The sequence below is a fragment of the Paenibacillus polymyxa genome (assembly GCF_001719045.1).
Taxonomy (GTDB): domain Bacteria; phylum Bacillota; class Bacilli; order Paenibacillales; family Paenibacillaceae; genus Paenibacillus; species Paenibacillus polymyxa_B.
The window spans coordinates 4830299-4887969 of sequence record NZ_CP015423.1; the positions used below are offsets into that span (position 1 = coordinate 4830299).

General features: G+C 45.5%; 52 protein-coding genes, 1 tRNA gene, 3 pseudogenes and 1 other annotated feature (2 of these 57 running past the window's edge). Of the genes and pseudogenes, 38 read left to right on the forward strand and 18 right to left on the reverse strand.

Annotated features, from left to right (window positions below):
• Window positions 1-38, reverse strand: partial view of a YhjD family protein gene (locus AOU00_RS21875; RefSeq protein WP_061828587.1) — the beginning only. It extends 484 nt beyond the left edge of the window; only the first 38 of its 522 coding nucleotides appear in the window; the start codon lies at window positions 36-38; the stop codon falls past the left edge of the window.
• 222 nt (window positions 39-260) lie between these two features.
• Here AOU00_RS21875 and AOU00_RS21880 point away from each other — a divergent pair.
• From AOU00_RS21880 to AOU00_RS21890, 3 genes are all read left to right on the forward strand, one after another.
• Window positions 261-345 (forward strand) — tRNA-Leu (locus AOU00_RS21880).
• Between the two features lie 279 nt (window positions 346-624).
• Window positions 625-1137, forward strand: a complete 513-nt coding sequence (msrA, locus tag AOU00_RS21885; protein ID WP_069291639.1) for a peptide-methionine (S)-S-oxide reductase MsrA — start codon at window positions 625-627, stop codon at window positions 1135-1137.
• Between the two features lie 125 nt (window positions 1138-1262).
• Entirely contained in the window at window positions 1263-2198 is a 936-nt protein-coding gene (locus tag AOU00_RS21890) for a divergent polysaccharide deacetylase family protein (RefSeq protein ID WP_061828585.1), read from the forward strand.
• Here AOU00_RS21890 and AOU00_RS21895 read toward each other — a convergent pair.
• Window positions 2173-2934 (reverse strand): N-acetylmuramoyl-L-alanine amidase, encoded by a 762-nt coding sequence (locus AOU00_RS21895; RefSeq protein ID WP_069291640.1) that lies wholly within the window; start codon window positions 2932-2934, stop codon window positions 2173-2175. The two genes, AOU00_RS21890 and AOU00_RS21895, sit on opposite strands and share 26 nt — an antisense overlap.
• Window positions 2935-3224: 290 nt before the next feature.
• Between AOU00_RS21895 and AOU00_RS21900 the strand changes: the two genes are divergently transcribed.
• Window positions 3225-3416, forward strand: coding sequence for a YqzE family protein (locus AOU00_RS21900; protein ID WP_069291641.1), 192 nt, complete (start codon window positions 3225-3227; stop codon window positions 3414-3416).
• Window positions 3417-3513: 97 nt separating this feature from the next.
• On the opposite strand, the gene AOU00_RS21905 is transcribed toward AOU00_RS21900, so the two are convergent.
• The 5 genes from AOU00_RS21905 to AOU00_RS21925 form a co-directional block, all read right to left on the reverse strand.
• Window positions 3514-4569, reverse strand: coding sequence for a hypothetical protein (locus tag AOU00_RS21905; RefSeq protein WP_069291642.1), 1056 nt, complete (start codon window positions 4567-4569; stop codon window positions 3514-3516).
• Window positions 4566-4769 carry a hypothetical protein gene (locus AOU00_RS21910; RefSeq protein WP_069291643.1) on the reverse strand — a complete coding sequence of 68 codons (204 nt, stop codon included), beginning with the start codon at window positions 4767-4769 and terminating at the stop codon, window positions 4566-4568. Before AOU00_RS21910 ends, AOU00_RS21905 begins: the two co-directional genes overlap by 4 nt.
• Window positions 4770-4827: 58 nt before the next feature.
• Window positions 4828-5778, reverse strand: coding sequence for a YqhG family protein (locus AOU00_RS21915; RefSeq protein ID WP_061828581.1), 951 nt, complete (start codon window positions 5776-5778; stop codon window positions 4828-4830).
• Between the two features lies 1 nt (window position 5779).
• Window positions 5780-7594, reverse strand: coding sequence for a DEAD/DEAH box helicase (locus AOU00_RS21920; RefSeq protein ID WP_069291644.1), 1815 nt, complete (start codon window positions 7592-7594; stop codon window positions 5780-5782).
• Between the two features lie 137 nt (window positions 7595-7731).
• Entirely contained in the window at window positions 7732-8571 is an 840-nt protein-coding gene (locus AOU00_RS21925) for a helix-turn-helix transcriptional regulator (RefSeq protein WP_069291645.1), read from the reverse strand.
• Window positions 8572-8734: 163 nt separating this feature from the next.
• On the opposite strand from AOU00_RS21925, the gene fabF reads away from it, so the two are divergent.
• The 4 genes from fabF to AOU00_RS21945 all read left to right on the forward strand — a co-directional run bounded on the left by fabF (window position 8735) and on the right by AOU00_RS21945 (window position 12442).
• Window positions 8735-9973 carry a beta-ketoacyl-ACP synthase II gene (gene fabF, locus AOU00_RS21930; RefSeq protein WP_061828578.1) on the forward strand — a complete coding sequence of 413 codons (1239 nt, stop codon included), beginning with the start codon at window positions 8735-8737 and terminating at the stop codon, window positions 9971-9973.
• Window positions 9974-10114: 141 nt separating this feature from the next.
• The gene (locus tag AOU00_RS21935) at window positions 10115-10621 is read left to right on the forward strand and encodes a GNAT family N-acetyltransferase (protein ID WP_061828577.1); all 507 of its coding nucleotides are present in this window, start codon (window positions 10115-10117) and stop codon (window positions 10619-10621) included.
• A gap of 20 nt (window positions 10622-10641) precedes the next feature.
• On the forward strand, window positions 10642-11595 hold the full coding sequence (locus AOU00_RS21940) for a helix-turn-helix transcriptional regulator (protein ID WP_069292100.1): 954 nt from the start codon (window positions 10642-10644) through the stop codon (window positions 11593-11595).
• Between the two features lie 106 nt (window positions 11596-11701).
• Entirely contained in the window at window positions 11702-12442 is a 741-nt protein-coding gene (locus AOU00_RS21945; RefSeq protein WP_061828576.1) for a zinc ribbon domain-containing protein, read from the forward strand.
• A gap of 84 nt (window positions 12443-12526) precedes the next feature.
• Here AOU00_RS21945 and AOU00_RS21950 read toward each other — a convergent pair whose 3' ends face one another.
• On the reverse strand, window positions 12527-13762 hold the full coding sequence (locus tag AOU00_RS21950) for an MFS transporter (RefSeq protein ID WP_069292101.1): 1236 nt from the start codon (window positions 13760-13762) through the stop codon (window positions 12527-12529).
• A 194-nt stretch (window positions 13763-13956) separates the two neighbouring features.
• On the opposite strand from AOU00_RS21950, the gene AOU00_RS21955 reads away from it, so the two are divergent.
• The 4 genes and pseudogenes from AOU00_RS21955 (at window position 13957) to AOU00_RS21970 (ending at window position 16286) form a co-directional block, all read left to right on the forward strand.
• Window positions 13957-14538, forward strand: coding sequence for a TetR/AcrR family transcriptional regulator (locus AOU00_RS21955; protein ID WP_069291646.1), 582 nt, complete (start codon window positions 13957-13959; stop codon window positions 14536-14538).
• 92 nt (window positions 14539-14630) lie between these two features.
• The gene (locus AOU00_RS21960; protein WP_420488432.1) at window positions 14631-15350 is read left to right on the forward strand and encodes an SDR family NAD(P)-dependent oxidoreductase; all 720 of its coding nucleotides are present in this window, start codon (window positions 14631-14633) and stop codon (window positions 15348-15350) included.
• 53 nt (window positions 15351-15403) lie between these two features.
• Window positions 15404-15712: a macro domain-containing protein gene (locus tag AOU00_RS21965; RefSeq protein WP_237166223.1), complete on the forward strand. Its 309-nt coding sequence runs from the start codon at window positions 15404-15406 to the stop codon at window positions 15710-15712.
• Between the two features lie 12 nt (window positions 15713-15724).
• Window positions 15725-16286, forward strand: a pseudogene (locus AOU00_RS21970) (GrpB family protein).
• A 176-nt stretch (window positions 16287-16462) separates the two neighbouring features.
• Here AOU00_RS21970 and AOU00_RS21975 read toward each other — a convergent pair.
• Complete coding sequence (locus AOU00_RS21975; protein WP_069291648.1) at window positions 16463-17647, reverse strand: aminotransferase class I/II-fold pyridoxal phosphate-dependent enzyme; 1185 nt, start codon at window positions 17645-17647, stop codon at window positions 16463-16465.
• A gap of 42 nt (window positions 17648-17689) precedes the next feature.
• Window positions 17690-17928 (reverse strand) — a binding site (T-box leader).
• Between the two features lie 189 nt (window positions 17929-18117).
• Here AOU00_RS21975 and AOU00_RS21980 point away from each other — a divergent pair.
• Together AOU00_RS21980 and AOU00_RS21985 are read left to right on the forward strand one after the other, a co-directional pair.
• Window positions 18118-18726, forward strand: a complete 609-nt coding sequence (locus AOU00_RS21980) for a DUF1349 domain-containing protein (protein ID WP_069291649.1) — start codon at window positions 18118-18120, stop codon at window positions 18724-18726.
• 93 nt (window positions 18727-18819) lie between these two features.
• Window positions 18820-19530 (forward strand): DUF1361 domain-containing protein, encoded by a 711-nt coding sequence (locus AOU00_RS21985; RefSeq protein WP_069291650.1) that lies wholly within the window; start codon window positions 18820-18822, stop codon window positions 19528-19530.
• A gap of 56 nt (window positions 19531-19586) precedes the next feature.
• Here AOU00_RS21985 and AOU00_RS21990 read toward each other — a convergent pair whose 3' ends face one another.
• Window positions 19587-20516: an ArsR/SmtB family transcription factor gene (locus AOU00_RS21990; RefSeq protein WP_069291651.1), complete on the reverse strand. Its 930-nt coding sequence runs from the start codon at window positions 20514-20516 to the stop codon at window positions 19587-19589.
• 508 nt (window positions 20517-21024) lie between these two features.
• Between AOU00_RS21990 and AOU00_RS21995 the strand changes: the two genes are divergently transcribed.
• From AOU00_RS21995 to AOU00_RS22035, 9 genes are all read left to right on the forward strand, one after another.
• A complete protein-coding gene (locus AOU00_RS21995) occupies window positions 21025-22368 on the forward strand; it encodes an ABC transporter substrate-binding protein (protein ID WP_069291652.1) in 1344 nt (447 codons plus the stop codon).
• A 93-nt stretch (window positions 22369-22461) separates the two neighbouring features.
• Window positions 22462-23352, forward strand: a complete 891-nt coding sequence (locus AOU00_RS22000) for a carbohydrate ABC transporter permease (RefSeq protein ID WP_013309768.1) — start codon at window positions 22462-22464, stop codon at window positions 23350-23352.
• 27 nt (window positions 23353-23379) lie between these two features.
• Window positions 23380-24222, forward strand: a complete 843-nt coding sequence (locus AOU00_RS22005) for a carbohydrate ABC transporter permease (RefSeq protein WP_025723511.1) — start codon at window positions 23380-23382, stop codon at window positions 24220-24222.
• An 80-nt stretch (window positions 24223-24302) separates the two neighbouring features.
• Complete coding sequence (locus AOU00_RS22010) at window positions 24303-25688, forward strand: arabinan endo-1,5-alpha-L-arabinosidase (RefSeq protein WP_069291653.1); 1386 nt, start codon at window positions 24303-24305, stop codon at window positions 25686-25688.
• A 40-nt stretch (window positions 25689-25728) separates the two neighbouring features.
• Complete coding sequence (locus tag AOU00_RS22015; protein WP_069291654.1) at window positions 25729-26700, forward strand: glycoside hydrolase family 43 protein; 972 nt, start codon at window positions 25729-25731, stop codon at window positions 26698-26700.
• A gap of 357 nt (window positions 26701-27057) precedes the next feature.
• Entirely contained in the window at window positions 27058-29166 is a 2109-nt protein-coding gene (locus tag AOU00_RS22020) for a class I SAM-dependent methyltransferase (protein WP_069292103.1), read from the forward strand.
• A gap of 87 nt (window positions 29167-29253) precedes the next feature.
• Window positions 29254-29793: a GrpB family protein gene (locus tag AOU00_RS22025; protein WP_069291655.1), complete on the forward strand. Its 540-nt coding sequence runs from the start codon at window positions 29254-29256 to the stop codon at window positions 29791-29793.
• A gap of 27 nt (window positions 29794-29820) precedes the next feature.
• Window positions 29821-30471, forward strand: a complete 651-nt coding sequence (locus AOU00_RS22030; RefSeq protein WP_069291656.1) for a hypothetical protein — start codon at window positions 29821-29823, stop codon at window positions 30469-30471.
• Between the two features lie 91 nt (window positions 30472-30562).
• Window positions 30563-30988, forward strand: coding sequence for a VOC family protein (locus AOU00_RS22035; RefSeq protein WP_061828563.1), 426 nt, complete (start codon window positions 30563-30565; stop codon window positions 30986-30988).
• A gap of 92 nt (window positions 30989-31080) precedes the next feature.
• Here the strand turns inward: AOU00_RS22035 and AOU00_RS22040 are convergent, their stop codons facing one another.
• The 4 genes from AOU00_RS22040 to nrdI all read right to left on the reverse strand — a co-directional run bounded on the left by AOU00_RS22040 (window position 31081) and on the right by nrdI (window position 35304).
• Window positions 31081-31494, reverse strand: a complete 414-nt coding sequence (locus AOU00_RS22040) for a GNAT family N-acetyltransferase (protein ID WP_061828562.1) — start codon at window positions 31492-31494, stop codon at window positions 31081-31083.
• 204 nt (window positions 31495-31698) lie between these two features.
• Window positions 31699-32664, reverse strand: coding sequence for a class 1b ribonucleoside-diphosphate reductase subunit beta (nrdF, locus tag AOU00_RS22045; protein ID WP_069291657.1), 966 nt, complete (start codon window positions 32662-32664; stop codon window positions 31699-31701).
• A gap of 209 nt (window positions 32665-32873) precedes the next feature.
• Complete coding sequence (nrdE, locus tag AOU00_RS22050) at window positions 32874-34958, reverse strand: class 1b ribonucleoside-diphosphate reductase subunit alpha (RefSeq protein ID WP_061828561.1); 2085 nt, start codon at window positions 34956-34958, stop codon at window positions 32874-32876.
• On the reverse strand, window positions 34945-35304 hold the full coding sequence (gene nrdI, locus AOU00_RS22055) for a class Ib ribonucleoside-diphosphate reductase assembly flavoprotein NrdI (protein ID WP_016819181.1): 360 nt from the start codon (window positions 35302-35304) through the stop codon (window positions 34945-34947). The genes nrdE and nrdI overlap by 14 nt, the downstream gene beginning before the upstream one ends.
• A 405-nt stretch (window positions 35305-35709) precedes the next feature.
• Here nrdI and AOU00_RS22060 point away from each other — a divergent pair, with 405 nt between their 5' ends.
• From AOU00_RS22060 to AOU00_RS22070, 3 genes are read left to right on the forward strand one after another with little or no spacing between them, the layout of a single operon-like run.
• Window positions 35710-36072: a DUF2500 domain-containing protein gene (locus AOU00_RS22060; protein ID WP_069292104.1), complete on the forward strand. Its 363-nt coding sequence runs from the start codon at window positions 35710-35712 to the stop codon at window positions 36070-36072.
• A gap of 59 nt (window positions 36073-36131) precedes the next feature.
• Window positions 36132-36692 carry a GNAT family N-acetyltransferase gene (locus AOU00_RS22065; protein ID WP_069291658.1) on the forward strand — a complete coding sequence of 187 codons (561 nt, stop codon included), beginning with the start codon at window positions 36132-36134 and terminating at the stop codon, window positions 36690-36692.
• 2 nt (window positions 36693-36694) lie between these two features.
• The gene (locus AOU00_RS22070) at window positions 36695-37918 is read left to right on the forward strand and encodes an MFS transporter (protein WP_069291659.1); all 1224 of its coding nucleotides are present in this window, start codon (window positions 36695-36697) and stop codon (window positions 37916-37918) included.
• Window positions 37919-37990: 72 nt separating this feature from the next.
• On the opposite strand, the gene AOU00_RS22075 is transcribed toward AOU00_RS22070, so the two are convergent.
• Complete coding sequence (locus AOU00_RS22075; protein WP_069291660.1) at window positions 37991-39682, reverse strand: ABC transporter substrate-binding protein; 1692 nt, start codon at window positions 39680-39682, stop codon at window positions 37991-37993.
• Between the two features lie 280 nt (window positions 39683-39962).
• Here AOU00_RS22075 and AOU00_RS22080 point away from each other — a divergent pair, with 280 nt between their 5' ends.
• From AOU00_RS22080 to AOU00_RS22100, 6 genes and pseudogenes are all read left to right on the forward strand, one after another.
• Window positions 39963-41030: a LacI family DNA-binding transcriptional regulator gene (locus tag AOU00_RS22080; protein ID WP_069291661.1), complete on the forward strand. Its 1068-nt coding sequence runs from the start codon at window positions 39963-39965 to the stop codon at window positions 41028-41030.
• A 205-nt stretch (window positions 41031-41235) separates the two neighbouring features.
• Window positions 41236-43788, forward strand: coding sequence for a beta-mannosidase (locus AOU00_RS22085; RefSeq protein WP_069291662.1), 2553 nt, complete (start codon window positions 41236-41238; stop codon window positions 43786-43788).
• A 141-nt stretch (window positions 43789-43929) separates the two neighbouring features.
• Window positions 43930-44285, forward strand: a pseudogene (locus AOU00_RS25975) (sugar phosphate isomerase/epimerase); the annotation flags it as partial.
• 313 nt (window positions 44286-44598) lie between these two features.
• On the forward strand, window positions 44599-45339 hold the full coding sequence (locus AOU00_RS22090; protein ID WP_039270086.1) for a DUF1361 domain-containing protein: 741 nt from the start codon (window positions 44599-44601) through the stop codon (window positions 45337-45339).
• Window positions 45340-45403: 64 nt separating this feature from the next.
• Window positions 45404-45607, forward strand: a complete 204-nt coding sequence (locus AOU00_RS22095) for a YwbE family protein (RefSeq protein WP_039270088.1) — start codon at window positions 45404-45406, stop codon at window positions 45605-45607.
• A 24-nt stretch (window positions 45608-45631) separates the two neighbouring features.
• Complete coding sequence (locus AOU00_RS22100; RefSeq protein WP_039270090.1) at window positions 45632-46264, forward strand: DUF2238 domain-containing protein; 633 nt, start codon at window positions 45632-45634, stop codon at window positions 46262-46264.
• Window positions 46265-46321: 57 nt separating this feature from the next.
• Here the strand turns inward: AOU00_RS22100 and AOU00_RS22105 are convergent, their stop codons facing one another.
• Together AOU00_RS22105 and AOU00_RS22110 are read right to left on the reverse strand one after the other, a co-directional pair.
• Window positions 46322-47491, reverse strand: a complete 1170-nt coding sequence (locus AOU00_RS22105) for a glycosyltransferase family 4 protein (RefSeq protein WP_039270091.1) — start codon at window positions 47489-47491, stop codon at window positions 46322-46324.
• Between the two features lie 93 nt (window positions 47492-47584).
• Window positions 47585-48913, reverse strand: coding sequence for an MFS transporter (locus AOU00_RS22110; RefSeq protein WP_039270093.1), 1329 nt, complete (start codon window positions 48911-48913; stop codon window positions 47585-47587).
• Window positions 48914-49100: 187 nt separating this feature from the next.
• Between AOU00_RS22110 and AOU00_RS22115 the strand changes: the two genes are divergently transcribed.
• From AOU00_RS22115 to AOU00_RS22135, 5 genes are all read left to right on the forward strand, one after another.
• A complete protein-coding gene (locus AOU00_RS22115; protein ID WP_172828310.1) occupies window positions 49101-50132 on the forward strand; it encodes an FUSC family protein in 1032 nt (343 codons plus the stop codon).
• Window positions 50133-50487: 355 nt separating this feature from the next.
• Window positions 50488-52866 (forward strand): RNA polymerase recycling motor HelD, encoded by a 2379-nt coding sequence (helD, locus tag AOU00_RS22120; protein ID WP_237166224.1) that lies wholly within the window; start codon window positions 50488-50490, stop codon window positions 52864-52866.
• 153 nt (window positions 52867-53019) lie between these two features.
• A complete protein-coding gene (locus AOU00_RS22125) occupies window positions 53020-54861 on the forward strand; it encodes an adenine deaminase (protein WP_069291663.1) in 1842 nt (613 codons plus the stop codon).
• A gap of 125 nt (window positions 54862-54986) precedes the next feature.
• Window positions 54987-55568 (forward strand): Crp/Fnr family transcriptional regulator, encoded by a 582-nt coding sequence (locus tag AOU00_RS22130; protein ID WP_069291664.1) that lies wholly within the window; start codon window positions 54987-54989, stop codon window positions 55566-55568.
• A gap of 83 nt (window positions 55569-55651) precedes the next feature.
• Window positions 55652-55993, forward strand: a complete 342-nt coding sequence (locus AOU00_RS22135) for a darcynin family protein (RefSeq protein ID WP_069291665.1) — start codon at window positions 55652-55654, stop codon at window positions 55991-55993.
• A gap of 140 nt (window positions 55994-56133) precedes the next feature.
• Here the strand turns inward: AOU00_RS22135 and AOU00_RS22140 are convergent.
• Window positions 56134-56983 (reverse strand): annotated as a pseudogene (locus AOU00_RS22140) (copper amine oxidase N-terminal domain-containing protein).
• Window positions 56984-57227: 244 nt separating this feature from the next.
• On the opposite strand from AOU00_RS22140, the gene AOU00_RS22145 reads away from it, so the two are divergent.
• Window positions 57228-57671, forward strand: the 5' end (the start) of a protein-coding gene (locus AOU00_RS22145) for an ABC transporter substrate-binding protein (protein WP_069291666.1). Its footprint extends 831 nt past the window's final position; only the first 444 of its 1275 coding nucleotides appear in the window; its start codon is at window positions 57228-57230; the stop codon falls past the right edge of the window.

The following is a 57671-nucleotide window of genomic DNA, read 5'->3' on the forward strand; positions in this document are numbered from 1 at the left end:
AGAGACCATTCATGCTGAGTAGTATCTAAAGAGATCATTACCATTCACCGCCTTAGGAAAATGTGATGATAATTCATAACCGAATGAAGAAAAGGAACCTTCGTTCCCGAGAACTTATGTTCTTATTTTAGTTTATTATTCCTTTTTTATCAAGAGGAAATTAACAAATATAAAAGGTTTGACATCTTGATATGAGCATGGTATGATCTATCTTGTCGCTAAGAAAGATTGATCTTTCGAGGATAAACGACAACTTATATGCGGTCGTGGCGGAATTGGCAGACGCGCACGGTTCAGGTCCGTGTGGGCTAACCCCCCGTGGAGGTTCGAGTCCTCTCGACCGCATCTATTAGAAAAGGTCTATAAAATTGCTCTCGTAGCAGTTTTAGAGGCCTTTTTCTTATATTTCCGGGGATTTGCTCATAGTTTAAGCTGAACACGTTTCTTGTCTTCCCGCAAACTATGGATTTCCATAAAGGATTCTGACAAATTACTTGATTTCTTTTAGGTGGAATTTTTGCGAATTCCTCAAGTTCATAAACAATTCTTTTATAAGGTTATCTTTTAAGATATGATAGAAAATAACGCACTTTATGATGAAGTTATTGAAAGGTTGGATGTAAGATGGAGAAAGCGACTTTTGCAGGTGGATGCTTCTGGTGTATGGTGACTCCGTTTGAAGAACAGCCGGGCATTCATGGCATTATGTCAGGATACACTGGAGGAACGATTGCCGATCCGACCTACGAGCAGGTTAAAACAGGAACTACAGGTCACTACGAGGTGGTGCAGATTACTTTTGAACCTGAGCTGTTTCCTTATGAAAAGCTGCTCGAATTATATTGGCCGCAAACAGATCCTACCGACGGGGAAGGTCAATTTCAGGACCGGGGTACACAGTATAAACCCGCAATTTTTTATCATACAGAGCAGCAACGTGAGCTTGCACAACTGTCCAAGGAGCAGTTGGCACAAAGTGGACGCTTTGATAAGCCAATTGTAACGGAGATTCTTCCTGCTTCGATTTTTTATCCTGCAGAGGATTATCATCAGGATTACCACAAGAAAAACGTGAAGCACTATAAGGAAGATCGGGCCCAATCTGGTCGTGATGAATTTATTGATAAGAACTGGTAAGCGGCTTTAACATACGTTTCTACGCACGATAAGGCAGATCAGGGATTATTCCATGGATCTGCCTTATACATATTTAGACGACGTTACTCACACAATGAAGGGACAGAGAAGGAGGCTGACCTGCAATGAGTACACGACGGAAGCTGCACATGAGAAATATAATAAAAAAGGCTTTAAAGGAATCTCGCGCTCGGAAAGAGCCAGCTTATGTACCTGTATTCCATTCAAGCTCCAAAATGCGAAGAACCGTAGTACTCTGTATTTCGGTATGCATGTTATTCATGGTCTGTAGTACTGGTGTTGCAGAAGCAATAGACAAACAGGACGATCCGCAAAAGATGGTTGCTGTCATTATTGACGATCTGGGAAACCATATGAAAGGAACTGAGCAAATTTTAAATTTACCCGTTAAGATTACCGTTGCTGTGATGCCCTTCCTGCCTACAACCAAGCAGGACGCTATGGAAGCGCATAAGCGCGGTCATGATGTCATCGTCCATCTTCCAATGGAGCCAAAGCAGGGGAAGCCCGAATGGCTTGGGCCTGGAGCAATTAAGGCTAATATGACGGATGAAGAAGTACGTGCGAAGGTGACAGCAGCCATTAAGGATGTTCCTTATGCGATAGGGATGAACAACCACATGGGTTCCAAGATCACTTCTAATAAGCGCATTATGTCCATTGTTCTTGATGTTTGTAAGGAGCATGGACTATTTTTTGTCGATAGCCGTACTAATTATCGGTCAGTGGTCCCTGAGCTTGCCGCTAAAAAGGGAATGCCACCAGTACGAAATGATGTTTTTCTGGATGATGTCCATAACCTCGCCCATGTGAATCGGCAACTTACAAAAGTGGTTGAATGGCTGGATGAGCACAACACCTGCGTAACGATTGGGCACGTCGGCGTGTCTGGTATGTACACATCCTCCGCTCTTCATTCGTCGGTTCCCAAGCTAAAGGAGCACGCCAAATTTGTGGGTATTAGCGATTTGGTACGAGCTGTATGGGGATGGACGGGAGACCCAGCCATCAACACTACCATGCCGTCAAATGCGCAATAATGCCTGCGGCAATAGCTTCGGCAATGCTTTTTTGACCACGATCCTCGGAAAGCATAGCTCTGTCCTGTTCGTTACTGATAAATCCGGTTTCAACAATTACAGCAGGATGCTGGATTTTATTCAAAAGATAAAAGGGTTTTCCGTACACTGTTTTTCTATTCATGCAAAATAAGCGGTTTAATGAATGCTGAATCCGTTCAGCTAACAGATAGCTGCTGCCTTCATCCTGATACAGTACAATGGGTCCTCGTTTTTCGGCACTTTTGCTCCAATTGACATGCAGGCTTACAACCAAAGCGGTGGGCAGTTGTTCTGTTAGGCTTTTACGTTGGGCGAGGTCTTTAAGGTGCCGGGATTTGGACTGCAGCCAACGGTTGTCGTCACTCAGTGCGTAGTCCTTGTCCCGATTCAGGACAGCAGGATATCCCTGGGAGCGTAAAATCAAGTACAGCTTTTGAGCAATGGCGAGATTGATATCTTTTTCCAAAATTCCTTTGTGACTTGTTCCACCATCCACACCGCCATGGCCTACATCAATCAGGACAACGGGCTTAGCAAAAGCGTGATAGGACGAATGTACGTTGGATGGACTATCTATATACTTGTTTGGTTCGTTACTTTTCTCGTCGGGCTGAGCAGCTATATAGGTAAATGGGGCGAATACAGCACTGCAAAGGATGCATAGACTGAACCCCAAGCATGTCAGCCATATTTTGTTTAACCTTTTTTTCCTCACATTCTATTCCCCCAGTGGACGAATTGATTATTTACTGAAAAACCATGCATAACAGGCATCAAACCTAAAGCAGCGTAGCTGCCTTCAAATATGGCAATTAGCCTTGGGGTAACTGTTATGTTGAAGATAGTATGTTCCATTTAAGGGAAACCATGCATAGTTATTCCCACAGGGGTTAGACCTTTTGGAAAATGAGCAAGCTAGTTTTATCTGCACCTAACGTGTGAATCCGATATTTCCAAGCAACGTAATTGGAAACAATAGGTGCAGATTGGAGGAGGTCATGGAGGATGGCGAAGAGTGACGAACTGGTGACGTATATTACGCAGCGGATTGTTCGCTATATGGAAACGCCGCGTGATGTTCGGCGCAGTCAAAAACAAGCCAGAGAGCCGTGGGGGAGCAAATGGTTTGGCATGTTGCCTCTCGCTCTGAAAATGTGGATGAAATCCACACGCAGAGGGCGAAGGGAGCGAAATTAAACTCGCCAAAGAGACCACAAGAGGCATAGGTTATGCCATTTGAGGTCTCTTTTTATGTTGTAGAGATCATTCCGATCTTTTTCGTGTTTCTTAATAACTAGGAGTCCAAACGATAAAATTCGCCAGCTGACAATAACTGTTTTAGCGGTACAAATCGGGAAAGTCCATGATGGTAGGTTAACGCATATAAATTGGGTTGGGACGGATGATCTGGGGATATCCAAGACTGATACCCACTAATGGATAAGGGACCTCCAAAGGCAAAATTGATACCTGTGGCAGAAAATATAATACGCGGTGAAATACTCAGTGTATCCATAAATTGTGCTGTGTTACGGACAAAAAGTTTTTGCTTGGGTTGAAGCCAACCCAGATCGTCATAGGGATCGAAAGGAGCAGACGAGACCGTAACTGCTTGCGCCTGTGTTTTCAAAAAGGGTACAGATGAAGAGAATACGTTGTTTTGGAGCTTATGTTTCCAACTCCCATCTACCACTTCTACAGGTAACGGATCGCCAGTTACAGCATCAATACATATTTCGCTGCCTGTAGAGGAACGCACCAGCCAGTAGGCTAGTAGCGGTTCCTCATACATGGGTGTGATTTGCAGCTTGTCGATAGATGAAAGATCAGTATCTGTGAGCGACACTAAGGATTGATGAAGTACATCCATACTATAAGGCCCGCCTGGACCATTCCCATATTCGTTGAGTTGATATACGCCGTTTGAGTCTGATCCGATAATCAGGTAGCCGATGTATTCTCCCGCACGGTTTACTTGAACAAGCCAACTATGGGTTCCAGGTCCGAGCGGATGATAGCTAAGCTCAGCATCTTTCCACGAGACAAAAGGGGGCTGCGACGATAGGGATTGTACCATGTTGTCTGCAGTCTGTTTTACGTCTGCGGGCACGCCTTGCTCCTCAGTAGGAAAACTTGCTGAAACGTCACCCGGGGAAGGAGTAGCAGGACTCGTGGAGTTCAATGGAGCAACCCGCGAGCTTTCATTGTAGAGAGACACCAAGTTTAAATTGTTGCCTTGTGCGACTGAGGGAGCCGCATGAATGGAAGCGAACGGACAGACTGCGGACAGGCCGATCAGAACAGCTGCGATCATACCTATGGTATAGTGCCCGGAATGATTCTTCTTCAATGAAATCCACCTTTCTGTCGGCTTGATTGCCCGACGGAGGCATTCTTTTTATACAGCATACAGCCTGTCCGATAAAAAGACTGCTGCACCTTGTCGGCGCAAATGTCGTATCCAGGTTCGCTTTTTGCTGTCGATACATAGGAGACATGTTTAACCAAACTTGTGGTTACAGCAGCGGAAACTGGTGTAGGCTGAAGCAAGATGTTACAAGCTGACGATACCTCTGCAACTCTCCTGCGAAGGAGCAAGAGATATCGGTTACCGCAGATGAAATATCCCGCAGTTAATGGCGGATACGAGTACCTTGGGCTCATACTGCCATACCATTTCTTTACGGCGGGCTTGATGCTGCTCTGATATGGCTTCTTTTTTATCCTCTTCCTCTTTCTGTTCCTTGATTAGATCATCGTAGTAGTGGTCAATAACCTCCAATTCCTCGCGCAATCGTTCCTTCGCCTGCTCAGCCCAATCATAATCTTGCTGACGGAGCTGTTCGGTGAGGTAGCTTTCAAGCGAGCTAGAAGCTTCAGGGACAGATAGCTCGGCAGGCTGCACATGCATATTACCCGCCAGCAGCGGGCTGAGCTGCCGAGTTTCGAGCATGGCGCCAAAATCGGTTACAATGGTGCCGCTTTTAAGCGAAATACCTAGCCACTGAAGTTCCTCACGCTTCAAATCGCAGGCGAATTCAATCTTATAGCAGATGCTGAGCCAAGCTTCATAGACTACGGGAGAGCGGGCAGACAGCTGACGGGCATCAGGTTGCTCAAACAAATAAACATATTTCCCTCCATCTCGTGCGGCTTCAAAAATTTGATGTAGCCGACGGCTTCCATATCGAAGCTCCTCCTGCAAAATACGTCCAGGTCCCAATTGTGGTAATGTCGGTACATGACCGAAATAACGCCCCATGACCTGATCTTGTGCTGCGTTGCCTGATGCTGGAGTTGGTGGCGTATGATCCGCTAAACGTTCCTGTTCTGTACGATAGGCTTCCCCATCAAAGATGAAAGTGAAGGACATCGTCTGCGCTGGAACGCCAGTACGCTCTACGTATCCCCAATAGTAGGGGCGGTTTGTTAAGGCTTTATCCGCTTCTGGAGAAAGCTTGACGGTTACATGATGAGGCGACCTCTCAATGACACTGCATCCGGTAGCTTCCAGATAGGTGTGTACAAAACGCTGGACTTGCTGTGCATTCATGGTCAAACTAGCGACCTCCCTTCACACTGCGTCGAGCTTTGCCCGGAGGAACCGTATTGCCTGCTAGGCCTAATAAATCCTCTGTGTTTGGCTGGTCTGTGCGCAGTTGTTCCATTTCCTGCTTGATGGAATCCAGCGAGTGGCCCAGCTTTTGCATTTTTTTGCGAATTTCATCATCGCTACTGGATTCAAGCATGATTTTATACAGACTTTTTTCAATGGATTCTTTTTTCTCAAATTTCTCAAGAATAACGTCCAATCCGCCAATGACCATCTCAAACATATTTATCTTTTCATGCAGCAGATGCAGGATATGCTCCTCAATCGTTCCGGTTGTGGACAAGTTGAAAATATTAACATCATGCGTCTGTCCAAGCCGATGTACCCGTCCGATCCGCTGCTCCACACGCATGGGATTCCACGGTAAATCGAAGTTAATCATATGGTGACAAAATTGCAGGTTAATGCCTTCACCACCCGCTTCGGTGGCAATCATGACCTGAATGCGCCCACGGAACAGATCCATCATCCAATCCTTGCGTCCACGGTTCATACCGCCTCGGTAAGGAACAGCAGATAGGCCACGGTCACGGAAATAGTTCAGCAAATACTCCTGTGTGGCTCGGTATTCTGTAAAAATGATCACTTTTTCGTTCATCTGACGGATAAGCTCGAGCGCTTTTTCTGCTTTGGAATTAGCCTTGATCGCTTTAATATGTGCAACCAAATCCCAGACACGATCGCGTAGGGGAGAGTCTGGGGCCATTTTTTTAGACAAATTGACCAGCGTCACGAACACAGCGTCCCGGCTGCTGCACACTTCCCGTTGAAGGGTGACGAGAGACAGCATGCTACTTAAATTTCCGCCATTCGCCTGGTATTGCTCTTTGACAAAAGAGGTCACCCCATCGTACAGCGCTTGCTCTTCCGGCGAAAGTTCCAAGTGAATGTTGGAAACATTTCGTTTGGTGAATTGAACCGGGCCTTCTCCGCGACGATTGCGGATCATGACTTTAGATAGCTCATCCTTGAGCTGATCTTCATTTTTGGGCAGACGTTTATCTACAACAAAGTTGGCTGAAAAATCGCCATGTCTTCCCAATTGACCAGGCTTGAGCAGTGTAATCAGGTTAAACAGCTCAGACAGATCGTTTTGTACAGGTGTTGCTGTCAGGAGCAAACAATATTTTTTGCGCAGCTTCATAATGAACTGGTAGTTGGATGTCTTTTTATTTTTCAGCTTATGAGCCTCGTCTATAATGAGCAGGTCATAATCGGTATCTAGTAGGATGTTACTATGGGGCTCCCGCTTGGCGGTATCCATAGAGGCCACGACGACCTCGGAAGACCAAGAATACGCTTTTTTCTGCGCGACAGCGGGAATACCGAATTTGCTGTTCAGCTCACGCACCCATTGTAGGACCAGAGATGCGGGTACAAGAATAAGCACTTTGGAAGCCAGCCCGCGAACCAGATATTCCTTTAGGATCATTCCAGCTTCGATTGTTTTGCCTAGGCCGACTTCATCGGCAAGAATGGCACGTCCGGACATTTGAAACAGTACCTTTCGAGCGGTATCCAGCTGATGGGGTAGTGGAGTGAGGTCTTGCAAATGCTGTAGACATTGAAGCTCATCAAAGCTCGGCACCAGTTTGACTTTTTCAGCCTCAATGGCCAGCTGATACAGATTCCAATCTCCCCAAGGGCCACCTTTGCGCAGCCGCTGGTCCAGCTCATCCTGCCAGCTTCGATCAAATTGCACCGGAACAGGCAGTGGCGCTTGATTAGGTATGTGCGGGGAACTTGTCGATTTGGCTTTCATGATGATTCCCTCCCTCCTGGTAGTAGCACAGTTGAAGCTCTTGGTTCTGTCACATATATGTGGCATCTATTTAGCACAGATCGTAGATGTAGTATGGACGGAAAAAGATATCTTCATAACAGGAGGGATGAAATCCTTTAGCTGCCTTCCATTAACTTTTGGAGTTTACTTTCCGTAGAGGTCTGCGCATTAGGGGTGTAGATGCTGCAACGGAGATCAACACTGCCCTGTACCTGAAGAGAAGTCAGGTCAAATAGCATTTTGCCAGCCTTGGCATGACGAAATTCAATGAGCACCTCCGGCGCGGAGCTTACTTCACTCTGATTCCAAAGCTCGTTAAACTCTGGGTAGGTCTGACTCATATTTTGTATAAATTGTGCATACCAGGGGTCTGTTACGTATTGTCCGTAATAAGCGCGGAAAATTGCAAGGAACCCCTTTACAAAGTGTTCCCAATTCACGGCTAGACTTTTAAACTCCTTTTTGGTGAATAGCAGTTCAATCATATTGCGTTGCTCATGTGGTAGCTCGGCAAAATCCATAAAAACATGAGCAGCAGCGGCGTTCCAGCCGACAATATGACAACGCCGATCTGAAATAATAGCAGGGCAGTAGTGTAGCTCTTGTACGATCTTTTGCAGAGAGGGGGAAATGACGGCCTGCTCTGCTGGAGCTGGAAGGCTGTGAGACCCGGCCTCGATCGCCAAATCATACAAATATTTGCGCTCGTCTGTGTTCAACTGCAATGCGGCAGCAATAGCATCCAACACAGAGGCGGACACCTTAATATCTCGTCCTTGCTCCAGCCAGGTATACCAGGTCGTACTGACACCTGCCAGCTGAGCGACTTCTTCTCTGCGCAAGCCTGGTGTTCTGCGACGTGATCCTTGGGGGAGACCGACCATATGTGGGTGTAGGCGGGCCCTTTTTGTTTTTAGAAAAACAGATAGTGCTTCCAGACGTGCTTCCGTTTTCATAGGTATTTTCTCTCCATTCAATGGGTATATCCGAAGTGAGCAAATAAGGCGTTTACTATAGTAGTGTTCATTATACCAGGATAAACAAACACTTGTAATAGGATAAGACAAGGGTAAAATGAGGATTATAAGTAAGTCACCGAGCAGGAGGAATGAATAGCTTATGCAAAGAGTAGTGATAACAGGTATGGGTGTCGTTTCCCCAATAGGTAATGAAGTGGACACGTTGTGGAAGAATTTGCTGGAAGGCAATTCAGGTATACGTAAAATTGATACATTCGATGTGTCCGATTTGAAAGCACAAATTGCTGGACTGGTACAGGATTTTGATGCAGAAAAGCAATGGGGACGTAAAGATGCTAGACGAATGGATCGGTTTACTCAGTTTGCATTATATGCGGCAGAACAAGCGCTTAAGGATTCCGGTCTGGAACTGGATCACACCGATTTGGAGCGTGTAGGTGTCTATGTGGGATCGGGAGTCGGCGGTTTGGATACGTTGGTGAACAATGTAGATGTTCTGCTACATCGTGGACCGGGTAGAGTTAGCCCGACGCTGGTACCCATGATGATCTCGAATATGGCAGCTGCTCAAATTAGTATCGCGTTTGGAGCGATGGGACCTACGCTTTCACCCGTGACGGCTTGCTCTATTGGAAATACAGCAATTGGAGAGGCGTTTCGGACGATTCGCACAGGAGATGCGGATGTCATTTTTGCTGGTGGAACTGAAGCGGCGGTGACTAGATTGGCCTTGGCAAGCTTCGCTAATGCGACTGCCTTGTCCACACGTAACGAGGAGCCTTCTATAGCAAGTCGACCTTTTGATCAGGATCGAGACGGCTTTGTCATGAGCGAAGGTGCAGGTATTCTGGTACTGGAGTCACTGGAGCACGCTATCCGCCGTGGTGCGGAAATCTATGGTGAGGTCATCGGTTATGGAGCCAGTTCGGATGCTTATCACATGGTTGCACCGCATCCCGAAGGAACCGGAGCTTACTTGGCTATGAAAGCAGCCCTTCATTCGGCCCGCATCTCCCCTGAAGAAGTGGACGTGATTAGCGCCCACGCAACGAGTACGTCTGTCGGGGATGCCGCTGAGACCCTTGCAATCCATAAGCTGTTTGGTGATTATGCCTATCAGATTCCGGTTACTGCGAATAAGTCCATGCTGGGTCATATGCTGGGAGCTGCGGGCGGGGTCGAAGCGATTGCGCTTGTGCAAAGCCTACGGGAAGGCATCATTCCACCAACGATGCATCTGGACAATCCAGACCCGGTTTGCGATTTGGATTATGTGCCTCACGAAGCGCGCAAGGCTCCACTAAATATTGGGCTATCTAACTCTTTCGGTTTCGGTGGTCATAATGCGGTCATTGTGCTGAAGCGCTACGAGTCATAATTTGTAAGGAGTTATTGAAACCTCAGGCATTCTATCCGGCTGGATAGAGCACCTGAGGTTATTTTAATCGAAGAATAACAGATTCATTTTAGATAAGAGATAGAGTAAGATGAAGGAAAACATTTGGAGGGACGGGAAGCCATGGTTTTAATCAGAAACATACAACCAGCAGACGCTGAGGCTTATTGGAATTTGAGACTGGAAGCCCTACAAATGAACCCCGAAGCTTTTGGAACCTCCTATGAGGAAGCCGCACTAGTTCCGCTATCTGATGTGGTGAAGCAGATACAAAATAAACGAGATCATTACATACTTGGTGCATTTACAAAGGATCACCAGCTGGTTGGCATGACCGGGTTTAGAAGAGAACAGAAAATAAAGACGCAGCATAAGGGAGCAATTTGGGGAGTTTATGTACCATCGACCTATCGAGGCCAGGGGATCGCTAAAAAACTTTTATTGGAAGTTATCAGCCAAGGTAGAAAAGTGGAAGGTTTGAAGCAAATCAACCTGAGTGTGGTGACTACCAATCAAGCTGCTGTTGAGCTGTATAGGAAATTGGGATTTGAAACCTATGGTATAGAAAAGAATGCTTTGGAATATCACGGTCAGGGATACGATGAGGAGTTCATGGCTTATTTTTATTAATGACGAAAGGTTTTGAAAAAATGAAAATTGACCGATTGCTTTCTATCGTCATTTTGCTGCTAAAGAAAAATAGAATACAAGCGAAGGAACTGGCTGATTTATATGAGGTTTCGATCCGGACGATCTATAGAGATATTGAAGCGATTAGTATGGCAGGTATTCCGGTGGTCACTTATCAGGGAGCCAACGGGGGAATCGGTCTTATGGAAGGATACCGCCTGGATCGCAGTATGCTGACGGATCATGATATAAAGGATATCGTGATGGGTTTGCAGAGTTTGTCCTCGTCGTTGGGCGGCCCGAATGTGTCGCGGTTACTTCATAAATTTGAAAGTATTATACCGGAATCTGGGAAAGAGCAATTTAGTGTCCATACCACACAGTTTATCGTCGATCATTCGGGATGGGGAAATCGGGCTGCGCAGGAAGGCAAATTGATAAAGGTAAAAGAAGCAATGAGCCAAGCGCGCACTGTCGCCTTTACCTATCGAAATGCGGGGGGAGCCATAACGGAACGGAATGTTGAACCGCATACGCTCGTTCTGAAAGGACAACAATGGTTTGTATATGCATATTGTCCCGATAGGGAGCAGTTTCGTCTATTCAAACTCTCGCGCATGAGTGACCCTGTGGTTACAGAGACAGTTTTTGCTCGCAGGGATCTTTCTTATGAAGTGTTGCCGTGGAATGAGGGGCGGATGGAGGTATCCAGAGCCGTACAACCATTTACGCTACAATTTAACCGTGACTCAAGGCATCTGGCGGAGGACTGGTTTGGCGTAGAAGCATTGACCGAGCAGGAGGAAGGGATCTATACGGTTTCGGTCCCGTTTCCTGAGGATGCATGGGCGTACGGATTTATTTTAAGCTTGGGACCGGATGTGGTTGTCAAAGAACCAGCCCATTTGCGGGACAAGATTCATAAGATGGCGCTGCGTATTGCATCTAATTATGAAGAAGTTCGGGAATCATAAAGGAAATCTTAGTTAAAGTAAAACAAACCTGACCCATAGTTGTCAGGTTTGTTTCGTTATACTGGTGGCATACCTGATATCAGTTAGCGAAAGGGGATTTACGAGGATGGATAAAGCTTGTCAAAGTTGCGGGATGCCGCTAGAGCATGAGGACCAATATGGAACGGATGCACAACATCATAAAACGGATGAGTATTGCAAGTATTGTTACAAGGAAGGCGAATTTGTACAGCCTGAATTGACTATGGAGGGAATGATTCAGCAGTCTGTGCCTTTCCTGGTAGAGGAGGGGATGCAGGAAGAAGAAGCGACTTCGATGCTGCGCAATTACCTGCCATTTTTGAAACGATGGCGGTCCTCAGAGGATACGGGGCTTACACTGGATGGACCCATTCGGGAAGAATATCGAGGTGAGATCCGTTTGATTGGGTTGAAAGCACGTACAAGTAATCAGAATGAACAAACATCTCACGGGATCATTCCAAACATGTGGGAACGTTTTTGGAGTGAGGACGTGACTGGTCGGATAAAGGAAAAAGCAGGACATGCTTCTGTCTATGGTTGCTATACTGACTATGAAAATGGAGCTTTAGGCGAGTATACGTTTTTTATCGGGAAGGAAGCGGCTGTAGATTTCCAAACTCCTGATGACCTTGAAGAACTTGTCATCCCGGCTGCACGCTACGCCATTTTTCAGGCAACTCAGGAGCCATCTTCTGTCTTCCGTGTATGGCAGACGATTTGGGAGTGGGCTGCCACGGGACAAGGGGAGCGGACATACACAGGTGATTTTGAAATGTATGGCAGTCCTGATGAACCTGTTTTGATTTATATTGCAATCAAGTGATGATTTTGTTGTGACAGAAGAGAACCGCCGGTCATTGTCGTGGACCCGGCGGTTTTTCTGATTCAATCAATAGTAGATTCCCCTTCAAGTTGAACGTCGAGTTAAAGCCCAAAAGATGAGAGCCAGAGCACTGACACCAGCTCCTAATAGACACACCCCATTCCATCCGGCATAGATGTACATATGAGTGGAAGCAATGGCCCCGGTGGCGCTACCAATGGAATAAAATATCATGTAGCCTGCAGTAAGTCGGCTCCGTGCCTCAGGGCGCACATTGAAAATCAAGCTTTGGTTGGTGACATGTACAGCCTGTACCGCCAAGTCCAAAAGAATGACGCCAAGAACTAAAGCGAACAGAGAATGCTCGGTGTAGCGGATAGGTAACCAGGACAGCAGCAACACAACTAGTGCGATACCCGTCGTCCGTTGTCCCAAGCCCTGATCGGCAAGACGCCCTGCTCGTGCTGCTGCTAATGCCCCGGCGACTCCAGCCAGTCCAAAGGCCCCGATAGCAGTATGTGAAAGAGACAATGGGGGTGCACTGAGAGGTAACACAAGCGAAGTCCACAATATGCTGAACGCCGTAAAAATGAGCAATGCAAGGACAGCACGAATACGCAGGATTCGTTCTTGCAAGAATAGTACGATAACCGATCGGAGCAGTTGCGGATAGGAAAGTGTCGCACTTGTGGGTTCGTTCTTTGGCAACACCCGCAACAGAGCTCCAGCCATAAACAGCGTAAGTATGGCAGAAACAAGGTAAACTGAACGCCAGCCTGCCAGATCAGTTAATACACCGGCCACGGTTCGTGCCAGCAGAATGCCGATAACGACTCCACTGGTCACCAGACCTACGATACGCCCACGTTCAGTCGGATTAGCCAAGGTAGAGGCGAAAGCCACGAGTGTTTGAGTGACTACAGCCAGCAGTCCAACCATTGCCATACCTATAAGCAGTATTGTGCGGGTAGGAGCAAAGCTAACCACGATTAGTGCCAGCACGGATAGCAGCATTTGCCCTGTAATCAGTCGCCGTCGATTCAAAAGATCGCCAAGCGGGACGAGCAGCAATAATCCCAACGCATAACAAATTTGCGTGATAGTAATGACCATGCCTACCGATGAGTGCGTAATGCCAAATTCGTTTGCCAGCGCATCCAGCAATGGCTGTGCATAGTAAATGTTAGCGACAGCCAGCCCGCAGGCTATGGCAAACAAGAGTGCCACAGATCGGGACAGGGAGGGAATGGGGGCTGTTTCGGCAGCATTTGCTACCGTTTGATGAGGGAGGAGTACCGCTTTTTCTTCTGACGTCTTCATTTTCACATACCACGTCGCTTTCTGTATTTACATACCGTTGAGTATAATATACTGATTGGTATGTAATGAATTTAGGTCAATATAACTCGTGTACATATGAAATGTCAAGAGTTCATCATGCACATATTTGACAGTTTCTTATCGTGATCATACAATCTTAATATACTGAACGATATGAAAAGAAGGAGCTGCTTATGGTTCGACCACGGGAATTTGATGAAGATCAAGCGTTGGATGCAGCGATGCGAATTTTTTGGGAAAAGGGATTCGAGGCTACATCTTTAAGTGATTTAACCTCCAAAATGGGAATTCAGCGCCCTAGCATTTACGCTGCCTTTGGAGACAAGAAGCAATTATTCGAAGCCGCGCTGCGCAAATATACGCAATCCCACGCTGCTTATGTACGCTCTAGACTACAAAGCAATTCTTCTGTAAAAGAAGCGTTTTACAATTTTTTTGGAGGAGTCGTGGCAGAAGAGTACGAGGATGGGCCTAATAGAGGATGCTTTTGTATTAATACGATGGTAGAATTAGCCCCTCATGATGAGAAATTTGAGATTTTAACCAGAGAACATCAGATGTATCTTTCTGCCGTCTTTCAGGAAACCCTCGAGCGTGGTATAAGATCAGGAGAGCTGGAGGCTAGCATGGACGCACGAGCTCTGGCCCATACGATGGTCTCTTTGTTAATTGGGATTACCGTGATGATGAAGTCGCGCCCAGAGCGTTCTTTTGTGGATCATTCGGTTGCGACTGCACTTATGTTACTGAAGTAAGTTTCTTTCATATAGCTGATAGTACTTGAGAGAGGTATTTTGAGTAAAACTATATACCGAACGAGAGAGGGGTTTCTTCATTGCTTAATAAAATGAAAGTTATTATAACAGGAGCTGCTTCCGGCATTGGAAAGGAAATTACTCAGCAATGTCTAAGGGAAGGCGCAAGTGTTATTGCGTGTGATATGAATAAACGTTCTTTAAACGAACTTGAGGCTGAACTGAATTCACCAAGTTTGTACACCTATCTGATAGATATAAGTAACTATACGGAAGTAACTGATTTTTTTACATACATTAAGGGAGAACACCCGGACATAACAGCTTTAGTCAATAATGCAGGTGTTTATAGAGGAAAGAATATACTCGACTATGGTATGGAAGAAATAGAGAAGGTGCTGGACATAAATATTAAGGGATGTGTATATTTCTCGCAATTTTTTGGAAAGTTCATGATTGAGAAGAAGCATCAGGGAATTATCGTAAATATGTCTTCTGTTTCTGGAATGGAAGGAAGCTCAGATGCGATCTATGGATTATCAAAAGCGGCAATATTGGGCTTTACTAAAAGCTGTGCCATGAATTTTTCACCTTATATAAGAGTTAATGCTGTGGCACCAACGATGGTAAGTACTCCAATGATGGATCATATTCCTGATTGGAGAAAGGAGGAATATACAAATCATCAGCTAATTCCTGAGCCTTTAAAAGCAGAAGATGTTGCTTATACTGTCCTGTTTCTGCTATCGAAAAGATCCAGGCATTATACGGGAGCGACCTTTGATATTAATAATGGGTGTTATCTAAGATGATTTTTTACGAGAGGAGGAGGATTAATGAATACCCAAATTGAACTTAGATAAACGTGAATGTTGTTCATACCGTTGGCCCTGTGTGGAATGGTGGCGACCATCGGGAAGAGGAGCTATTGGCGAAATGCTACCATAATGCACTCCAATTAGCTTTAAAACTGAATGCACGAAGCATTGCCTTTCCGAATATCAGCACAGGCATCTACCGTTTCCCGAAAGAAAAGGCGGCGGATATTGCTATACAGGAAGTGACACGTTTTGTACGTGAACATGCGGCTTTGAATGAGATTATTTTTGTTTGTTTTGATGCGGAAAACGCTCAGTTATACAGTCGTAAGCTGCAATACATGAGTAGAAATTAGGGGGGATCATGAATGCATGAGGAGCAAAACCAGGAACATTGGCCGGTGTGGGCTACGGAGCCTGTAAAAATAGTGAATCCTGATCCTGCCTGGTCAGAGCAGGGCTTAAAGATCATTTACCAGTTGCGGGAGTTATTACTGCCGTTTAAGGTGACGGAAATCGAACATATAGGAAGCACGGCAATTCCCCAATCTTTCTGCTAAGCCCATTATTGACATAATGGCAAAATTAGAATCTTGGGATCAACTGGAACAGATCGTGTCTGCTTTACAACCAGCAGGCTGGAACTATGTTCCGCCTGAATTGGACGGTCGGGAATGGAGAAGATTTTTGGTTAAAGTGGAACAGGATCAAAGAGAGGGACATCTGCATCTCATACTGAAATCTGATGAGCATTGGGATCGGCAGCTATTGTTTCGGAACCGACTTCGTGAACAGCCTGAGCTGATTCAGCAATATGATGTATTAAAAAGGCGGCTGGCGATGGAAAATCAGCATGATCGTGAAGCGTACACGGAGGCCAAGACTGATTTTGTGCAAAACGTTCTGAATACCGGACATCCTAAAGATTAGAATGTCCGGACTCCCGGGTGCTTTCCGACCAAGCGCCGAAATCTCCAACATTTGTTATTGCCGTGTAGGGGAATGGCCAGAAGGCTTGCCAGCACACCAGAAAAAGCTTATTCAGAAGCTACTACGGTAGTGTTCATCCAGTGTTCATATTCATTTTATGATAGGAAAAATCGCATTTATAGACGTTTCAAGAATGCGCTAATGCGTTCCAAAGCCATTTCCAACTGTTCTCGCGATGACGCATATGAGCAGCGGATAAAGCCCTCGCCGCCTGGGCCAAATGCGGAACCGGGTACAGTAATGACTCCTTCTTCTTCCAGCAACCGCTTGGCAAACTGCTCTGAGCTTAACTCTGTGTGCATAATGGAGGGAAAAGCATAGAAGGCACCATTTGGTTCGTGACATGGCAGTCCTGTCTGACATAGGCTTTCAACGAACCATTTTCTACGCAGATTGTAAGATTCCATCATACGATCTTTTTCCTCCAGCCCGTTACGCAGGGATTCAATAGCGGCAATTTGCCCGATAATAGGAGCGCACATGGCGGTATATTGATGAATCTTCAGCATAGCTGAAATCAACTCTCTTGGGCCACACACATAGCCGACCCTCCAGCCTGTCATCGCAAATGCTTTGGAAAAGCCGCTGATGAGCAGGGTACGCTCTTTCATTCCCGGCAGAGAAGCGAAGCTTACATGCTTCTGTCCATAGGTCAGTTCAGCATAAATTTCGTCTGATATAACGACAAGATTATGCTCCTCAACCAGGCGGGCAATCGGCAACCAATCCTCATAGGTCATCACCCCACCCGTCGGATTATTCGGATAACAGAGAATAAGCACTTTGGATCGTGGAGTCAGCTTGGCTTGGAGTGCCTCAGCTGTTAGCTTGAACTGCTGATCCGCAGAGGTTTCAACGGTTACGGTATGCCCTCCGTTTAGAAACGTGATGGGCGAATACGAAATATAACATGGAGCCGGAATGAGTATTTCATCGTGTGCGGTGATCAGAGCGCGTAGTGCCAAATCCAGTGCTTCACTGCTCCCAATGGTAACCATGATTTCATCTGTCGGGTTGTAGGATGTGCTAAAGCTGCTCTCCAGATACCCGGCAATCTCCTCACGAAGCTCAGGAAGTCCAGCATTCGGTGTGTATGATGTTTTACCATTTTCCAGTGCTGTGATACAGGCCTTTCTGACATGTTGAGGGGTTACAAAGTCAGGTTCACCGACACCAAGCGATACAATATCTTTTCTGCCTGTACTATATTCAAAAAACTTACGGATGCCTGAAGGTGGCATTTCCCGTACAGCTGGAGTCAAAAAATCGGTTATAGATACTGCTGTCGATACATTTGTCATGATGATTTCCTCCTTTTTGAAAAACAAAAAAACCCGCCCCTGTAAAGGGACGAGTTTATACCCGTGTTACCACCCTAGTTTCATTCCATACGAAATGACACTCTGTTCACGTATCCATCAATACGTGTTCCGGTTAACGCTGGAAAGGCGGCAGAGCTTACTTCAGGTTCAGCCCGCTTCTCAGAGATGGCGTTCGGCTACCCTCGGAATGTTGGCTTTCACCTGCCCCAACTCTCTGCAAATCCGCTGTATAGCTTACTCGTTCTCGTCATTGAAATTTGTTACCGTATCAAGTTAGGTGTAATTATAAGCACAACATTTCAGGATGGCAAGTCTTTTTTTTATAAACATTAAAGACAGATCATCATTATTGACGACTGGAAAATAACGTATATAGTGGTATCAAGGGGATTGTGCCCCAGATTTCAATGTGTTATATGACTATATTGCCAGAGAGGAATGGTATCCATATGAACGTATTTGAACGCTTTAGCGGTAAAGTATTGCCGGCGGATTGGAGCTGGATCAATGAGCCGGCTGAATGGAGATTCGATGATTCCAAGTCTTTGCAAATTTCTGCACCTTCGCAGGCTGATTTCTTTAGGGATCCGTCTGGCGCAGCGGTAAAATCGTCCGCACCCTTTTTGCATACAACGCTTCAAGGTGATTTTACAATATGGACGAGGGTTCGTGTTGATATGAAGCAGCCTTATGATTCAGGATGCTTGATGATGATGGCGGATGATACCCACTGGGCTAAGCTGTGTTTTGAATATTTTGAAAGCACTCCATCTATTCTTAGTGTGGTCACTCGGGATACATCCGATGATTGTGTCTCTGGGGCGATGGACGTGTCCAATCCGTATTTACGAGTGGCACGAGCTGGAAATTGCTTTGCATTTCATTATTCATCAGACGGTCAGCATTGGAAGTTGGCGAGATATTTTGGTATGAATGTTCCTAACCAGCTCAAAGTCGGAGTTGTTGCTCAATCTCCGATGGGGGAGGGCTGTGCTGTTACCTTTGATGCCTTGACGATAACAACCCATGTATCCGAGGACATACGAAACGTGGAGTAAATAGACAAAGGCCCTCTCTAAATATGAAAGCGCTATGAAATAGGGTTTAAAAAGACGTATATACGCATGATCAGGCAGGAGGTAGATGGAAACTTGCTGTTAAGAAGGAAGGGTTACAAGCTGCCCAGTTTGTTGGGAGTGCTGCTTGTAGCTACGTTGGGCTGTTTCGGACTCATTATGTATTTACAGTCCACAAGTGGAACGAGGATGTATCAATTTCTGTATTGGGATATATTCCTGGCCTGGGTTCCGGTCTTTATCACTCTGGGAATGATGGCTTTATCCCGACTGCGAAGTACAAAAGTGAGAAGTATTCTTTTATTTTTCTCCTCAATTGTATGGTTGTTTTTTCTGCCGAATGCTCTTTATTTGGTGACTGAGTTACTTCATGCATTTCGTTTTTACGATGTGAATCCTGATACACGTTTTTGGTTGAACACACAATTTTGGTTAATCTTATTTACGTCTTTTTCAGCAGCAGGGCTTGGCCTTTTTCTTACATCCCTTTGTGTATTGGTGATCCACCATATGCTGAGGAGGATTTGTTCAGGTGGGCTCGCATGGGCTGTAGTTTTTGTGTTGTTGTGGCTGGCCAGCATAGGCGTATATATTGGTAGATTTGCTCGCTGGAATAGCTGGGATATATTATTGCAGCCACTGGTGCTCCTTACGGATATTTGGAGATGGGGAGTACATGCAGTACCAAGGCTTCATTTGCTGTCCTTTTGCTGGTTGGTGTTTGGGATAGCAGTCATTTTTTATTTATTGATCTATATCTCTTTAAGTGAGGATCAGGATATTTAGGCCGAGGACATGTATTCAATGAATACAGGCTTCGGCCTATTTTTACATGTGGCGTGTCAGGAGTTGGCGTTGTCCTCCCCGTGCACATCATAAAGCACCCGCACAAGTAGATCCTGACTGAAATTTCCGAATCTTTTGCCAAAAATAGTAAGCCCACCTTTGTTTTTCGATTGATCGGTTACGGATAAGCGGAGTGTAATGTCGCTTTTATAGTTAAGGTTAATATCGTCTATTGTGACCTCGGAAATGCGGCACCCGTCAATGAAGCTGCCTTGCTGATTGATGCGAATTAATTTGAGCATACCATATTGATTTAAATGCGGTGGCCACCAATCTGGATTGAGAACCCCCGGCACTTCTCCAAAATCTCCGGCGCTGGTCCAGTGCCCAATAGGGATACCGTTAATGTGAAAACAAATGTCGGAGGGATATTCCTCACAATAGCAGGGTGCTTCTGAGCCTAGTTCTGCGGAGAATTGAATTTCTTTAAAGGATTGATTCGCTTTCAGATAGTTGGGGATGCGGTATTCCAAAAAGCCTTCGGCCATCCAGATCATTTCCGACTCCAGACGCCCGGGATCTGCAAAATAGCGTGGATCATCAAAATCGCCGATAATGCTGTCTCGGGTCACCAATCCACAAGTGGGGGACGCTTGATAGTTACTGTAATGACCTACGCGAATCTCAACCTCATACACATTTTTTTGTTCTCTGCTGCGCAAATCTACCATCAGCTTATCCTTGTTCAAATAACACATTTTTCGGGTACCGTGCTTGCCGCTCACGGTATTGATCTCCACAAGACCGCATTCTTCCAATTTTCGAATATGCATTGTAATTGTACCGTTACTCAAATTAAGTTTGTTGGCAATGTCATTCATACTTTGTCCCTGGTAAGCAAGTAACTCGAGAATTTGAATGCGGATTTCTGAACCCAGTGCTTTAAAAATATCTAACCCTGACATTAAGTCCTTAATATAAATCATAGCTATAGACCATCCTTATCTATAAAAATTGTAATGTAAGCGCTTATATATTTACTTTGATTTATGTTAAAATAAAATCAAAAAGAAGTAAACTGCTTTTTTGTAAATTTTTTTTACTAAACCAAGAGGGGAGCGAATTGAACTCCAAATTAGGGATTACTTTATAAATAAATCGTATTTAAGATTTATTTATGGTTTTTTTGATATAAATAAACTTAAATACGATTTAATTTTGCTTTCCATGTTACTCTAACCTATGTTTTATAACTATTTAAAAAGATTGAAAAATACATTGACGAACCGAGGAAAGGCATGCTATATTTTATTTGTAAACGAATTCATTATTGATAAAGAAAAATGTTAATCATAAGGTACATGAGAGGGATGATAATCACAGCGGCAATCAACAACGGGTTGTGTACCGCACAGTTAAAGATTAGGCCGAGTGGTATGAAATTATTTTAGCACCGATTGTATGCGGTTTCATTTAAATTTAGGAGGGGTCGCGTTGATAAAGAAAAAAGGTTTTGCAATAACAATGGTTGTTCTGTTGTTAATGGTGGCTGCACTGGCTGGTTGTAGTGGGGGAAGTTCCAGTAGCGATGGAAGTAAGGAACTGACATTCATGTTCCGTGGTGGAACAGATGAACAAAAGGCTTATAAGGAAGTAATCAAGAAATTTGAAGAGGAACATCCTGGCGTAAAGGTTAAAATGGTCGTGACGGCAGCAGACCAATATGCTACAAAGCTTAGAGCTGCGATTACAGGAAACAACCTCCCAGATATCTTTTATTTTGCCCCTGGAGATGTGAAAGCTTATGTAAACAGTGGGGTGTTGAAGAATCTCACTCCTTACATTGAGAAGAACAAGGATATTAAACTGGATAACATCTGGAAATACGGTATAGATTTGTATCGCTATGACGGCAAAATGGCCGGTCAAGGAGATATTTACGGTATGCCGAAGGACTTAGGTCCATTCGCACTTGGCTACAACAAAACGATGTTCGAAAAAGCGGGCGTGCCTTTGCCTGATAAAGACAAACCGTATACATGGGATGAGTTCATCAAGGTCAACCAAGAGTTGACCAAGGATACCAATGGTGACGGCAAGCCAGATCAATACGGTACAGGCTTTAACGTTCAGTGGGCATTGCAAGCCTTTGTATGGAGTAATGGGGCTGATTGGCTGGATGAGAGCAAAACTAAAGTAACGATTGATGATCCGAAATTTGCGGAAGCGCTTCAGTACTTTGCTGATATGCAAAACAAATATAAAATCACACCTGGTATTGAACAATCACAAACATTGGACACATACCAACGTTGGATGAAGGGCGAAATGGCATTCTTCCCGGTAGGTCCTTGGGATATGAGTACATTTGAAAAACTGCCATTTGAATATGATTTGCTGCCGTTCCCAGCCGGATCGACTGGCAAATCGGCAACATGGATTGGTTCTCTGGGTATCGGCGTTTCCTCTAAAACAAAATACCCGGATGAAGCTGTTGAACTGGTTAACTATCTGACAACTTCTAAAGAAGGAATGAAGCAGCTCGTAGATGCCAAGGTACAAATTCCGAATCTGTTGGATATGGCTGATGAATGGTCCAAAGATACGAAAACCAAGCCTAACAATAAACAAGAGTTTATTGATATCGTGAATGACTATGGACGCTCATTACCAGGCAACTATACGTATAATGCAGAATGGTACGATATTTTCTTCACAGATATTCAACCTGTACTGGATGGTAAAATTACGGCGGCAGATTATGTGAAACAAGAACAACCGAAGATGCAGAAACTGCTGGATAAAGCGGTGGAGCAAGAGAAAAAATCACAGAAATAATGCGTAAATAGAGGAAAAAGGGATGATGTTAGTGGCTAAATATCATGCTGCTAACATCATCTTCATTCCAAATTAGAAACAGAGGTGAGCCCTGTGATAACCAAATCTAATCTCTACCGCAAAGAGAAGGTATATGGATACTTATTTATTCTTCCACCTATTCTCGGTCTGCTAATCTTTACGTTATTCCCGTTTGTCTATTCGTTATACGGCTCTTTTACAGACTGGGACGGATTGGGACAAATGAACTTTATTGGCCTCGACAATTTTAAAGATTTATTTAGCGATGAGCTCTTTTATAAATCGATGTACAATACTCTTTTCTTAATGCTGGGTATTCCGATCGGTCTTGTACTAGCTTTACTGCTGGCACTAGGTTTGAATCGCAAGATTCCAGGTACGACAACATTTCGTGTGATTTACTATATCCCGGTTATTTCTTCGTTGGCTGCCGTTTCTATTATGTGGAACTGGGCATACAACGGAGACTATGGTTTGGTGAACCAATTCCTCGAAATATTCGGTATTAAGGGTCCTAACTGGCTGATGGATAAAGATACGGTCAAACCGGCCTTGATTCTCATGACCGTCTGGAAGGGTCTTGGATATACGATGCTGCTATATTTGGCAGCCCTGCAAAGCGTATCTCGCTCTTATTATGAAGCAGCAGAGCTAGATGGAGCTAGCGGATTCCAGATGTTCCGTAATATTACATGGCCAATGGTGAAACCAGTAACCTTCTTCCTGGTCGTAACTAATATCATTGGTGGTTCGCAAATCTTTACTGAAATGAACATTATGACACCTACAGGGGGTCCGGAATACTCATCCGCCTCAATCGTCTTTTATATTTGGGATAAGGCATTTAAAAACCTGCAAATGGGATATGCCTCCGCGATGGCTATGATTCTCGGCATCTTCATTTTTATCGTAACTTTGATTCAATTTAAAATGAATGAAAAATCGTCCTTTGATGGGGATTGATTTTCGCGGAAAGGAGTGAGTCTGATTATGTCCCATAGTCAAAAAACGAAAGTTACCAATATCATTATCTTTATTGTACTAGCGATTGGAGCGATTGTGATGATCGCGCCGCTGCTTTGGATGCTGTCCACTTCGGTGAAAGAAAAGCAGGATGTCTTTGCTCTTCCACCAGTATGGATACCAGAGGTGTTCCAGTTTGGCAAGTATAAGGAAATTTGGGAAGCAGGACCTTTGTTAAGCGGGATCAAGAACAGCGTGATTGTGGCTGTAAGTGTTACCGTTGTAGGTACCTTCACATCCAGTGTGGCCGCTTTTGCATTTGCAAAGCTGAGATTCCCTCATAAAAACAAACTGTTTTTGGCACTCATCGCATCTATGATGATTCCATACCCAACGGTTATGATTCCACAGTTTATGATGTTTTCCAAACTTGGCTGGGTCGATACACTTTTGCCTCTGATCGTTCCAGGTTTGTTCGGAAATGTAGTTATGATCTTTTTCCTACGGCAATACTTGCTTAGCGTACCGGATGCCATTATCGAAGCTGCGAAAATTGACGGAAGTTCTTATTTCCGACTCTATTCGTCGATTACGTTCCCGCTCATTAAGCCGGCAGTTGCGGCACAGCTTATTTTATGGTTCATGGGGATTTGGAACGATTATTTGGCACCGATTATTTACTTGAACTCACCAGAAACGCAGACATTGCAGCTGGTTATCGCGAATTTTAATGCGACTTACGCCATTCAGACGGACTATCCGCTTATTATGGCAGCATCGATTATAGCATTGTTACCTGTACTGATTATATTCTTGATCTTCCAGAAACAAATTATTGAATCGGTTGCCATTTCGGGTGTCAAAGGTTAATTGACACTTGGAGGGGACGGATGAATGATGTAAGGCAGTCGCAATATGTAATGGGTAAAGGAAGGAGGAGAATAACAGTTATGGTTATGCTGCTCATGCTGGGTCTATCCGGCTGTGGGGATAACACTCCGGACCCTGTGTATCCGCAGGCTCCGCCTCCCGATCACTTGTATGATCAGAGTACGATTAACGATGAACAGCGCTGGACCATTAACAATGCACATGACCCGGCGATTATAAAAACAGATCAAGGCTATTATGTCTACTCAACGGATGTAAAGACAGGTGGAGAATTGAGACCTGGTGTCATGGTACGCAAATCGACTGATCTGATTCACTGGAATTGGGTTCAGTATGCACTCCCCGGCATTCCAAAGGAAGCAGAGGCGTGGTCATCCGCAACCAATCTGTGGGCACCGGACATCATCAAGGTGGGTGATACCTATCGAATGTATTACTCCGCTTCTACCTTTGGCAGCACACGGTCTGCGATTGGATTGCAGACATCCAGCTCCCCGGAAGGCCCTTGGAAGGATGAGGGGCTGGTCGTTAAAACAGGAGAGCATGACAAGCTGAATGCGATTGATGCCAATCCGGTGCTGGATGCAGAGGGAAATCCATGGATGGTATACGGCTCTTTTTTCGGCGGTATCTATATTACACCGCTTGATCCCCAGACTGGAAAGCTCAAAGAATCTGGCTATGGTAAAAATATCGCTGCCAGAGATCGGGCAACTGAGGACGGTGCTGTAGAAGGGCCTTACATTGTGTACAATCCAATGTTCCGTAAATACTACTTGTTCGTCTCGTATGATTCTTTGTTTGAGGACTACAATGTTCGTGTTGCCCGTTCAGATTCGATCACAGGCCCTTATGTAGACATGAATGGACATGATATGGCAGATACCAGCTATTTGCCTCAATACGAGATTGGAAACAAGGTATTGGGCGGTTATCGGTTCAGCGAAGGAGAAGGCTGGGTTGCGCCAGGCCACAATTCTGTCCTGAAGGACGGTGCGGATTATTATATTGTACATCATGCGCGGGGAGAAACGGACAAGAGCTGGCCGTACCTGCATGTACGCAAAATATTGTGGACGGCAGAGGGCTGGCCGGTCGTCTCTCCGGAGCGCTATGCGGGCGAAAAGGAGCAGGATATACCCAAAAGGCTATTATCCGGCAACTGGGAGCGCATCGTGATCAGGCAGGAAGTAGACGGCCAGGTGGAAGCTGAACCGCTCCGTCTGGAAGATGGAGGACGGGCAACCAGCGGTTCTCTTGAAGGTCACTGGAGTTTTGATGGCAAGCGTACTCTAACAATGGATTGGAGCACTACATCCGCAGGAACAAAGGAAGAATTGTTATTGCTTCCTTCATGGGACTGGGAGCTTGGTCGCCATACTTTAATTTTCACGGGTATGAATGAAAAAGGAATTTCCATTTGGGGAAAACGTATCAGCGATTAATTGTTTGAACTACATACTACACATAGAGGAGAGAATAACCATGAATCAATCTGTACCCATTAATAATCCGGTCATTGAGCAACGGGCAGACCCTTGGATTTACAAGCATAGTGACGGATACTATTATTTCACCGGATCTGTGCCAGAGTATGACCGAATTGAGGTTCGACGAGCAAGTACTATTCAAGGCTTGAGTACAGCAGAGCCTGTCGCAGTGTGGCACAAATATGAAACGGGCCCGTTAAGTGCGAACATTTGGGCACCGGAAATTCATTATATTAACGACAAATGGTACATTTATTTTGCAGCAGCTCGTACAACGGAAACGAAGGAAGGCCTGTTCGACCACCGAATGTTCGTGCTGGAAAATCAATCAGCTAATCCTTTGGAAGGGGAATGGGTGGAAAAAGGACAGATCAAAACCCGTTGGGAGACGTTCGCTCTCGATGCGACAACCTTCCAGCATAATGGGGTTTTGTATTATGTGTGGGCTCAGAAAGACCCGGACATCGTAGGCAACTCCAATCTGTATATTTCAGAAATGAGCAATCCGTGGACGCTGCGCGGTGAGCAGGTTATGATCTCTACACCAGAATATGACTGGGAAGTCATCGGTTTTAAGGTGAATGAAGGAGCAGCGGTTCTGAAACGGAACGGACGGATCTTTATCAGTTATTCAGCTAGCGCCACAGACCACAATTATTGCATGGGCCTGTTGACAGCAGATGAGAATGCGGATTTACTTGATCCGAAATCATGGACGAAATCACCTGAGCCGGTATTCTGCACCAATGAGGAAACAGGACAATTCGGGCCAGGTCATAACAGTTTTACGGTTGCTGCTGACGGTAGCGATGTAATCGTATATCACGCCCGGAATTACAAGGAAATTACAGGCGACCCGCTGTATGACCCGAATCGTCATACACGTGTTCAGCCGTTCAACTGGAAGGAAGATGGAACACCTGACTTTGGTATTCCAGTACCCGATGGCGTTTCTGTTGATAAATAAGCGAAATCTATTATAGATGGTTGACGTGTCACATAGCGACGCTATAACTTTATAAAACATCGCAGAGAAATGATTTTGCTGCGTCTAACAATATCAATGAGATATCTTCGGCCTTAGGCTGGAAGGTATCTTTTTGCTTTTGGGAGGGAGAGACGTCTCGGAAACTATGGGAACTTTAAATCAGGTTATGTGAAGCCTAGAATATGTCAAGCGATTAATTGATACAAATGTTTAATATTTTCCACGAGATGGAAGCTACAAATGTATGGTAAAGTGTACTATATACAAGGTTTTATCCAAATATCCTATCCAAAGTCTCCTGTGCATACCGAATCCGAATTACACGAGGTGAGAAAAATGCTGCAATCGTTAAAAGCCATTGCTAATTACAGGAAAGAAAATGATCTGGCCTGGGATACACCGACTTGGCTAAAGCTGCTTGTTTCGGCTGAGGAGCGTATTGTTAATCTGGAACGCATTCGATCCATAGGTGAGTTAAAGGATGCCAATCCTGTACTGGATTACGTGGAGCGTACGTTGCTTATTTTGGACGGACTTCCATTGTCATTCTGGGTTAAAGAGCTACTGGAGGATGTTTTGGTATGGTCTGAGACAGCCAAAGGAGGCACAGTCCGCGAGCGGCTACGTTGGCAGCATGAGGGCATTAATTTATTTGTACATAATATCGGCTCCTCTCAACTGTATGTTAGACAGGCCCAAGCAGAGTCCCCTGCTTACCCGCGCAATAGCATGACCCGAATTCTGATTGAGACGCATGGATTGATTGGGCAATATATACGGGGAGAAATTCCTTTTGCGGAAAATCGACTGCTGCTTGAAATTACTCGTAAGGGCTGGCTGAGCCCTGAGGAACTGGAGCTTGTTTTACGGGCTCTGAACGAATGTATTATCGCCGGGGTAGAACCTGCACTATGGGACCAAGTACGCGGGGAAGTGGAGGAGCTAATCGGTTGGATTGCATGGGACAACGCACCTGTAGTCTGGAGTGTAAAGGAACGATTGAAGAGATTGCGGTCGGTTTCGATACATGCAGGGGAGCCGTTTGAGCAGGCTTACGCCGAGCTGGAGCGGGAGCTGAATGTAGAGAAGGCGCTGGCTCCGCTAGAGAATCGGACACTTTGGTATGTAGAATCCGCTTTGCAGGATTTTTCACTTCAAGAACTGGTCAAGGTATTCTTACTCACACTGAGGGATGGTACAGGACAGGAACAGCCGGCAACGGTACGGCATATCAGTTTTGAATCGCTTATGAATACGATGTATTATGACTATCGTGGTGTTAAGAAAATTAACGTATACAAAAAACGAATGATAGAAAAATACTTAAGCTCACTGTCCTGGCAGGACATTTCAAAGGGAAAACGGAAGCATAATCCTCATTTGAGTGTAACTGTAGAGCATAAAGAGGAGCTGCCAAGTACCGTATTTTTCAATTTTGTATTTTCATCAGCTGCTGAAAAACTGATCGACTTTTGTATTGAGGCAGAAAAGACGCCTCTGTATGACAAAGCAGTTTTGCTGCTGTTTGATCTGTTCGGCTTACGGCGCGATGCTTATGATCGCTTTCACAATGAGGAGACGTACCTTACAGATATGAACCAGACCGTAGATTTCAAAAGGGTCATTTTGGATTATGTGACTGGAACCCGTATATTGGATATTGGACCTGGCGGGGGCGTACTGCTGGATCTGATCGAGCAGGAAAGACCAGACTCGAAGCCGTTGGGGCTTGATATTTCTGTGAATGTGATTGAGGCGCTTAAACGTAAAAAGCAATTGGAGCACCGTCGTTGGGATGTCATCAAAGGTGATGCGCTTCAACTGGAAGAGTATGTGGAAACGGAGAGCATGGATACGGTTATTTTCTCTTCGATTCTTCACGAGTTGTATTCCTACATTGAACGAGATGGAAAAAGGTTCAATCCACAAACAGTGGAGGCTGCTCTGCGAAGCGCCTATCGTGTACTTGCACCCGGCGGGCGTATCATCATTCGTGACGGTATTATGACCGAACCAGTAGAGCAGCGCAGACGCATTCGATTCTTGGAGCCGGATGGAATGGAATGGCTGATGCGGTATGCGCAAGATTTTGCGGGCCGCCCCATTGAAATAGAGCGCGTAGGTGAGCATGAGGCTGTTTTGCCAGTAAACGATGCGATGGAATTTCTATACACCTATACATGGGGGGCGGAAGCCTATGTACATGAAGTGCAGGAGCAGTTTGGTTATTTTACCCCGTCACAGTATGAAGAGCGTATTCGTAACACACTTGGACCACAAGCGATTATCAGGGTGAGCCGCCACTATTTACAGGAGGGCTATGCCGAGGCGCTGTCCAGCCGTGTTGAGTTCATGGATGAGCAGGGCCAGCGGGTTCCTTTGCCAGACAGCACCTGTCTGATCGTGATTGAGAAGCCAAATCATAGGGATGAAGCAACTAAATGATTTTTAATTTGAACAAGAGAATGCCTTCTGAGGTGTGCCAAGCGCACTGGGAAGGCATTCTTTAAGAAAACGAATGGAGGTGCGTTCATGTCCAAGCAGGTAGTGATATCCGAATATAATTCGCAGTGGGTAGTTGAGTATACACGAGAACGAGAAAAAATGATAGAGGCCCTCGGAGACGTATGTGTCGGCGTAGAGCATATTGGCAGTACATCCGTTCCTGGTCTGGGAGCCAAGGCTATTATCGACATTATGGTTGGAGTAGAAGATTTGGCTATTATTCAATCCGAACAGCGACAGCGTTTACTAGGTATTGAATATGAATATGTACATAAGCCTGATTTTCCAGAGAGAGCTTTCTTTCGCCGTGGAGAATGGGGAGCTGGGACTCATCACTTGCATATTTACAAGTATAAAGATGAGCGTTGGGAAAACCATCTATTGTTCAGAGATTACTTAAAAGCGCATCCTGATAGCCTGCGAGCGTATGATACTTTAAAAAAAGATTTGGCGCATCAATTCAAACATGACCGTGCAGCGTATACCGAAGCCAAAGGACCATTCATTCGGCAGGTGGTTGAGCGGGCGAAGCTTGAAAGATATAGGCAGGGACAGATGAATTCTTAGTACGCATGGACACAAGGTGGAGGAATGATGAAGAATATGATGCTTGATGCACAGGTAACGCCGAATGGCTTAAAAGACAGAATGCTGCTGCTGTCAGCGCTGGACATTATATTGTCTCCAGAAGATTGGTTACGCACGTATCGTATGCAGTCTGAATGGTCTGGTGATGTGTGCCTAGGTGAGGTGAACAACGGCGCTGGAGATACGATTCATATGCTATGGACGTGTGGAGGTGTGCTGTTGAAGGGTTTTGACCACGAATCCCCTGTAAGTCCTCATGCGAGAGACGAATATGAGGTCTGGCCGGGCATGTATGACGGTGTGCCTGATGATATGATGGAGCTTTTGGAAGATGAAGCACTGGAGAAGGAGGACGTTACCTTTTGTATGTGGAGGGAAGCGGGAGATAAGGAGTGGAGTATGGGCAACACGAACTTTCCTGAGGGATATGACGATGGCTCATCCTTTTTGCTGGGGAAAATTATAGCTACACCGGAGGAATATCAGGATTGGGCTGAAAGTTACTATGAGTTGCCGATTTCTCTAGGAGTGGTAAGCCAGATTTTCAACGGCGTTCCGATCACTGCACAGATGATCTCTGCGCTTCATCCACAGCGTAACGTTACGGAAGCGATAAAGGAGCTAAAGCAGCTTGGCGTTCAAGTGCATGAAAGCTAAGAATACAGATTTGTTTTTCTTGACAAGTTTTGTATATAATACAGGAGAAATGCTGGGTTAATCACCTCGAATTAAAGGAGCTGTGTTGAAGATGTCCAAACGTTTGATTCCTTACATCACGATGGATGGAAATGCAAAAGAAGCAATCGAATTTTATAAAGAGGCATTGGATGCTCAACTGCTTTTTATTCAAACCTTTGGGGAAATGCCGGAAAACCCCGATTTTCCCATTCCCGCAGAGGTCAAGGAACGTGTGGGACATGCTACCCTTAAAGTGGGTGAGACAGAGCTCATGTTTTCTGATACCTTTCCCGGATCACCGTTTAGCAGTGGGAATCAGGTGAGCATCTGTATTACAACCGATAGTGTGGAGCAAGCTCAAAAAATGTTTGATGCTCTACAGCAAGGAGGACAGGTGGGAATGCCTTTGCAGGAAACCCATTTTAGTCCAGCTTATGGGAATGTAACAGACAAGTTTGGTGTCACCTTTCAAATGTTCACAGAGGCTCAGTCTTAAGAAATGGAAAACGGCTCGATTCCGCTACTTTAGCGATCTGGCCGTTTTTTGCATGAATGCCCTCGTTCTAGAGGTTTGGCATAACGTTAGTATTATTCAAAGAATAGCTGCATCCCTGGTGCGTCAGCAGGTCTTTCTTGAAAACCAAATTTTTTATAGAAGCTCCGCTTATCTTTTGCACTCGATAACTGGACCCACCTGATTCCGCTTGATTTACACTTTTCGAGAAGCTGAGTTAAAATCACTCGTCCCATCCCCTTGTTTTGATAATCAGGATGAACAATTAAATCACAAATGAAAGTTTGGTAGACTCCATCTGAAAGAATACGACCAAACCCAACTAAATGATCGTTCTCATAGACAGTAATCACATACCAGCTATTACAAATCGCACGGTAGAGTATTTCCGGAGTATAGATTCCATTGCTGTTCCAACCTGTGGTTTCATAGAGTGAAAAGAAATCTTTTTTACGTGGAAGTGTGCTCGTATATTCAAATGGCTTCAATAGCTATCGCTCCTTCAAGCTGACCTTTTTAAAATTAAATATGTGCATATAGTATTCTATATCTTGGCTGTTTTTCAAGCAAAGCTAGCTTTATAGAGCAACCATCTATCAGTGCCAGGTTTACAATGAACGACAAAAAAGCCCTCCAACATGCGGAATGGGCTTTTGTATTCATTAAATAAAATAAGATAAAATACGGATATCTTAGACGCCAAAATTAAAATCATCATCTGTCAGCGGCTCTACATTCATCGCCCGCACATAGCCGTTTCCTTTTTTAGAAAAGAAATCATGCTGCTTAGTGTGAGTGCTGATGCCGTTGAATACAATGGGATTAACTTCCTCTTCTTCAAACAGTGGATCAAAGCCCAAGTTCATCATGGCCTTGTTGGCGTTGTAGCGCAAAAAGACTTTCACATCGTCTACGAGTCCAATAGGAGTGTAAATTTGCTCGGTGTATTGTTCCTCGTTATTGTGCAAGTAGCGCAACAAGCCTACCAGTGTCTGATAAAGATCACGTTGTTCTTCCTCATCCAATTTTGCATAAATCTCCTGTGCCAGTACACCTACGTACACACCGTGAATACTTTCGTCCCGTAGGATCAAATCGATAATTTCCCCACTGCATGTCAACTTGCCCTGGCCCGCCAGATAAAGAGGGTAGAAGAAGCCGCTATAAAATAAATAGCTTTCTAACAGCACCGACGCTGCCATCGCGAGATACAGGTCTTTCGGTGTGTGGATATTCATATAATACTGACGAATGGTTTCTGCCTTGGTTTGGAGATGTGGATTTTCTTCCACCCAGCGGAATACACCGTCAATTTCTTCCGTGGAAGCTAGCGTTGTAAAGATGCTACTGTACGACTTGGCATGAATTTGTTCCATCATCGCCATAAAGCTTAGTACGGCTTTGCGTTGCAGTCCGTCCACATGCTCCATAATTTGCGGCATACCCACGCCGCCTTGAATGGTATCCAGTAGCGTCAATCCGCCCAGCACCTTCATGTAGGCTTCTTTTTCGATATCACTGAGGGTTACCCAGGACATTTTATCGTCAGACAACGGGATTTCATCATCCGTCCAAAATTGCATAATGTTCTGGTTCCAGAACATCAGTGTGAAATCATCGTCCGAGCGATTCCAGTTTACAGCTTGTATACCTGTCATTGTTAGCATTCTCCCTTCAGCTTGCGAGATTCCCTGGAAACAATAGTGCAGGCGAATCATCGTATGCTTGACATACGGAAGCTGTATCCGTGAGGGTCTGTCCAGTCCCGTAAAGGTCTGAACCACACGCTGGATACAGCTTCTAATGCAAAGCATCTATATCTATTCAAAATCTAATTTTTATACTACAGCTTGTTACCCTTTATGCTTTAGATGGAGCAGGTGAGGCACTCTTCCACAGACAGCTTTTTGGTGCGTGTGTAGTATAATGATTTAAGTCCTTTGTGTGCAGCGTACAGATAGCAACGTGCTAACTGACGCGTAGTCACGTCACTGTTCACATGAAGCACGGTCGAAATTCCTTGGTCCACGTGTGGCTGGATTTCTGCAATCAGATCAAGCACTTTGAACTGGTCCATTTGATAAGCAGATTTATAGAAGAACACGTTATCCTTTTGTAAATAAGGCATTGGATAGTAGGTCGTCGAATTGGCATAGGTACGGGTTTCAATCTGCTCAACAATCGGCATGACGCTGGATGTTGCATTTTGAATGTACGAAATGCTAGCAGTCGGCGCAATCGCCATACGATAGGCGTGGTACAGACCATTTTTCATCACATCTGCTTTTAATTTGTCCCAGTCCGCTGAAGTCGGAACATAGATGTCTTTGAACAACTCTTGTACACGTGCAGTTGTTGGACGATAATCTGTGTTCAGGTATCGGTCAAAATATACGCCTGTCGCATAATCCGATTCCTCAAATCCATAAAAGCTTTGTCCAGCTGCTTTAGCGATTTCCATACTTTTTTCAATGGAATGATAGTTCATCGTCATGAAGAAGGTACGGACAAAGTCCTTCGCTTCATTGCTTTCATACGCAATTTTGTTCTTGGCAAGATAGCCGTGCAGATTCATAACACCCAGTCCAACGGAGTGCATTTCACGGTTTGCTTTCGCAACACCCGGTGCATTAGCTACTTGGGTCATATCGCTGACCGAGGTGAGAGCAATCATACCCTCGTGAACGGATTCGCGGATTTTGCCATGTTCCATCACATTTACAATGTTCAGAGAAGCTAGATTACAGCTCACGTCCCGGCGGATGGTATCCTGTTGGCCGTAATCTGTAATTTCGGAAGTTTCCTGCAACTGGAAGATTTCCGTGCATAGGTTCGACATCTTGACTTGACCCACGTTTTTAAGAGCATGTGCCTGGTTCGCGTTACTTTTGTTCATGATATATGGATAACCAGACTCCAACTGAATCATGGCAATTTTCGTCAGCATGTCACGTGCGCTCATCGCTATTTTTTTCTTCACCCGATCGTCAGCGAGCAACGTATCGTACATTTCATCCAAATCCATGTCGTCCAGATGCGTTCCATAGGCTTTGAACACACTGTAAGGAGCAAATACATGCAGCGGTTCATTATCTTGAGCCAGCTTGTAAAAGCGGTTTGGCACCAGCAATCCAATAGAAAGTGTCTTGAGACGTACTCTTTCGTCAGCATTGATCTTTTTGCTATCCAGGAACTCAAGCACGTCCCATCCGAAAATGTTGTAATAGGCTGCCCCAGAGCCTTTACGTTGCCCCATTTGATCCGCATAGGAGAAACCGTCTTCCATCAGCTTCAGCACAGGCATAATGCCTTTTGCTGCGCCTTCTACGCCTTTAATCGCTTCGCCGCGTGCCCGCAGTTTCGACAGGTTGACCGCAACACCGCCCCCGATTTTGGACAACTGCATGCAGGTGTTCAGCACATAGTTGATTGAGTTCAGGGAGTCGTCCATTTCGAGCAGGAAGCAGGATACCAATTCCCCACGGCGGCTTTTGCCTGCATTCAGGAAGGTTGGTGTTGCTGGCTGGAGGCGTTGCTCCATCATCGAGCGGGACAACAGGCGTGCCGTATCGGCGTTACCGCGTCCTAAATGCAGCGCGACAGCAGCAACCCGGTCAGGGTAATGTTCCAGATAGACTTTCCGGTCGTTACTCTTCATTGCATAGTCGGTGTAAAACTTGGATGCTGCCATATAGGAAGGAAATTTAAAATTATAGCTATGAGTGATATGGAAAATATCATTAATTTCGTCAGCCGTGTAGCTGTTATAGAAATTTTCGTAATAATCATTCTCAATCATATACAGCACTTGAGCGGCTGTGTCAGCAAACTTCAAACTCCGTTCCTGAACTTCCTTCATAAACTCTGCTACAGCCTCTTGGTCTTTTTCCAATTGGAAAAAGCCGTCTGTATCGCGTTTCATCAACATGTTGTTCAATTCAATATGCCGCAACTCGGCTCACCTCCTGTTTAAAACGCTCTACATCTCCGAACGTTCCAGATAATTCAAATTTACTAATCACGGGGACATTATAATGATCGGCAATCAAATCCGCACTTTTGGCAAATTTCTCACCCCAGTTACGGTTGCCGCTTGCAGCTACACCAACAAGGTTTTGAGCATTCTTTTTCAAAAAGGAAGATACCCTCTCAGGTATCTGCCCAAACCCGGTTGTATATGTAATAAGTACGTAAGGTTCTTCTATAGTCATTTGCTCCTCGATCTGAACCGCTGGAAGCTTGAGCTTGTTTATAAATCTTTTTACATTGCCGGTCTTCGAATCATATGCAATCAGCATGGTATGCAACCTCCTTAAACAATTAACGAAAAAAGAAAACGCATTGCCTGGGATCTATTATAGATGGAATCCCTTGCTGGCTGCGCCATTTAAGATTTTGACTCTATATTTACATGTATTTTCATACCTGTATCTTCAAGATATCGGGCATAAATACGTTTTTTACACTATATTTAGAGTACATTCTCTATTTTATATCTATATATAGTTTTGTCAATCGGTCTAGAGGGGATCAGAGGACCCAGATCGGGTATAAGTCCAAGCGGGGTGCGGAAAAGAGCGAAAGAACTTTTTTTTCGTAAGTATGTTAAAAAAGTATTGGAGTTTTTGAGGGTGAAGATGTACGATTTGTCAATGGGCAATAGAATGGAAAATTTACATTTTACTGTAGAAAGGATGAAGCGAATGGGAAGTGATTTTATGGAATTTCAATCGTTTAATATGATCTTTTTTATCGTATTTGGACTCATTGCTTTTGTAATGATTATGGGAATTGTCAAAACGATAGGAGCGGGCCTGTCCAATCAAGCAGCTGAACGGGTACAACGTTCATGTAAGGTTGTGGATAAACGGACGAGAGTGCGTGGGGGATCAGGCGATTTTTCAGCTTCGACATATTATTATATCACCTTTGAGTTTGACGGGGGTGAGCGTATGGAGCTGGAGGTGAAGGATACAGACTTTGGTATGATTGTGATCGGGGATCGTGGGGAGCTTCATTATAAAGGTACACGTTTTCTGGAGTTTGTGAGAGTAATGGAAGCGTAAAGGTGTTGGCGGCGAGTTAGTATTGCCAAAACAAATACATAATTGGAGGGAAGATTACGATGCCGCATATCATTGGAAAACGAATAGTATTGAGAGAATACCGTCAAGAAGATATACCAGCTATCCGAAAATGGGTCAATGACCCGGAAATCACACGTGGTTTAAGCGACGTGTTTATCTACCCGCATTCACAGGTGAATAGCGAATCCTTTGTGCAGATGATGATTGACGGCAACCCCGAGATCAAAGGTTTTGTCATTGCGCATAAAGACACACTTGACTATATCGGACAACTGGATTTATTCAAAATCAACTGGGTGAATCGGCACGCCACCCTTGGTGTTGTGATCGGGCGTGACGGCGATCTGGGCAAAGGTTACGGACGGGAAGCGATCCGGTTGTTACAAAAATTCGCATTTCATACGCTGAATCTGCATCGGCTGGAGTTGGAGGTCTATGCGTTCAATGAACGTGCACACCGTTGCTATCTGGCCTGCGGCTTCAAGGAAGAAGGTCGGCTGCGGGAAAAGCTATTCAGGGAAGGGCAATACTATGACATTATTCAGATGGGGATTTTGCGAAGTGAATATAAGGCTGCAGAGCAAGCGACGGAGTCCTGAGAGTGCAACCTCATAAGCTATTTTACTCCGTCAGCTTTCTTCAATTTTTTATGAGTGAAATCACGGGGACTACGCTCATCCTATTTCTATTAGCTAAAGGACTTTCTCTGCAAAGTGCGAACTTCTTACTGGTTGTATTTTTTGTAAGTATTTTTTTGTTTGAGATACCCACAGGGGCGATTGCAGACAAGTATGGCAGAAAAATTTCTGTTATTTTGGGACTTTGCTGTTTTTTAGTCTACAGTGTATTGTTCGTTTGGACAGATCATATCGGGGTGCTTGTGTTCGCGCAAGTTTTTGGGGGTCTGGCTATATGTTTACAATCAGGTTCGTTAGAATCCTGGGTTGTGGAAAACAGTGATAAGCCCATGGAAGTTCTTTTTACAACCTCTAACAGTATACAGTACATTTCGGGATTTATTTGTGGTCTGTTGGGGGCCTTTCTCGCAACCTATAACTATTCACTTCCATGGGCAGTCAGTATTTTATCTATTATTGTATGCATTTTTCTATGTTCCTTTTATATGGATGAGGAGAATGTTGCTCATCGAAAGACGTCTACTACTCGCATTAAAACGATTATCGGAGAAAGCGTCCGTATCGGTTTTGAAAATAAGTCCATCTGGATTGTGTTTATGATTGGTTTATTTATCAGCTTTTCGAACTCGGCGGGGAATACATTTCAACAGCCACGTCTGGTTGGCCTTTCCGAACAAGGAATTTGGATTATGGGGTTTATCAAGGCAGGCTATTCACTATGTATGACTTTGGGAAGTTATCTAGTTCGAAAGCTAGGCGCCCGATACAGTGATGTACATATACTCATGTATGCTTGCGGGATGATTGGGATATGGCTCATTTTAGCTGGTGCGTTCAACACATTTTATCCTGTATTGCTTACCTTTTTGATCTATGAAATTGGACGCGGCATGTACCCGGTTGCCAAACAAATTTTTCTGAACAAAAGAATCTCTAATGAGTATCGTTCTACACTACTATCTCTGGATTCTGCGATTTCACAATTAGGCATGTGCGTAGGTTTAATCGTGACAGGGATCATCAGTCGTAATTTTACGGATTTGTCTTCCGATCAAACACCTATTCAAATATCTTGGGTGATGTGTGGCGGGATTGCGTTGATTCCAATCATTTTATTGTTTTACGTCCATCGTGTTTCAGGGAAAAGTAATTCTTGGAAAGAAAAAGAAACCAAACAGAATATTTAATGTAAAAGTTAATGTAGAAGGGCTGAACAGCATGGTCTGTCAGCCCTATAATATTTCATTAAAAAGCAAACCTTATTTTTCACCGTACCACAGTTTCAGCCGATTTTGGATTAGGCCAGTATAGATTTCTTCAGCCTTTGGCACACCTGCCTGATCCAGCTCTTGGAGCATGCGGTCATACACAGCGTCGAACTGATCTGGCTTGGCGAGTACAGCCTCAGGAATCCGTTTGCGTACAATGTCCTGCGACTTTTGATAAATAACATTGTAATTCGTATCGGTCGGAACAGGCATGTTGTAGGCAGCACCCCACTCTTTTACCGGAAAATCCTTTTCGTTCGGAAACAGGTCTTTCCACGTCTGGGCTTTGTATGCCTGAAGGGACTCTTTTTCGGCTTGACTATAATTTTCGGTAATCATCTCTGGATAATTGGTTGTGTAATAGTTGCCAGAAGGGTCCTTCACGCTATCGCCATAATGTGGCCCCCATATCCAGTACAAACCGATTCCTGACTCTCTGCTAAAAGAAGCGTTATCGGTGTTTTTACGTTGTTGCACATCCGCCGGAATGACTCGTTTGCCGTTCTCTACGTTGTAATGCTGGCCTTCAATTCCCCAATTGCGTAAAATTTGTCCTTCGTCGGAGGCCAGAAAATCCAGAAACTTGATAGCTCGCACCGGATTTTCGCATGAGGTTGTAATTCCGATCCCGGATGCAGTATCGAAGCCAATGGGCTGGAGGGAATGGTCCTCGTATTTTTCATTTAAAGTGACTGGAAAATGGGCGTAAGTGAATTCATCCTTACCTGCTGCCTTGAGCGCATTTTCGGCATCTTGGTAGTTCCATTCCTGATCAATGAGTCCGATGACACGGCCTGCGGCGATTTTGGACTTGTACTGATCACTTTTTTGCACAAAAGTATCCTTATCCAACAGTCCTTCATTGTACATATGGTTCAACCAACGGAAATATTCGCGTTCTTCTGGGCGCTTGTAGTGAAGAATGGCTTTATGTGTTTTAGGATCAATATAATATTCGCCATCGTCGGGTCCACCTGTAGCAGTAACAGCCGGGTTTGTCACTGTAATTTGAATTTTCCAGTCTTCGGCATCAAGTGATAGGGGGATGGTTCGCTGGCCATTGGTGGTAGGGTATTTGGCGACATAATCTTTAAGTGCTTTTTCAAAATCTTGAACGGTGCGGATTTTAGGGTATCCGAGCTTCTTAAGTGCCTGATGCTGAATTTCGAAGCCGGCTTGTGCATCAAACGCGATGTGATCCACACCCAAATTGGTCGGGATCGTGTAAATGGCTGGATCTTCACTACTATATTTAATACGATTAAAATAGTCTCCATACACTTTCTTAATGTTAGGGCCGTATTTATCAATGAGATCTGTTAAGTCAATGAGTGCTCCGGCATCGACCAACTTGCCAATGTCTGATTTGGGGTACACGAGATCTGGATACTCTCCGCTCGCTGCCATTAAAGCAAACTTTTCCTCGCCTCGGCCATTGACAGCATGTTCGGCATTTAGCGTAACACCCGTTTTCTTGATAATTTCCTGCCCGACAGCATCCTTCATGTTGTTCCAGTTAGAGCTGGAATCACCGCCAAAGAAAGTAAATGTAATGGGACTGGTGTCATTAGGATCTTCCTTTTCTGCCTTACCGCCTGTTCCATTCGCGCAGCCCGTTGTAACGAGCAGCAGCAAAGACAGGAGTAGAATGGAGCTCTGTCGTACCGACCTGTTCATGAACATTTGCAAATCCCCCTTAATAAGTATGATTTACACAATGTAAGTGCTTTCAATAGTAAATTGTAGGAAATAAAGAACCTCACGTCAAGTAATTTATAATTGCTTGTTATGCGGTTTGTTTTTTTATTAAGCAAACATATTTTGGTGGAGGGTGTGGATTTGTACAAATCTATCATTTGATGATCTAAAACAAAGTATGCTACGATGGTACCAGTTTATAGGTACACCCGTGTATTAGAAAGATTAAGGTAGAAAAAGATTCCGAATAGGGTTGGGTGAGAAGATGCGTGGAAAAGTAACGTTGCAAGAAATTGCGGATGCGGCGGGCGTTTCAAAGTTCGCTGTTTCGCGTGCACTGTCAGGCAAACCCGGTGTAAGTGAAGAGACAAGGGCGGTTCTGGTCAAGCTTGCCGCCCAGATGGGCTATTTTCGCAGTCATCCCAAAATGACAGGGGTAGAGCCTCGGGACACAGATACCAGAGAATGGTCGGGTACCGTGCTAGTGTTATTTCCGAATATTAGGTACCAGAACAGGGAATCCAGATACTGGGGGCCTGTATTTGAAGGGATTTCCGAGCGTCTGAACCGTAAGGGTATGGATATGATCACGTTAACAGAGCCCTCGACTGAAGACATGTTTTCTTTACTGAATCCAGAATCGATTAAAGGGATTATCACGGTAGGGACGATTTCAACTTCATTGTTGCTGAACATTTATCGGATGGGTATTCCGGTCGTCATGGTAGATCATTGGGATTCTGCATTTTTAAGTGATACGGTGTTTACAGATAATCGCACATGTATGAGTGAATTAATGAAGGACTTGCTGTGCAGGGGCTATACCCGCTTTCAGTTTGTGGGTCATATTGAAGACGCTCACAGTTTCTACGAACGCTGGGAAGCATATCGTTCCACACTGGAAATGAGCGGAGTAGAATTGCGGCAGATTAAAGCTCTCCTTCACAGGGGAGCGCAAGCGCTTGCTGAGGAAATGGAGAAGTTGTCCGAGGACGAACTGCCTGAGGTTTTTGTATGTGCTAATGATGTGACTGCTGCGCAAGTCGTGGATGTGCTGAAAGAAAAGGGGATTGACGTTCCGAGGCGTTGCGGAGTGACCGGGTTTGACGATACGAATGAACAAATGCCGATTTATGCCACGGTGAGAGTGGATAAGGAATTGCTGGGAATGCGTGCAGTGGACCAGTTGTTATGGCGCATAACGAACCCGAACTCGCCTGTCGAGAAAAAGTTGCTACATGCTGAGCTATTCGTACGGGAAGTTCATGCACCCCGGATCCGTCGGGAAAATGATGACCGTGAGCGTCCCATCAGCACAATCACATATAGTTAATGTCCAGATACGTGTTATGACACCATACACCGTAAAGACGAAGGAGGTCGCTTTTAGCCTGTTTAGGGGCAGAGGGCGACTTTTATTTTGTATTTTGTCATTTGTTCTAAAAAACAATTGACTATTTTGTTAGCTTAATGTTATTTTTGTTATGTTACTGACGAATCCAGATGTTCCCAATCGTGCTTATAGGAGGCTTGTAACGATGGTTAATGTGATAGGGTTGGATGGCTGGAGGTTTAGGGAAGCACAAAGTGATGAGTGGCTCAGCGCGAAAGTGCCGGGTTGTGTGCATACTGATCTTTTACGACATGGCAAAATTCCTGATCCGTTTATTGGTATGAACGAGATGGAGGTACAGTGGATTGATAAGCAGGATTGGATATATGAAGCCCATTTTGAGATAAATGCAGATCAGCTTCAATGTCAATGTGTAGAGTTGGTGTTGGAAGGTCTGGACACATACGCGAATGTAAAAGTGAATGGCCAATATGTCTTGTCAGCCAATAATATGTTTCGGGTATGGAGACAGGATGTGAAGGCAATTGTTCAGCAAGGGGAAAATCGGCTGGAAATCAGTTTTCGTTCTCCGATTGCTGAAGATGTACCCAAGCTGGAAAACTTAGGTTATGGACTCCCTGCCCCCAATGATCAGTCCGAGATCGGTGGTTTGTCCGACAAAAAGGTAAGCGTTTTCGCACGTAAGGCTCCCTACCACTATGGTTGGGACTGGGGACCGAGGCTGGTGACGAGCGGTATCTGGAGAGAGGTCCGGATCGAGGCGTGGTCCGGTCTAATCGTGAGAGACTTGTTTATTCGACAGGACGAGGTGAATTCGGTAGGGGCTAAACTCATGGCAGTGGTAGAGATCGAAAATGCAGATGAGATTAGAGATGCCGAGTTGCGTATTTCCGCTGACGGGAAGGTGTGGTCTAAGCCGGTACGGCTGCTGAAGGGGAAGCAGACGGTCGAGCTGGAGCTGGAGATGAAGAAGCCGAAGCTGTGGTGGTGCCGTGGACTGGGGGAGCCGCATTTATATACGTTTGTGGCCGAATTGGTGGAGCAAGAACAAGGAGCTGTAATCGCGGAAAAATCAGTAAAAACGGGACTGCGTTCCATCCGTCTTGTACGTGAACGGGATGCAGCAGGAGAGAGCTTTTATTTTGAGCTGAACGGAATTCCTGTGTTTGCAAAAGGGGCTAACCATATTCCGAATGACAGCTTTGTCACTGAAGTTACGATGGAACGATATCGGTATGAAATTGCCAGTGCAGCCGCCTCGAATATGAATATGCTGCGGGTGTGGGGTGGCGGTATTTATGAACAAGACATATTTTATGAGCTTTGTGATGAATACGGTTTGCTCGTGTGGCAAGATTTTATGTTCGCCTGCAGTATGTACCCGGGGGATGAGGATTTTATGGACAATGTGGCACAGGAAGCCGAGGACAATATTAAGCGGCTGCGTCATCATCCCTGCATTGCCTTATGGTGCGGCAACAATGAGATCGATTCTGCATGGGCGCATTATGAAGAGAATGGAGGCTGGGGCTGGAAAAAGGACTACACACCTGAGCAACGGGAACGCCTATGGAATGATTATGAAACACTCTTTCATCGGATTCTACCGGAGGCGGTACACACCTGGTCTGCGCAGACAGCCTATTGGCCCTCCTCCCCGCTGATTGACCTGACCAGAGATCGGAACCAGCATGCCCATCGGTCTTCAACTGCAGGTGATATTCACTATTGGGGTGTATGGCACGCGTCTGAGCCGTTTGAGAATTATCATGTACATGTGGGCCGTTTTATGAGTGAATATGGTTTTCAGTCCTTTCCTGAATACAAGTCTGTTCGTACTTATGCGGAAGAGAAGGATTTGGAGCTGGAATCTGAGGTGATGCTGGCACATCAGAAGAACGATGCGGGCAATCGTCTGATTAAAGAATATATGGAGCGATACATACGAGAGCCAAAGGATTTTACATGTTTTCTTCACATGAGCCAAATTTTACAGGCAGAGGCAATGAAAGCAGCTATAGAGGCGCATCGTCGTCACAAGCCCTATTGCATGGGAACATTATACTGGCAAATGAATGACTGCTGGCCCGTTGCCTCCTGGTCGAGTATGGACTATTTTGGTCGTTGGAAGGCGCTCCAATATACGGCTAAGCGCAGCTTTGCTGATGTGCTGTTGAGTGCAACCGATACAGAACAGGGGAATAAGGCCCTGCATCTAGTCAACGATACACTAGAGCCGATATCGGGTACGCTGCGGCTGACTCTTTTGCATATCCGTAGCAGCCAGGCAATTCATGAAGAGAACGTTAAGGTAAAGCAACCAGCAGGCGGTGCAGGAATTGTACATATACTGCCTATCGACAAATGGCTGAGTGGCCTGAACCGTGCGGAGCATATGCGGGTCGCGCGTCTAACGCAGAATGGTGAACAGGTGGCCTCTGGTGAAATTTATTTTGCAGACACGAAAGAGATGGATTTACCGCAGGCAAAAATTGAAGTGACAGAGATTCAGGGAAGCGGGGGCAGCAGATTCATGCTGTGTTCGGATGTACTTGCTAGGCACGTGTGGCTATCGGCAGAGCAGGAAGGTATTTTCAGCGACAACCATCTGGATCTAGCTCCTGGTATTCCGAAGACAGTGGAATTCTTGGTCATGCGCAACGGTTCATCAGCATTTGTGACAGCTGCGCCGGGTACATTGACAGTACATTCGTTGGTCAATTGGATACAAGGTTAGACAACAGTAAAAGCTTATCCGTCTTTAAGTAGATGATGGATAAGCTTCTTTTATAATATAAATTTGTTTTATGATATGTAGAGCGTCTTCATAATGTTAATATACATAACAAAAGAGAACTTGGGAGTTAAGTGATAACAGATCATTTGTAAGAAATCTATTTATTTAGCCTCTAACTGTTGGAATATAAAAAAAGCATACGGTCGGCCGAGAACTTGTAGAGGAAATCCGTCAGTTGGGCTTTAGCAGGGTGGAGCTGAACTATAACATTACCCGGGAAATGCTAACGACGATTGAACCTATGATTGAGCGGGGAACAATGGCATATCGAGTGTGCACAATACATTTCCTCATACACCAGATCCGGATTACGGCACGAATTCCGTTCTGCTCGGGTTTGACGATGAAAGCAAGCGACAACGTGTAATAGAGCTACTGGTGCAATCTGTGGAATATGCGCATCATTATGGGCAAAAGCGGTAATTGTGCATCCCGGACGCCGGATGGCGAATGGACGGGGTTAGTGACGAAATTTATAATGCCGTTAGCGATATTACGCTAATTCATACTGCCCGAATATTAAAACTACCGGAGCTACGCCTTTACCTGTGAGTGAAGTCTAAAACACAGTAAGCATCTATTTTTCGGGGATGAAGTCCATTCCCGGAGAACGGATGTTTTTTTGTGTTCATTGATGCAGAGGTAGAGCGCTTCCATTGAGCTTGAAGCCATTGTGGTGTACACTGTCCAGAACAGGTGTAAATTGGAACGTCAGGAAGGCAGGACGGTTACAAGGAGGGAAAGACACATATGTATGCCCGTTTAAGATCGTTAAATTATCCACTAAAACTCTATGTTTTTTTAGCACTGGCCTTATGCTCCGTAATCAGTACATTGTGGATCATTAACGTGCGACTGCCCTCAGGGGGCCGCCCTTATCTTTTTATTTGGTGGAATATGATGTTGGCCTGGATTCCTATGCTGTTGACGTTACTGCTTGATGTAATGTACAGCTCGTGGAGGCGGGGAACGAGGACATTTTTACTCTGGGTTACGGGGGCGGCATGGCTTTTCTTTTATCCCAATACACCCTATTTGATCACAGATTTGCTGCATGTATTCGCCAGATATCCATTTCTCGGGGAGCAACGTTTCTGGGGCAATCCGTACTTTTGGAATCATGTACTGGGAATGCTGCTGGTAGCCGTACTTGGCCTGACAATGGGTTTTGTATCGCTCGAATCCGTACGACAGTTGGTACAACGTGCACGTGGTGGGCTTGTTAGTTGGCTGTTTATGCTGGCGGTACTCTTGTTGAGCAGCCTGGGTATTTACATTGGACGTTTCTTTCGAGGGAACACATGGGATATTGTTTCTGCGCCCTCTCAACTGTATGCACAGGTATCTTCCATATGGGCAGACTCCTTGCAACGTACTCATTTTGTGGAGTTTAGTGGGATGCTATTCGTCATTTTGCTCGTCAGCTATGTATCCACGATGTGCGTAGTCTGGATGGGGAACAACCGCCAGGACGAATGGCGTCGCTGGTGATTTGATTGCAGCTGAGTGGCTGAATATCATCAAAAAATGTAAAATCAAAGGAGGAGTAGCTACAATGAACGGACAGAATCGATCCGATATCCGCGCTGGTCTTCAGGTGGATATTGTGCTTAAAAAGGATCAGTCTACTGGTAAGTTGACGCGAGGAACGGTGAAAGATATTTTGACCAATTCCCCGCGTCATCCGCATGGAATCAAAGTGCGTTTGGCAGACGGACAGGTTGGGCGTGTCAAACATATCGTAACGAACGAAGGATAGAGCTTTGGGTGAGGAGGAATGAAGATGAATCAGGCAACGGCATGGTCTAAAAATGATCGCTACCCGCTTGTTTTACTTGTATTGCTGGCGCTTGCCCTCATTTGGTCTTTAATTCGCCCGGCGGATCATTTTACATGGGTACTGGAAGTTCTCCCGGCAGTTTTGGGAGCTGTGCTGCTGGCGGCTTTGTACCGTAGATTTCGGTTTACCAATCTGGTATACACCCTAATCTGGCTGCACGCATTGATCCTGATTGTCGGTGGACATTATACCTATGCCGAAATGCCACTGTTCAACTGGATTCGGGATACGTTCGGACTGGAGCGCAATTATTATGATCGACTTGGGCATTTTGTACAAGGTTTTGTACCTGCACTCATTGTCAGGGAAGTGCTGTTGCGTAAAACGGCCTTGGGAAGCGGGAGCTGGCTCACTTTCCTCACGGTTAGTGTGTGTCTTGCGATCAGCGCTGTGTACGAGCTGATTGAGTTTGCTGTAGCCAAGGCAACCGGAACGGCAGCAGAAGCCTTTTTGGGCACACAGGGAGATGTATGGGATACCCAATGGGATATGCTTCTTGCGTTCATCGGCGCCTTGACCGCAGTGATTTTGTTGAGTGGGGTACATAACAAGCTACTGAAGCAATTAAGGTATTAGCAGAATTTATTTAACCCGCCACTATCATGCTATCTGAAATTTCGCTGTTTATGAAGGCTACATTCGCGTCATGGGACGGCTGTCGAGGTGTAGGGTTGCTGCGTCCATGTAGCTGTCCAGTAGCCGTTCAAAAATACGGTCCCATGTCTGCTCCAGGCTGTAGGCTCTACCAGCTCTGGACATAGCATCGCGAAGTGAGGCATCCTCGTACAACAGCTGTACAGCTTTGGCAAAGGCAGCGGCGTCCCCAGCAGGACACAATAACCCTGTATTTCCATGGATTAGATTATCTTTTACCCCGCCTTCATTGGCACCGACCACAGGTGTACCGCTCGCCATAGCCTCCAGTACAACATTGCCGAATGTTTCCGTGGTGGAAGGGAAGAGAAAAACGTCGGCTGCGGCGTAGAGTTCAGCTAATTCCGGCCCTTTCACAAAACCAAGCCAGTGGACTGCATGCTCCGGCACCCCTAGATCCGCTGCAGTTTTGACCTTATACAATGGACCACCTCCTGCAATGACCAGCACAGAGGCTGCGCGGACGTCGTCGGGTAACTGGAGATAGGAATCCAGTAACGTGTCTATCCCCTTTTCCGGTGCAAGCCTGCCTACATACAAAATAACAAATGCATCTGCATGAACGCCCCATTTCTTCCAAACTGCATTACGGTCCACCTTTGGTTGGAATCGGTCAGTATCAATGCCTCTACTCCAGATTTCGAGCTGTCCCATTCCTTTATTGCGCAACAATTCCATGGTTGATTGAGAAGGGACATATACCCTTTCGCAATGTCTGTGAAACCAGAGCATGTATTTCCATAACGCAGGTTCAAGCCAGCGAAGCTTGTAATATTCGAGGTATTTATCAAAATGGGTGTGATATGAGGCGACGAGTGGAATATGGTGTTTGGCTGCGTAGCTTGTTCCATACAGGCCAAGGTTAAATGGAGTAGCGACATGAATCAGATGCGGGGAAAAGGCTGACAGACGCTCGTTGATCTGTTTGGCGTTGGGGATCGCAAGTCTGCATTCCCGGTACAATAAAAAGGGAATACTCCGAAATCGCTCTACACCCGGCCCAGAGGGCAGATGATGGTCTGCCTCCGGTGCGAAGACGAGCGTAGATACTCCATGTGTCTCCAGATAGCCAATCCATCGTTCCAGGGTCAGAGCAGCGCCATTCACGTCAGGCGTATACGTGTCCGTAAATAATGCAACTCGAAGCATGCCTTCATTCCTCCTCCGCCATTCTCATTTATCCTATGACGTTCCAGGGGAGTCCGCTTGGAGGCTCCGGCTTTTATTGTGTCATGATTTTGTTTACGGGCTTGCCGGGTTTTGTAAAAGCTGGCCTGCGGACGGGCGCTTTTCTCGGAACATTCTGTAATAGACGAGGGAGGACAAAATATAGAAAACACCTGTCATGCTAAATGTGATAGCATAGCCCCAGTAGTTTCCATAAGTTGTAACCAAATAGGCTTGTACAGGTCCCATACCTGCGGTGCCTAGCATCCAGGTCGTCTGGAGAATGGAGTTGGCAATGCCGCGATTTTTATCTGACACACGTTCGACGAGAATGGCGGTTTGCAGCGGATTGGCTGCATTCATTAGCGCTTGCCTGAATAGAAAGCTGATGGAAGCTATCCATAGCACGTTCGTAAAGCCTGTAATGAGAAGGAAGGGTAGCGAAAGCAGTTGGAAGCCAACTACAGCTCTGACCAGTCCAATCCGGCTGCCGAGGGTAGGCCCGATCAACATGGAGAGGATGGTCATGAGCTGGCCGAGTGCAATCAGTAAACTCATTGCGCTGAGCGATACGGAGAAGCGGTTCGTAAAATACAAATTAAGATACGGGATGACCAGACCTGAACCTAACCCAAGAAAAAACTGGGCCAGAACAAATTGTCCAATAACCCGGCGATCAGAAGCAGCAGCAGGCGTCTCCAAGGCAGGGATATCGGATGTACTGTGCGGTGTATGTACTTGTTCTGTTTCTGTTTGAGGTGAAGATTCGGCAGGAGCTGGTGCTTCTAAGGTTGCCGTAGTTTTTGTGATGAACAATAGAGGAATAAAGGCAGTCAATGTTGCCATTCCTCCAAGGAACAGAGCAACCCGCAGACTGGATAGCGGTGTGATTCCCCACGTCTGCAGCCCATCTGCGAGTACGCCACCCCCGAAGCTGCCCAGGACTTGAGCTGCCAGTACAAGAGCAGAGTAATAGCTGAATATTTTTAAGCGCTGGGATTTACTAATGCTTTCCGCTAAAAAAGGCACAGCCAGCACCTGAATAAAGGCGGCGAATACACCTGAGATTACGGCAAATACCAACATGCTTCCGCTGGTATCTGTAAAGGTACGGGCGAGAAAGGCCAGGCCGCTGAATAACGCGCCGATGACCAGCATATTTTTGCGGCTCGTCCGATCCCCCAAAAATCCGACCGGAATGAACAGCAACGCCGTCGCTAGCGCCTGCATGCTGACCACTTGGCCGTTCATATCATCGTCAAAGCCAAGCCCTTGGATATACAGGTTATACAGTACAGAAAACATTCCTGTACCCATCTGGTACAGCAGATTGGCCATAAAAAACAATCGGATATTACGCGGCCACTTTCGAGGCTCTTCTAACATTTTGCTAATCCATGACACGATGAGTTCCTCCTGTGACGTTGTTGCAAATAAGTTAATACTGTTGATATGTATTCTATCAGGAACTGTACATTTCATAAATATTCCTGATCTCCGATTGTTTTGGGTAATAATAAAGCATGGACTTTACATTGAATTTTCATTATAGTAATTCGGTATGAATAAATTTGAAAGGTAAGCAGGAGGGATGGCTTTGGCTTTTGGAGCACGGGTGTTAAAAACGGGAATCGCAGTGACGCTCGCCCTTTTTCTGAGCACGCTTTTGAACACCCATTCGCCTGTGGGGGCAGCGATAGCCGCTATTTTTGCCATGCAACCGTCGATATATAGGTCGTGGCGTTATTTTCTGGATCAACTCCAAACAAGCACACTCGGTGCAATCATGGCGTTGCTGGGCGGAATGGTATTTTCGAATGAGCCGATTGCAGTTGGACTGGTGTGTGTATTGGTACTTATGATATGTCTGAAAATAAATATGGCTGATACGGTTGGATTGACACTCGTGACCGTTGTTTCTGTAATGGAAGCCTCAGGGGACTGGAAATTTGCGGTGACCCGCTTTGCGCTCACTTTGATTGGGATTGTGTCTGCTTTTGTCATCAATGTTAGTGTTTTTCCCCCGAAACCGAAAAGGCAGTTTATTAATCAGATTCAAAATGTATTTAACAGCATGTCCTTGCTGCTGCGTACTGCCATTTCCGATGAGATTAAGGAGTCTGTCTTCAAAGAGGAAAAAGGAAATCTGGAGGGAGCCATTAAATCGCTGTCGGACAAATATCATTTGTTCGAGGAAGAGCAGAAGAAGCTCAAGCGCTCCAAGTTTAGTCAAACGAGACAAATGGTAGTATACAAACAAATGCTCGGAAGTTTACACAAAGGATATGAGGTACTGGATGCAGTGGAAAGACACTACTTCCAGTCTTTACGGCCAAAAGGAACGGATGCTTTTTTTGACAGTCATCTGGAGCTGCTGATTCGTTTTCACGAGCATGCTCTACTGAAATTCGAAGATAAGCTAAAGCCGAATGAGGACGAAAGTGAATTGTTTCAGCAAGCCAACGGCGAATTTATGAAGCATGCGATTACACGTTTTGACCATTGTCAGGAAGGAATGCTGCGGCTGTCCATTGTGGCTGCGGCGATGTACGACTATGGTCATCAGCTGGAGAGGTTGAGCAGACTGGCCGATCATATTCATCCTGTAGAAGAGAGCAGATAGGCGAATTTCCTAAAGAAAAGCGACCGCATTCATCAATCAGATGGACGGTCGCTTTTTTATGTAATGAATTCAAGTATGTAAGAACAGGTTAATAGATGGTTGCCAGAACGCACAAAAAAAGCCCGCTGGTTGCGAACAGGGACTGAACTTGCTACAATAGAGGATGCTCTGTTTTATGGTGAAACCATAAGCGTAAGTTGTGAACTACACTTCTTGTTACATTATAGCATGCTTCAAAGGATTAGTCAATTTTCCCGGATCAGGGGGATGCCGCGAGTATGCCCGGGTCCATAATAGAGCATAGTTTGTACGCAAGGGAGCCCTGCATGGAGCAGGAGGAAACGGAACAGGAGCGATGCCAGTGACTACTGAACAGCAATGGAATGAAGAACAACGAAGAGTAGAAGATGTGACCGCAGTGATTAGCGGGCGTATTCGGAAGCTAGAGACAGAGGTTGGTTCTGTGCGCGGAGATGTCGTCGATATGCGTAAAGACTTCTGGGATGAGGTAACGATCAATTTCAGTGAGGCGGACGATGTGGGCGAGACGTCCACCAGTTTGCGTCAGCAGTCCGAGATTTTGTCTGAGCGGGAACGAAGACACAAGCATTCCACAGAGGCGTTAGGTCGTTTGAAAAAGTTGCTTGATTCACCGTATTTTGCACGAATTGATTTTGCTGAGGAAGGGCAGACTGCGGAACGTGTTTATCTGGGGATTGCCTCCCTGCTGGATAATCAAGATGAGGAATTTTTGATCTACGACTGGCGTGCGCCTATTTCCAATCTTTATTACGATAACATGCCGGGGCCTGCCTCATATAAGACCCCGGCCGGGGAGATGGAAGGGGAACTCACGCTTAAGCGCCAATTCTCGATTCGTGATGGACAGATCCGTTTTATGTTCGATACAGGAGTGACGATTGGAGACGAACTTCTTCAAGCAGTATTGAGCCGCAGCTCGGATGCTCAAATGAAAAGTATAGTCGCTACTATCCAAAGGGAGCAAAATCGCATCATCCGTGATGATCGAAGCCGGATGCTCATTGTTCAGGGGGCGGCAGGAAGTGGCAAAACCTCTGCTGCGCTTCAGAGAGTAGCGTATTTGCTGTATAAGTACCGGGATCGCTTACGAGCGGATCAGGTCGTGTTATTTTCGCCTAATCCGATGTTTAACAGTTATGTATCGACAGTATTGCCTGAATTAGGTGAGGAAAATATGCTTCAGGCCACGTTTCAGGAATATTTGGAGCGGCGTTTGGGCCGAGAGTTTCAGTTAGAAGATCCATTTGAACAGCTGGAATATGTGCTTTCAGCATCGTTACAGCCTGGGTATGAAGCTAGGATGGAGGGTATCCGCTTTAAGTCGTCCAAGACGTTCTTACATGTGATTACAAGCTACAAGACGTATTTGGAACAGGAGGGAATGCGTTTTAAACCCATCCGCTTTCAGGGACGTGAGGTGGTTTCAGTAGAGCAAATGGCACGCAAGTTTTATGAATTCGACTCTACGGTGCGGCTGGCGAACCGATTGGAACTGCTGCGGGATTGGATGCTCAAAGAGCTGGCCCGTTTTGGTAAGGAAGAATGCTCCGCCCCATGGGTGGATCAACAGATGGATCTGATGGAGCCGGAGGATTATCAGCGTGCCTATAACCGCATGCGCCGTAAATCCAAGAATAAGGGCGATACCTTCGACGATTTTACGCGTGAAAGAGAAATATTGGCGCGTATGGTGGTCAGTGGCCGCTTAAAGCCCTTGCGCAAATGGATTAAAGCGCTTCGCTTCGTAGATACGACTCGGCTCTACAGCGAGCTGTTTATGAATGAGGCATTGTTGAGCCAACTGGCGAATCATGCAGAGCTGCCCGTCAGCTGGGGTGAAATTAGTCGACAAACTCTGGAACGAATTCAGTCTGGGGAGTTAGCCTATGAGGATGTGACGCCCTTTTTATATTTGCGTGAGCTGATGCTGGGCTTTCGTTCCAATAGCAACATCCGTCACGTGTTTATTGATGAGGCACAGGACTATTCCCCATTCCAGCTGGCGTTCTTCAAGCGTTTATTTCCACAGGCTAAAATGACGGCACTGGGTGATTTTAATCAGGCGATCTATGCCCATGCCTCGGTGCTTCAGGATGCAGAGCCATTGTATGACTTGTATGGTGCAGATCAGACCGAGATGATTTCCCTGACACGCAGCTATCGCTCAACACAGGAAATTGTGGAATTTACCCGGGGGATGGTCGCTGGGGGAGAGCACATTGTACCGTTTAACCGTAAAGGTGAGAAGCCTCTTGTTACTGAGGTGCGTTCGCTTGAAAAGTTGCATCAATTGATAGTTGGGAATGTCACAAAATTGTTGGCAGAAGGCTATGAATCCATCGCGGTGATCTGTAAAAATGCTGACGAAAGTGCGGCAGCCTACGAAGCACTGGAAGGACAGCTGTCAGTGAAGCCAAAATTAATTAAGAAAACAACTCCTGCTTTTGAAAAGGGGATTCATATCATTCCGGCCTACCTGGCAAAAGGCGTGGAATTCGATGCGGTTCTGATTTATGACGGATCAGCGAAACAATACCAGCGTGAGAGTGAGCGTAAGCTGTTCTACACCGCCTGTACGCGAGCGATGCATCTGCTGCATATTTATAGCATAGGGGAGATTACGCCATTCGTGAGTTTACGGGATTCGGATACGTATACCCTCAAAGTGGAAGAAAGTGATCGTGTTCTATAGAGAGGACATTGGCAATCAGCCGGGGACAAATGCCTTAGAAACCCTTGCGATGCCTGAATAGATGTAGAGTTGGCTGGCATTATGGAGCGTATTCCAGTAACATAAGCAAATAAGCAAAACAGGTAAGAAGCATAAACGGAGGTTACAAACGTAATGGACATGAAGAGTGTATTTCAACGCCCGCCACTAGCGGACTGTGTACCCGAGTTGGTAGCTACAGCTAGAGGAGAGCGCAAGGCATCGCTGGTGATCCGCGGAGGAACACTGGTCAATGTGGTATCGGGCGAGTTGCTGCCGGGCATGTCTATTGCTGTGCAAGGTGCTCGTATCGCTTACGTCGGTAGGGACGTCAGTCATACGATTGGAGAAGACACCATAATCATTGAAGCGGAAGGCCGCTATATGGCACCGGGGTTACTGGACGGACATTGTCACATCGAAAGCACGCAGCTGACCGTAACGGAGTTCGCTAAGGCTGTACTGCCGCTGGGAGTGACGGGTGGTTTTTTTGACCCGCATGAAATTTCCAATGTACTGGGTCTAAAAGGGCTTCGTCTGATGCTGGACGAAGCACGTACGACACCGCTGGCTGCTTACATGCAGGTGGCTTCTTGCGTCCCGTCCACAGGTCCGGAGCTGGAAACGACGGGTGCCTCCTTCGGCCCGGCGGAAGTCGCAGAGGCGTTAAGCTGGGGCCCGGATATGATCGGGCTGGGCGAAGTCATGAATTTCCCTGGTGTCGTCTATGGAGACGATGTGATGATCGGTGAAATTCAGGCCACGCTGCGCGCGGGCAAGGTGGCGGATGGCCATTTTACATGGGCCTCCGATGATTGGCGGCTGCCGGTCTATGCAGCCGCGGGAATTACGGGCGACCACGAGTGTGTCACGCCCGAGGATGTAGCCGAGCGTATCCGGCTCGGCATGTATGCCAAGATGCGGCAAGGCTCCGCATGGCATGATGTGGCCGAGACGATCCGAGCCAGCACGGAAATGGGTCTCGACACGCGCCGCATGATGCTGGTAACGGATGACCGCAGCGCGGAATCCTTGCTCCATGAAGGGCAGATGGACTTCGTCGTGCGTCATGCGATTGCACAGGGCGTCAAGCCCGTAACCGCGTTTCAGATGGCCACGCTGAATACGGCAGAGCGCTTCGGCGTGGCACGGGACATCGGATCGATCATTCCGGGTGCGATTGCCGACATTATTTTGCTTGATGGCCGATTGGCCGAAGTGAATGTGACGGCTACCATCGCAGCGGGCCAGCTGGTGGCCGAGCACGGTCAAATGGTCGCCGATTGGGACGGCTTCGTTTATCCTGCGGAAGTGATGGACACTGTCCACCTGGGACGAGAGCTGAGTGCTGCAGATTTTCGCATTGCGGCTCCAGTACGAGAGGGGAATGTACCTGTACGGGTGATTCGTGTTACGGAAAACCACGTGGACACGAAGGAAGTGCGAATGATCGTTCCGGTCCGTAATGGAGAAGTCACGGCAGATCCTGCACAGGATTTGTGCAAAATAGCCGTTTTCGAGCGCCATCATGCCAGTGGCAGTCACGCGGTGGCACTTGTGACAGGTGTCGGCTTCACCGAGCCGGCTGCGATTGCCATGACCGTCGCGCATGATAGCCACAACCTGCTCGTCATTGGTAATGATGACGAGCTCATGACCCAGGCGGCGAAGCAGGCTGTTGCCCTGCGTGGCGGCGTGGTGGTCGTATCCGCCTCGGGTGAGACGCGCTTCCCGCTGCCTATCGCCGGGCTGATGTCCCCAGCTCCGTTTGCAGAGGTAGCTGCGCAGTCCGAAAGTATCAGCCGGGCGCTTCAGCAATCCGGCTGCATGCTGAACAACGCGCTGATGACACTGTCACTGCTCGCACTGGTCGTTATCCCTGAAATTCGTCTGTCGGATCAGGGGCTTGTCGTGATCGGAGCGGATGGCATCCGCAAGGTATCTCTTTTTGTGGAAGAGGATGCTGCGGAAGTCTGATAGAACACGTCGCTGGGGGTTGTCCTACAGGTCTGCCCAGACCTGAGGGATAACCCCTGTTTTTCATACACGAAGTCAAAAAAATATCTTCGATTCCTTTATAAAAGTCAAGGAGCGGTGAGCAGATGCATCCCTATTATCGTTCATTAGAAAAAATGGCTCATCATGCCTCGATTATAGAGCAGGATTGGAACAGGTTTGTAGAGCAAACCTGTGTGAAGCATATTCAGCAGGGAACGGTTCTCATTGAAACGGGTGAGCCTGTGAAACATGCCTATTTTTGTTCAGAGGGATTATTTCGTTTATTTTATACATTAGCAGATGGCAGAGAATATAATGTTGGTTTTTCGCCAGAAGATGATTACGTAACCTCTTATGGGGCTATGATCCAAGGAGAACTATCCACTTTTTCGATTGAGGCCATGGAAGATTCGGTTGTCATTGAAATTCCATATCACGTATTGATGGAGCTTATGGATACAAGCCATATGTGGGAAAGATTCGTCCGTAAAAGTGTAGAAAGACTTTATATTCGAAAAGAGGAACGGGAGCGCGAATTATTGTATCTTTCCGCTAAGGAGCGTTATCATGCTTTTCTTCTCAAATACCCCGGATTGGACAAACGAGTTGCCCAATATCATATAGCTTCGTACATAGGCGTCTCCCCTGTATCACTTAGTCGTTTGCTGCGTAGTGATCCGCATTAACCTATGTTAATGCGACGTTGTAGACAAGCAGCGTACAATAACGATAAATCATTCAAGCTTCACCAAAAAAGGAGATAAGGCATATGCGTTATATGATGATTGTATTATTGGAGTTCTACCCTTCCTGGTTGGCTCTACCTCGGGAGGAACGTCGAAAATATGCGGGGGCCTTGCAGGCTACCATTCAAAAATATAGCGAACATGTTCAGGTTCGTTTTTTTGATGCAGAAGCACTGCCTGGAAAGGACTATACTGATTTCGTCGTATGCGAAACGGAGGATATGAAGCAATATCACTATATGTGGGAAGAAATTCGCGATTCGGAGCCGTATACCAAAGGATACATGAAGATTAAAGATGTAGTGATGGGTATGGAAAATGCTTTTCAGTCCTATGAGTCAGAAATGCTACAGATGGAAAAATAACGTCATTTCGCTTTCTATGTAAAATGAAGAGTTCATCTTATATACGGTTAAAAAAGGCGAATTCCTGTGCTGCTTATGTTCAGCTGGGAATTCGCCTTTTATCTTTTGGAGACAAAAAAGTGTAATAAGAAAAAATCACATTATACAACTGTGTTACTTATAATCTTCAGAAAACCGTTCTTCCCAGCGGTATCCATTAACTGATAAATGGATTTTCCTGCGGTATCGTTAAACAAATACCACTCATCATTCGATACATCATGAATCAAAGTCTCTGGGTAGCCTGTTAAAAGTTCAGGTGGATAAGTGCGAATTAAAGAATATATATCAAAACGAGCTAAGCTTTTCCCTTTTTGGTCTAAGAAATCGTATTGTGCATTTTTATAATAAGATCCAGGTGTGTCAAGAGTTAAGCTCCAAGAATAGTTTTCAGGTGCTTCGACCTTTTCACCTTTGTTTTTTGCAAAAATATTATAAATGGTTTCATTATATGCATTGCCATGAATTTGCTGAACTACGCCGCCCAAAGTCATATGGTATTCCTGTTGAAGTGCTTTTACTTGTACACCGTTTATGAACAATGGTTTAGTATCAACAGTCACTGCAAAGTTGCTGTAATTAACATTGCAGCCAAACGCCTCTGCAATTAAAACGAAGTGAAACATATATGCGATTATTTTTCGTATATGGTTTTACATCAAGCAGCATCTTTTTACCATTTTTCTCCGCTATGCTTCTGTTTACTGCTAATTTTACTTTCATCTCGCTTTTAGCGAGAATAACCTCGGAATCGGACCATTCGACACTAGCCCCCAAACTTTCGCTCATAACACGTAGAGGTACCATGGCGCGTTTATTCTTCATTTCGGGCTTTACATCGGATGTAATAGTCACACCGTCAACTTTGATCTGATTTTGTGCTGCATAAGTTGTGGACGATGAAATAAATAAAAAAATTGCAAGAAAAGCCGCAAAGAATGCCTTTTTCATAAATGATTGCTCCTTTTTCGGTTAAATTTGTTGCGCAGTAACTTTCCCCCATATGAAGACGCAACTGGATAAAAAAACGTTGCGCTGTCCTGTCCGTTAACTTAACGTAACAACCAGTTTGTACTATTTAATTACCTTCCGATATTTACCAACTAAAAATTGCTAATCTTCCTGGAGAATTATGTCGATAACATTGAATATTATTCATAAAATTTATCAAAGTAAATCCTTAGGGGGAAAGTTAATGAGAAAACAGCTAAAAGTTGCGATTTCTCTAGTATGTTTAATGATGTTTATAGGTTGTTCAGCTTCACCAGTATCACAGCAGACGACCAAGATTACACTTTTGAATTCCAAATCTGAAATAAAAACCCAATTAGAAGAAGTAGCAAAACAATACAATCAAGAGCACCCTGAAGTATCTTTGGAGATTATAACCGCTCCAGAGGGAACGTCAGCATATCAAAAACTGATGTCGATGTACGGCTCAGGAAGTCCAGCAACGATGTCGATGCTTGACCCGGGCGACACGCAGACATTCCTGGATAAAGCCGTTGATTTAAGTAAAGAGAAGTGGGTAGCCGATACGATAGAAAATGGACTTGATGCAGTTAAGAAAAACGATGCTGTGCTGGGATTCCCATTTGCAGTAGAAGGCTACGGATTAATCTATAACAAGAAAGTATTG

Bases quoted from the DNA above. Each gene is read 5' to 3' on its own strand.
- msrA (WP_069291639.1), top strand. From the start codon at position 625: ATGGAGAAAGCGACTTTTGCAGGTGGATGCTTCTGGTGTATGGTGACT.
- AOU00_RS21890 (WP_061828585.1), top strand. From the start codon at position 1,263: ATGAGTACACGACGGAAGCTGCACATGAGAAATATAATAAAAAAGGCT.
- AOU00_RS21900 (WP_069291641.1), top strand. From the start codon at position 3,225: ATGGCGAAGAGTGACGAACTGGTGACGTATATTACGCAGCGGATTGTT.
- AOU00_RS21920 (WP_069291644.1), bottom strand. From the start codon at position 7,594: ATGAAAGCCAAATCGACAAGTTCCCCGCACATACCTAATCAAGCGCCA.
- AOU00_RS21925 (WP_069291645.1), bottom strand. From the start codon at position 8,571: ATGAAAACGGAAGCACGTCTGGAAGCACTATCTGTTTTTCTAAAAACA.
- fabF (WP_061828578.1), top strand. From the start codon at position 8,735: ATGCAAAGAGTAGTGATAACAGGTATGGGTGTCGTTTCCCCAATAGGT.
- AOU00_RS21935 (WP_061828577.1), top strand. From the start codon at position 10,115: ATGGTTTTAATCAGAAACATACAACCAGCAGACGCTGAGGCTTATTGG.
- AOU00_RS21940 (WP_069292100.1), top strand. From the start codon at position 10,642: ATGAAAATTGACCGATTGCTTTCTATCGTCATTTTGCTGCTAAAGAAA.
- AOU00_RS21945 (WP_061828576.1), top strand. From the start codon at position 11,702: ATGGATAAAGCTTGTCAAAGTTGCGGGATGCCGCTAGAGCATGAGGAC.
- AOU00_RS21950 (WP_069292101.1), bottom strand. From the start codon at position 13,762: ATGAAGACGTCAGAAGAAAAAGCGGTACTCCTCCCTCATCAAACGGTA.
- AOU00_RS21955 (WP_069291646.1), top strand. From the start codon at position 13,957: ATGGTTCGACCACGGGAATTTGATGAAGATCAAGCGTTGGATGCAGCG.
- AOU00_RS21960 (WP_420488432.1), top strand. From the start codon at position 14,631: ATGAAAGTTATTATAACAGGAGCTGCTTCCGGCATTGGAAAGGAAATT.
- AOU00_RS21975 (WP_069291648.1), bottom strand. From the start codon at position 17,647: ATGACAAATGTATCGACAGCAGTATCTATAACCGATTTTTTGACTCCA.
- AOU00_RS21980 (WP_069291649.1), top strand. From the start codon at position 18,118: ATGAACGTATTTGAACGCTTTAGCGGTAAAGTATTGCCGGCGGATTGG.
- AOU00_RS21990 (WP_069291651.1), bottom strand. From the start codon at position 20,516: ATGATTTATATTAAGGACTTAATGTCAGGGTTAGATATTTTTAAAGCA.
- AOU00_RS22005 (WP_025723511.1), top strand. From the start codon at position 23,380: ATGTCCCATAGTCAAAAAACGAAAGTTACCAATATCATTATCTTTATT.
- AOU00_RS22010 (WP_069291653.1), top strand. From the start codon at position 24,303: ATGGTTATGCTGCTCATGCTGGGTCTATCCGGCTGTGGGGATAACACT.
- AOU00_RS22015 (WP_069291654.1), top strand. From the start codon at position 25,729: ATGAATCAATCTGTACCCATTAATAATCCGGTCATTGAGCAACGGGCA.
- AOU00_RS22020 (WP_069292103.1), top strand. From the start codon at position 27,058: ATGCTGCAATCGTTAAAAGCCATTGCTAATTACAGGAAAGAAAATGAT.
- AOU00_RS22025 (WP_069291655.1), top strand. From the start codon at position 29,254: ATGTCCAAGCAGGTAGTGATATCCGAATATAATTCGCAGTGGGTAGTT.
- AOU00_RS22030 (WP_069291656.1), top strand. From the start codon at position 29,821: ATGAAGAATATGATGCTTGATGCACAGGTAACGCCGAATGGCTTAAAA.
- AOU00_RS22035 (WP_061828563.1), top strand. From the start codon at position 30,563: ATGTCCAAACGTTTGATTCCTTACATCACGATGGATGGAAATGCAAAA.
- nrdF (WP_069291657.1), bottom strand. From the start codon at position 32,664: ATGACAGGTATACAAGCTGTAAACTGGAATCGCTCGGACGATGATTTC.
- nrdI (WP_016819181.1), bottom strand. From the start codon at position 35,304: ATGCTGATTGCATATGATTCGAAGACCGGCAATGTAAAAAGATTTATA.
- AOU00_RS22060 (WP_069292104.1), top strand. From the start codon at position 35,710: ATGGGAAGTGATTTTATGGAATTTCAATCGTTTAATATGATCTTTTTT.
- AOU00_RS22065 (WP_069291658.1), top strand. From the start codon at position 36,132: ATGCCGCATATCATTGGAAAACGAATAGTATTGAGAGAATACCGTCAA.
- AOU00_RS22075 (WP_069291660.1), bottom strand. From the start codon at position 39,682: ATGTTCATGAACAGGTCGGTACGACAGAGCTCCATTCTACTCCTGTCT.
- AOU00_RS22080 (WP_069291661.1), top strand. From the start codon at position 39,963: ATGCGTGGAAAAGTAACGTTGCAAGAAATTGCGGATGCGGCGGGCGTT.
- AOU00_RS22085 (WP_069291662.1), top strand. From the start codon at position 41,236: ATGGTTAATGTGATAGGGTTGGATGGCTGGAGGTTTAGGGAAGCACAA.
- AOU00_RS22090 (WP_039270086.1), top strand. From the start codon at position 44,599: ATGTATGCCCGTTTAAGATCGTTAAATTATCCACTAAAACTCTATGTT.
- AOU00_RS22095 (WP_039270088.1), top strand. From the start codon at position 45,404: ATGAACGGACAGAATCGATCCGATATCCGCGCTGGTCTTCAGGTGGAT.
- AOU00_RS22100 (WP_039270090.1), top strand. From the start codon at position 45,632: ATGAATCAGGCAACGGCATGGTCTAAAAATGATCGCTACCCGCTTGTT.
- AOU00_RS22105 (WP_039270091.1), bottom strand. From the start codon at position 47,491: ATGCTTCGAGTTGCATTATTTACGGACACGTATACGCCTGACGTGAAT.
- AOU00_RS22115 (WP_172828310.1), top strand. From the start codon at position 49,101: ATGGCTTTGGCTTTTGGAGCACGGGTGTTAAAAACGGGAATCGCAGTG.
- helD (WP_237166224.1), top strand. From the start codon at position 50,488: ATGCCAGTGACTACTGAACAGCAATGGAATGAAGAACAACGAAGAGTA.
- AOU00_RS22125 (WP_069291663.1), top strand. From the start codon at position 53,020: ATGGACATGAAGAGTGTATTTCAACGCCCGCCACTAGCGGACTGTGTA.
- AOU00_RS22130 (WP_069291664.1), top strand. From the start codon at position 54,987: ATGCATCCCTATTATCGTTCATTAGAAAAAATGGCTCATCATGCCTCG.
- AOU00_RS22135 (WP_069291665.1), top strand. From the start codon at position 55,652: ATGCGTTATATGATGATTGTATTATTGGAGTTCTACCCTTCCTGGTTG.